Below are 57,671 nucleotides of genomic sequence, written 5' to 3' on the forward strand. Positions count from 1 at the left end.
TTAGTGCAACTCACGCTGCTGGCTTTGTTTGCCGCTAGCAAGATAATGCTCTTGCACCTGGCTTCTAAACAGAAAGAAGCCGTGCCGCTGGCAGAAAGCTTTACCCGGCAAGAAGTCGCTTGTCTGCAGGCTTTACAAAAACGTTATGAAGGAAAAACAGCCAAGCAGCGGAATCCTTACCCCCAAGACTCTTTACAATGGTGCTACTGGATAATAGCCCGATTAGGCGGGTGGAAACCCCACGAAAAGCAGGCGGGGGTGATTACCCTTTTGCGCGGTTGGAATTACTTCCAGCATATCTTGCACGGGTGGACCCTGGCCCAAAAATTTGTGTCCTAATCGTAGCCCTAAATTAGGGAAGGAGTTCGGCCGAACCAGAACGTTACTGATTAGCTTTGTTGTGCTGGCTTATTAATTGATTTTTAATAATGATTTAGAAAAGCAGGAACTACGGAGCAAACTACAGCAGTTTGGGCAATGAGGGCCTTTCAGGTTTCCGGTGCGCAGCATTGCGAGGTACGAGCAAAGGAAAGATGAGCAGCCCGAATGACCAAACGGGGCCTCGCGGCCTTGAGCAAACTTAGGCTTTAAAATACAGTTAGCACCTCCGCATTGAAAGATGGAATCTTTCAAAAGATAAATAGTGAAAATTGATTATTTAAGGAATATAGTTAAGGAGCATTAGCATAATTGCTAAAACTACTTGCCATAAAAAAGGCAGCGTTACGGCTGCCTTTCTATTTAAAATATTACTAAACTTTAATCTACCAGTTTTTTGTAACGGATGCGTTTAGGCTCTACATCGCCGAGGCGTTTACGCTTGGCTTCTTCGTAGTCTGAGAAGTTACCTTCAAACCAAACCACCTGCGATTCGCCTTCAAAAGCCAGAATGTGGGTGGCAATTCTATCCAGGAACCAGCGGTCGTGGGAAATAACCACGGCACAACCGGCAAAATTATCTAAAGCATCTTCCAAAGCCCGGATAGCGTTTACATCCAAATCGTTGGTAGGCTCATCGAGTAATAATAAGTTGGCACCTTGTTTCAGGGTCATGGCTAAATGCACGCGGTTGCGCTCGCCACCCGATAATACGCCTACTTTTTTCTCCTGATCGGAGCCGCCAAAGTTGAACTTGCTTACGTAAGCCCGCGAGTTAATCTGGCGGTTAGCCAGCAGCATGGTTTCGGTACCGCCCGAAATGGTTTCGAACACCGATTTGTTCGGGTCTAAAGATTCGTGTTGCTGATCGACGTAAGCAATTTCTACAGTGGGGCCTACGCTAATATTACCGGCATCGGGTTTTTCGCGGCCGGTTAACAACCGGAACAACGTAGATTTACCAGCGCCGTTGGGCCCAATAATACCAACAATACCAGCCGGCGGCAGCGAGAAAGTTAAATTTTCAAATAATAATTTATCGCCGAAGGCTTTCGTCAGGTTTTCGGCTTCGATTACCACATTACCTAAACGCGGGCCATCCGGAATAAATAATTCCAGTTTTTGTTCTTTCTCCTTAGCGTCTTCGCTGGCCATTTTCTCGTAGTTACCCAAACGGGCTTTCGATTTGGCTTGCCGGGCTTTCGGCGACATGCGGGCCCACTCCAGTTCGCGCTGTAAGGTTTTCTGGCGTTTGCTTTCTTGTTTTTCTTCTTTGGCTAAACGGGCGGCTTTCTGCTCCAGCCAGCTCGAATAATTGCCTTTCCACGGAATGCCTTCGCCGCGATCGAGTTCCAGAATCCAGCCGGCAACATTATCCAGGAAGTAACGGTCGTGGGTTACGGCTATTACAGTACCTTTGTACTGCTGCAAGTGTTGCTCCAGCCATAATACCGATTCGGCATCGAGGTGGTTGGTAGGCTCATCCAATAACAACACATCGGGCTCCTGCAACAACAAACGGCACAAAGCTACGCGGCGCTTTTCACCACCCGATAAATTACCCACAATAGCTTCGCCGGGCGGGGTACGCAGGGCATCCATGGCGCGCTCTAATTTATTATCCAGTTCCCAGGCGTTATATTGGTCTAGTTTTTCCTGTACTTCGCCCTGGCGGGTTAATAATTTATCGTAGTCGGCATCGGGGTCGGCAAAGGCTTCGTTTATTTCGTCGAACTCTTTCAGGAGCGCCACTACTTCGGCTACACCTTCTTCCACAATTTCCTTCACGGTTTTGGTAGGGTCCAGTTGGGGTTCTTGCTCTAGGTAGCCTACCGAGTAGCCCGAAGAAAAAGCAACTTCGCCCTGGTACGCTTTGTCTACGCCGGCAATAACTTTTAGCAAACTAGATTTACCCGAGCCATTCAGACCGAGCACGCCAATTTTAGCGCCGTAGAAAAAAGAAAGGTAAATATTTTTTAATACTTGTTTCTGGGGTGGGTAAATTTTACTTACACCGGCCATCGAAAAAATAATGGTTTCGCTCATAGCTGTTTTCTTCGTAAAATATTCAGTTATCGGGTCATAAGGGCTTAGGCGTTTAGCAGTTAAAATAATAAACTACAGGGTTTAACCTTTAATAAAAACAACTACCGCTTACGTATTAAGAAACAAAATTAAGATACTTCGGACTAGGAAAGAAGCATCTGTACTAGTTTAAAAAACTTTTTAATCTGCATTAAGTATATTTTAAGGCCTATATTTTATAAAAATTCCTGTACAAATATCATAAAAAACAGGCACAATCGGTTTTTGGAACTGTAGAAAGTAGTAAACTTGTAAAATTTTTTTTTACATCCGTTAAATGGAAAATAAAGACTATCTGGAAGAGGCCCGCCAATATGGTTATGTTCAAGATAACGAAATTTGGCTGAAACCCTTCATGAATTATCCGGCCCGTAAGGTTGGCGAAGTAAAAGAGGTGGAGGAAGAGTCGTTGCAATATTTTGCCTACCGTTTCGAAATGTTTCGGGAAAAGGTTAATGCGCTCTTAAAGAAAATTGAAGAGTCCGAGAACAAAGGTTCTTTCCTGATGAAGGTAATGCACCTGAAAGAGCAGGTAGAAAAATACGATGCGCTCGGCGATTTTGAAGCTATTTACAACCAACTTTCGCAGGCCGAAAACGAAATTAAGGCTTCTATCAGCCGCAACCGCGATAAAAACCTGAACGCGAAGGTGGCTCTGATAACCGAAGCCGAAGAACTGCAGGACAGCATTGATTGGAAAGGCACTACCGAAAAGCTGAAAGAATTGCGCCAGAACTGGATTAAAACCGGTCCGGTAGACAAAGCAATTGCCGACGAAATTGAAGAACGGTTCCGGAATGCGGTAGAAACTTTTTTTACGCGCAAGAAAGACTTTTACGAAGACAAGCAAAGTCTGGTAAACCGCACCATCGATAAATACCGCGATCTGATAGCCAAAGCCGAAGCTATTCAGAATTCCGACGATTGGGACGTTGCCACCGCCAAGCTGAAAGAATACCAGACTGCCTGGAAACAGGTAGGCGGTAATTTGCCGCGCAAAACAACCAACGATCTCTGGAACCGCTTCCGGAAAGCCAACAATCATTTTTTTGAGCGGCTGAAAAACCGGATTACCCAAACCAAAACCGAATCGAAAGAAAAATATTTTGAGGAGAATCTATCCAAAAAACGTGCTTTGGTAGAAGAAGCCGAAGGTTTGGTAAACGTGGAAGTACAAAGGGCAGTACCACGGGCTAAAGAACTACAGGCCGCCTGGAAAACCGTCGGCCCGGTAAAAGGCGAAGAATCGGACCGGTTGTGGGAGCGCTTTATTATTGCCTGCGATAAAGTTTTTGAGCTAAGCAGCCTGGAGCATTACCTGCGCAAGAAAAATATGGGTGCTAAAATTGCGCCGAACGAGCAGGTTACCGTGCGGGTAAACGCCCTGAAAGATTTTATTAAATCGGATAGGCAGGAACTGGAAGTGCTGGAAACCAACCTGGGCAAACTAGCCGATACGCCGGGCAACGAAACTTTCCGGAACATGCTGCAAAGTAAAATTAGAGGCTTTAACCGAAAAATTAAAACCAAGCAGGAGTTAATAGATTTAATTAAAAACAAACAGGTAGCGGGCAGTGAATAATTTGGCTTGGTTGCCTGTTTAACGCAGGCATTTACGCGCTGGTTTGCCTTTAACACTATTTACACCATGAAAAAATTTAAAATTTCGTTTTTCCTGTTGGCAATAATGGCTTGCTCCTGGCAGGTAAAAGCCCAAACCCAAAACGATTCGCTGGCGCTACAGCAGCAAGTTCGTATTCCGAAGGGCAATTTCCATTTTGGTATAACTACTGCCGTAAACAACACCTGGATTAAGGTAGATAATGACGAAGCGAATAACGAACATTATAAATATAAAACCACCATTAAATGGGCCCCGATAGGTTTGGTAGCCGGTTATAAATTTAACGACCGCCACGATGTGCAACTGGAGGCTTATTTATCGCAGCAAGGGCAAAACTATACGCTCACCGAAAACGGCGACGGCACGGGCCTGGAACTCGGCGAGAAAAGAATAAATTTAACTTATTTGCAGGTACCGCTGCTGTTTAAATTTACCACCGGCGATGCTGTGCGGTTTAATGTGCACGTGGGGCCGCAGGTAGGCTTTTTAATTAAAGGCGAAGAAGTAAATGAATTTCCGGAAGCTATTGCTTTAAACGACCGTACGCTGCAAGGCGAATACTCGCTCGCTAAAAAAGGAAAAGGTGATTCTTTGTTTAAAAATGCCGGCGGCTTTACGGCTATTGCGCCCATGGCGGTATTAGGGCTAGGGGTAGAAAAAGACATTAAAGATAACCTGTATTTATCGGGTAATGTGCGCTTTAACTACGGTTTTACCGATATTCGGGATACCGAAACCACCACCAGTGAATATGATTTTGACAAATATACGTTACGCTATAATATTTTTGGCGGAATACAGTTAGGCTTACATTATGTGCTCGATTAATTTGCTTAAAACTTAAAATTTAATTTAGCATCAAACATTTAAGTAAGTTTACTCGTTGTTTGTTTAAAATATGAAAAGCATCTATATTTAAAGAAATTAATATTTGCTTTTGAACTTTTTTTTCTAAATTTTGCAACCTGTAATTAAAGTCACTTAAGGAGAAAATGATATGTATTGGACACTGGAATTAGCCTCATACCTGGAAGATGCCCCTTGGCCAGCAACAAAAGACGAATTGATCGATTATTCAATTCGTTCAGGCGCTCCCATGGAAGTAGTAGAAAACCTCCAAGCTCTGGAAGATGACGGACAACCTTATGAAAATATTGAGGAAGTTTGGCCAGACTATCCAACTAAGGAAGACTTCATGTTTAATGAGGACGAATATTAAAATTTAATTATGAGTTATAAATTATGAATTAGAAATCCTGTGGTTTTTAATTCATGATTCATAATTTATAATTCATAATTAAGAATGTTAGAAGTAAAGAATCTGGTTGCGGGATACGAACAGCGTGTTCTTATCCGCAACCTTTTTTTTTATGTATCGGCACCGGCTTTTGTAGCTGTGGTGGGGCATAATGGTGCCGGCAAATCTACTCTCTTCAAAATATTAACCCGTAACTTGCCTTACCAGGGCGAGGTGCTGCTAAACGGCCAGTCCTTACACCATCTTGCTAACCCAGCCGGTAGCGGGGTGTTGTCTTACCTGCCGCAAAAAAATACCGTTACCTTTCCTATTAAGGTGCGCGATTTGGTTGTAATGGGTTTATTCCGGCACAAACGCTTTTTCGAGCAATATTCTGAGCAGGATTACCAAACGGTACAGCACTTATTAAGCGCATTAGAGATTGAACATCTGCTGCACCGGGAATTTACCGAATTATCGGGCGGCGAGCAGCAGTTGGTGTGGCTAGCCCAGTTAATGCTGCAGGATGCCGCTATTTGCCTGCTGGATGAACCTACCCAGCAACTGGATATTTACCATAAAAAGCGGGTTTTTAATTTGCTTACCAATTGGGTAACCGAAAAAAATAAACTGGTGCTCTGCATTACCCACGATTTAGTTAACCTGCACGGCCACACAGGTTATTTATTAAATTTATCTAAACCGGTTCCCACCCTCGAAATTCTTTCACCCGAAATTATTCAGGAGAATATTTCTTACCTCGAAGCAAAGCCACATTTAATATAACCTGGTTTTACCCGATTTATCAGCTTCAGGCTGGTAAATATTACTTTTGTAGCAAAATTATCCGGAAATTCCCACCAAAATTAGCCGATTGGTCTAACTGTACTTTTAGGTTGGTTTGGGCTAAAATACTTTCGAAACTGCGGGTAATATCGCTGAACAAAAGATTAGCAAAAATATTAACCGTCCGCCTGAAAAGCCTGGTTGGTGCCCCGGCGGCAGAAACTTATCGAAAACAACAATATTACCGCCGGGTTTTAATACGCGTTCAGCTTCCTGCAGGCAGCGTACCGGGTCCGGAATTACTGCCAGAATCAGGTGCAGCACTATTTTATCGAAAGCATTATCTGGCAAAGCAAGTTGTTGCCCGTCCATAACCAAGGCTTTTACCGGTAGTTGCAACCGCGCACTCCGTTGGGCGAGCCGCGTTACCATGGCTGGCGTAATATCGGTAGCCGTAATAGCGGCAGTTGGGGGCAAAAAATCTAAATCTAAACCGGTACCAGCGCCTACCAATAAAACGGTATCAGTTGGTTTTACCTGCAGCAATTCAATCGATCTCTTTCTTGATTTAGAAAAAACCTTACCAATTACATTGTAAAAAGGACTGTATAGGGTATAGCGGAGCCTGTTCCAGGTATTGGTGTTTATGTTCATAATTAAAAAATCAGGTAAAAATAGCCTAATATTTATGCATGTTTTTTTGTTAGAAGCAAGGGCAAATTTATAAGGTTTATGGCTTCCGCAATGTTTGGTTTGCCCCCATCTGCTTTAAGCAATTAAATATTAACAGAATATTAAGCTGGATTTTAGCAGGCAATTTAATTAGGGTTGAGCAGTTATTTGTAAATCAAAATAATATAGCCTGATTGAAATAAGCGATAAATTAAATTGGTTTAGGTAGTGGTTAAACCTAAATAGAATAAATTTGCGACGCTGCTTTCCTTATCCGGGAACTAGCCATTAATACCTGTGGTAAAAAACATGCAGTCATCCGCCAGCCTACATAAAGACAACCCTGTTCCCACACCCGACCAGGTTGGTATCCACAACCGGTATTATATTTCGCTTTCCGTAATTATGGTTATCGCGTTGGGCATACGGTTGGTGGCGGCTTTTTTCTCGAAAGGTTTTGCTTACCACGACGATCATTTTGATATTATTTCTATTGCCCAGGATTGGGTTTATGGCATTCCGGTTTGGTTGAACGAAGAATTGCCCCCGCGCCACAGCATGTTTTATGCCGGCTTGCACTACGGGCTCTTTTATGTGCTGGAACAATTAGGCGTAACCAATCCCGACACCAAGATGCTGCTGGTAAGGCTACTGCACGGGGTGTATTCGTTGCTGATAGTATATTATGGCTACAAACTAACCGAAGCCCTAACCAATAAGCGCGAAGCCCGCATCGTGGGCCTGATGCTGGCGCTGGTGTGGTTTATGCCGTTCATGAGCGTGCGCAACTTAGTAGAAATGGTTTGTATACCGCCCTACCTGGCCGGCTTTTATGTACTGGTAAAACAATCAGGTAAAATAAAGTTAGGTCATTATTTCTGGGCAGGGGCTTTGTTTGCGCTGGCATTTGTTTTTCGGTACCATACCATTTTGTTTGCCGGTGGCGTTGGCTTGGTGTTATTGTACCAAAAACAATGGCGCAACCTGCTAGGCTTCGGCTTAGGTTTTTTAATTTTAGCCACCCTTATTCAAGGCACCATCGATTTAATTTTCTTTGATTATCCTTTCCACTCGGTGGTTACTTATTTTTTGTACAACGCCGAGAACGCTCAGAATTTTAGTACCGGGCCTTCTTACCGGTTTTTATTAACGCTGCTGGGCTTCATGGTGCCACCCTTGAGCGTTTTCCTGCTGGTAGGTTACGTCCGCACGGGCCGGCTCGCGCCCATGCTGTTTTTAGGAGGTCTGTTATTTTTTGTGGTGCATTCGCTGTTCCCGAATAAACAAGAGCGCTTTATTCTGCCCTTATACCCGCTTTTTATGATTTTGGGCGTTATTGGCTGGCAAAGTTTTGTGCGGCAATCCAGTTTTTGGCAAACAAAGCGAAAATTATTAGCCGCCTGCTGGAGTTTTTTCTGGCTTCTGAATATTATAACTGCTTTTGCCCTGGCCCTTACATATTCTAAAAAAAGCCGTATTGCCCCGCTGGTATATTTATCGGAGAAGCCAGACCTGAATGGCATCTTGCTGGAATTCGGCGACCATAGCCTGAAAATGCCGCCTTTGTTTTACCTGGGCCGGATGAGTGCGCAGTCCGAAGATTTTACAGCCGACTCTAAAAACAAGTGGGGTAAATATAAAAACGGTACGCCGCTACCCCCAGACTTTGTAATGGTGTACAGCCTGAACGATGAAAAACCGCTTCACCAACTCCAAACCGAAATATTACCGGCTTACACCCCAAGTTATGTAATTGTAGTGGGCCAGGATGATTTAAAGAAGCGCCTGCAACGGGTGCAACAATTATATCCGCGCCTAAAATTAGAAAAAACGATTACCCCCTCGCGCTACGATCAGGTATTGCACCAATTAAACCCCCGCGTACACAAAGACGAACGGATTCAGATTTACCAAATATTGCCTTAGGTTACTCTAGTCCGGTAGAAAAAGAAGAGCCGGCTTTTAAAGCCGGCTCCGGTAAATATTAGTACAAAAGCTGCTTTGGGGCTACAGCGTGGCCATATCAATTACAAACCGATATTTAACATCGCTGCGGAGCATGCGCTCGTAAGCTTCGTTAATCTGAGCTATCGGAATTACTTCCACATCAGATAAAATATTGTGTTGGGCGCAGTAATCCAGCATTTCCTGGGTTTCGGGAATACCGCCAATCATAGAGCCAACCAGGCGTTTGCGCCGGCTAATTAAACTAAAACCCGAAACAGGGGCTGGCTCCGGCGGCGCGCCTACTAAAATCATGGTGCCATCGCGGCGCAGCAAACTCAAGTACATATCCAGGTTATGCGGCGCCGATACCGTATCTAGTATAAAATCGAAATAATTCCGGTACTCTTTTAGCTGGTCTTCGTCGCGGGTTACCAAAAACTTATGCGCACCCAGGGCCCGGGCATCGGCCTCTTTGTTTGGCGAGGTACTTAATACCGTTACTTCGGCCCCCATAGAAGCGCCCAGTTTTACGCCCATGTGTCCTAAGCCGCCTAAACCTACTACGCCTAATTTATGTCCTTTACCTACCTGCCACTGCCGCAACGGCGAGTAAGTAGTAATACCAGCACAAAGCAAGGGCGCTACGCGGCTCATATCCTGATCGGGCGCTATTTTAAGGGTATATTTTTCGTCTACTACAATCTGCGACGAGTAACCGCCATAAGTTGGGGTTTTCTTATCCAGTTCGTAGCTGTTGTAAGTTCCTACGTTGTGCACCTCGCAATATTGCTCCAGCCCTTCCTGGCAACTAGGGCAGGTACGGCACGAATCTACAAAGCAGCCTACGCCGGCAAAATCGCCTTCTTTAAATTTGGTTACCTGGTCGCCTACTTTACTTACCCGGCCTACAATTTCGTGTCCTGGCACCATGGGGTAAATAGAGCCGCCCCACTCGTTGCGTACCTGGTGTAAATCGGAATGGCAAACGCCACAATATAATATTTCTATCAGCACATCGTGTGCGCCTACGTCGCGGCGGGCAAAACTAAACGGGCCCAGAGGGTTCTCCGCGTTTTGCGCCGCGTATCCACGCGTTTGTATCATTGTTTAATTTGTTTTTAGATGTAAAAGTCTAAAACGGGCATTTACGTTTTAAGGTTAAAACAAATTTTAATCGTTGTATTTTTCTGAACTGGCCTGTTGGGCGGCTGAGGCGTTAAGCAGCGGGGTTTGGTTAGATGGCAGGAAAGGTTTTACCGCATCTTTCAACAGCTCTATTAATTCGGGGTCCATGTAGCGGTAATTGTCCGGAATAGCCAGTACCTTAATTTTGCGATTTTGCAACTCGGCTTTAAACTCTTGCCGCAACCGTTGTTGGTGTTTCCGTTCCATTACCAAAATTAAATCGGCTCAGGTAAGCAAAGCCGGTGTTACTTTACGGCGAGCGCCGGCAGCCGTACCCGCCGACCTAACTTCTAAACCCGGATAGTACCGAAACACTTTTTCGGCGGTAGGGCTGCGCCACTGGTTACGGCTGCAAACAAACAAAATACGCAAACAGAAAATATTTAAAACGGAAAATAATGGAATATAGGGCTAAGTTAAAAGGTTGTTGCGAAAGTATGCCGGTAGTGTTTATTATTACTTTTTAATATTTTTAATTTTAAATAAATAGTTCTTGCTTTATGCTTTCAATTCCGTCTCCTGGTGCTTTGCGCAATATTTTCGGCGATTTAGATATTTATATTTTCGATCAGTTACTGAAAGGCCGGATTACCGAAAACACGCCACTTTTGGATGCCGGCTGCGGAAGTGGGCGCAATCTGCACTATTTACTGCAGGCCGGTTGCCCGGTTTTTGGTATTGATCATGATCCGGAAAGTATTAGGCAGGTACAAGCCCTGGCGGCTACGCTGGCCCCCCACTTACCCGCAACTAATTTTTTAGTAGCCGATGTTGCTGATATTCCTTTTGATGATGCTGCCTTTAAGGTAGTAATTTGCAGTGCGGTGTTGCATTTCGCCCGCAGCGAAGCTCACTTCCGAAGAATAATACAAGAACTCTGGCGGGTATTACAACCGGGTGGTATGCTGTTGTGCCGTTTAAGCACCATTATTGGCCTGGAAAATAAATTGCCGCACCTGCACGAGCGCTTTTACCAGATGCCCCACGGCAAAACCTGGTTTTTAGCCGACGAAGCTTTACTACTAGAACAGGAAAATATATTAAGTGCCCACCGCCTGGAACCACTAAAAACGGTACTGGTTGAAGAACAGCGCGCCATGACTACCTGGGTTTTACAGAAGCCAGGTTAAGTAAAGAATTTAGTACCGCTACATCTTGCCCTTTATAAACTAAAATGCTGTTTAGTGTGGCGGGCAAAAAAAAGGTGTAGTCAAAAACTACACCCAAAGAATTAAATTGTCAGCTACAGCTTTGCTGAAGCCAATTAATATAATTAGCCGTTATTAGAATTTAAAACCCAACGATAGCCCGCCTCTTAAGCCACCCCAAGGGCCTTCCAGCTTCAGGGAAGCGCTATTGGCATTCACGTTTACGGTTTTCTCTACAAACGGAATATCCAAATTCTCCAATTCTTCACGTACAGCCGCTTGATCACTTTGGCTTAATGGTTTGCTCGATAAGCCAACAAAATCACCTTTTCCGGTGCCAAAATGCGCACCTAATATCCACCAATCGAGGCAAACGTATTTACCTAATGCCCATTGCGCGCCCATCATTAAACCACCGGTGTTACTGGAGAATTTACCCGAAAGATTAATAGAATTTTCTTCGCCAGTATCTTCTGAATCCTCATAAGTAAACGGAATATTGTTTGTTTCGAAGGTTGCTTTACGATAAAAGGGTGCAAAGTAGAACCCTCTGCCATAGCCTTTTTTCCCTAAATACAGGCGAATTTCCGGCGTAATAGCCGAACCACTGATTCTTATATTATCAATAGTTTCCTCTCCTTCAATCCCTTCGTCACCCACTGCATCAGAAATTAAACTTTTAAAAGGTAATCCGGTACTCGGCATTGTACGGTAAGCTATAGCTACTGAAAATCTTTTCGATAAGGCCCGCTCATATTGGAAAGAATAATTTCTTAGCGGGATACCAAAAAGATTTACTTTAACAAAATTAAGTTGCCGTTTATCGGTCTTTACAATAGGAGAAGGTGCTGTTTGTTTAGATATGGTATCTGTTTTAACGGCTTGGGCATTAACCTGGACAGATAAAGCCAGGAGAAATGTACCTGCTAGACATAGTAATTTTGATTTCATACTTAAATTGTAATAAATGGTTAGAGTTTAAAAAAAATGGAATAATAATTTAAAAGTGAAGTGTAAAAAAATATTTATGAGGTAAGAGATAAAATGAATATTATTATAATTTCAGAAACAAATTATTTATATAAAGCAGCTATAATTATACTTTATTGATTTATAACAGCGGGAAAATGATAAAAAGTAGGTAATAATTTTTGCACTTTTGCTAAGCAACTTAAAACATGTATCTTAATATAAGAAATCATGTAAATATGATAAATTCAATAACTGTTCGCAAAGCTAAAGTAATAATTTGTGAAAAAGAATACCCAATAATGGGTATTTTACAATTTTTTAATACTAAAGCAGTTCTAGTTTGTTCCTACTTTTTGTACCTGTATTTTAAGTTAATGTAAATAGATTCAGAGGCTTGTTTAGTTAGGATTCTCTTGTGGTAGGTTATTTTCAGGTTCTTTACTTCTTACAATTTTATTTAGATTTTACCAAAGACACACCAAATTAGCTTTAATTGGATAAAATTATGTGCCATTGGTAGTAATGGCAAATAATGGTAATTGCAAAAAAAACTCCGGCTTAGTATCAGCCGGAGTTTTAGTAACAAGAAATAGCAGCAGCCGTTTCGGGTTTAAATAATTTAAAATATTTATTTCAACATTTCTAGTAAAGCCTCCGCAGCCGGTTCCGAGGATGCTGGGTTTTGTCCGGTGATGAGTAAGCCGTCGGTTACCACGTACGGCGCCCAGTCGGCTCCTTTGGAGTAGTTGCCGCCTAACGCTTTTAGTTTATCTTCTACCAAAAAAGGCACAATATTGGTTAACTGCACAGCCTCTTCTTCGGAATTGGTAAAGCCGGCAACTTTTTTCCCTTTCACCAACGGCTCGCCGGTAGGCGCTTTGGCCTGGGTTAGTACCGCCGGCCCGTGGCAAACAGCCGCTACCGGCTTTTGCTGCTGATAAAACTCTTCAATCAGCTTTATCGAGTCTTGGTCGGTGGCTAAGTCCCACAACGGGCCGTGCCCGCCCGGGTAAAATACCGCGTCAAAGTCGGCTGCGCTCGCTTCGCTTAATTTTTTGGTTTGGCTTAGTTTCTCCTGCAACGGTTTATCCTGGTAAAACCGTTTGGTTGCTTCGGTTTGTGCATCGGGTTCTTCGCTTTTCGGGTCGATGGGTGGCTGGCCTCCTTTGGGCGAGGCAATGGTAATATCCACGCCCGCATCGGCTAATTTATAATACGGAGCCGCAAACTCCTCTACCCAAAAACCGGTTTTCTTACCGGTATTTCCCAATTGGTCGTGCGAGGTCATTACAAATAATACTTTCATAGCTATTAATTAACAGATAAAATAGTAAAAGCCCTTGCCCACTAGCAGGGCTAAGCTATCTTTCACGGTATTTAGGGTGAAGTGGTTACAAAGTGCTAAGCTAATTGCCTACCTACTTGTTAAAAATTAAGGAGCCGGCAGCTTCCGGGTCAGGTACAAATAAGCACCCAGTAAATGATGCGTAAACGCGTTTTCGCTGGTGTTGGGGTAAATTTGGTAATAAGCCTCATCGGCGGGCAGTATAATAAAATTGCCGGCGCGCATATAGTTAGCCGATGGGAAGTAAGGAGGGGGTACAAATTCGGGCAGTTGTTTTTTTACAAATTTACCGGCCAGGGTGCCCAAATATTTCTGGTTTTTGCGCAAGGCCTTGCGGGTGGGTTTATCTAGTTGGTTAAAAGCATAACCCATGGCCAAATTCAGCGGAAACTTTTGCTTTTTAATTAGGCCGCGGGCATTTTTAAAAGGGTTTAGCGGGTTAAAATCATGAATGGTTTGGATGCTAACCGGCGTTTCGGGTACCCAATCGGCGGTATTTATTACGTTGCAGGCCCAGCCATTGGCGGTAGCAGCTTCGTAATCGTAGGCAAAATACAGGTTACCAGGCTTTGGCGCGGCAATGCAATAAGTTTTAAACTGAATGTGTTGGGCTATCCGGCCTTCTTGCTGCAATTGCCGCAGGTAAGCCGTAAGTAAATACGCAATGGCGCCGCCCTGGCTATGCCCCACCACTATAAAGTTGCGGATACCCGTTCGGGAACACGAATCTAATTTAGCCAGAATATCGCGCGAAAGCGCGGCCGTACCCAATAGCCAGCCCACGTGCACCGCTGCTTGCGGATTATTAGCCAGTTTATACTTAAAAGTAAAATCTTTAGATAAGGTAAGCTGTCCGGTGGCCGGTACCATGGCCGAGTAAAAATTTTCGAGCCAACTCTCCGAACTCCGGGTAGTACCCCGCACACTTATGGCCGCCACCGAATCTTTACTAATAGCCAAATCCCACCGGTTTAGTAAACCCATGATAGGCGAGCGGTACACAATTTTAAATTTTTCGGGTTTGGGAATATTTTTGTAATAAACCGTATCGGCGTGGCGTGCCGAGAGGTAAATCATTTCGAGAAATTCCTGCTTGTTAAAACCCGGTTTTAGCTTTTGCCCAAACAGGTTGGTTAACGAAGTAAAAAAGAAAAGTAAGCATAAAAAAAATACGCGATTCATGTACTAAATGCTAAATGTTTGGGGTTGCCGGACGGATAATAAGTTGCTGTTTTTTAAGTTTTAAAAGAAATAAATTTAGCATACGGCTACTGCCGGTAAAAGTCAGAAATAAGAGGGCCAGCCCTTAACCACAATTATTTTAATTAAAACCAGAAGCGTACTTTTATATATTATTTTTAACCCTAACCCAAACCACTTTAATTTGTTTTGAACCCGCCCATCCGTAAAATTATTCACATCGACATGGACGCTTTTTTTGCGTCGGTGGAGCAGCGCGATAACCCGGAACTACGTGGCAAACCCGTGGCGGTGGGTGGCTCGCGGGCGCGGGGCGTGGTAGCGGCGGCCAGTTACGAGGCGCGTAAGTATGGGGTATTTTCGGCGATGGCTTCTAAAATTGCGCAGCAAAAATGCCCTAATTTAATATTTGTAAAGCCCCGTTTCGAGGTATACAGCGCGGTATCAAGGCAAATCCGGGAAATATTTTATTCTTACACCGACCTGGTAGAGCCGCTTTCTTTAGACGAAGCTTACCTGGACGTAACCGAAAATAAAATAGGAATGCCCTCAGCCAGTATTATTGCCAAAGAAATAAAAGCGCGCATTCTGGCCGAAACCAACCTGACGGCCTCGGCCGGTGTATCGTTTAATAAATTCCTGGCCAAAATTGCTTCGGACCTGAACAAACCCAATGGTTTTACGCTGATTACACCCGATAAAGCTGTAGATTTAGTTTCCAGTCTGGCTATTGAAAAATTTCATGGGATTGGCAAAGTAACTGCCGCCAAAATGCAGCGCTTAGGCATTAGTACCGGTGCCGATTTGCGCAAACGCTCCGAAGCTGAATTGGTGCGTAATTTTGGCAAGGTCGGGCATTATTATTATCGCATTGCCCGAGCCGAAGACGAACGCCTGGTTCAGCCCCACCGCCTCCGGAAATCGGTGGGTTCGGAACGCACTTTTGAAGAAGATTTAACCGCCGAAGCCGATATGCTGGAACGCTTGCAGTTCCTGGCCCAGGAAGTAGCCCACGACCTGAACCGCCTGCAAACCACCGCCAAAACGGTAACGCTCAAACTCAAATATTTCGATTTTGTGCAGCAAACCCGCAGCAAAACCCTGGTAACCCATTTAAACGCCGCCGATGCTATTTTTACCGTTGCCCGCGATTTGCTTCGTACACCGCAATTACCGCAATACCCCGTGCGGTTACTAGGCATCTCGGTGTCTAACCTGCTTTACGCCCACGATTTAGCCGTTAACTATCAGCTTACATTGGATTTTTGAGAGAACTGTAAAAACCTCCCATCGCTCTAGTAATTCCTGCACGCTGCTTATTGCAGGCAGTTTACTCTTTCCCAAACGAGCCCTTCTGCTACCATCCCGGTCTGTAAATAAAAAGCACGCACCAGTCCTGCCACTCAGGAAGAGCTAGAAGTGGTTTTGGCGTTAATCAGCATTAGTTATTATAGTTCTTAAATGCGCCAGAGTGGTTTTATATTGTTATTAATTATCGAACCGGAAGCCAACACCAAACTGGAATAATATATTTTCTTCGCGCGAGTGCTGTAAGAGCGTTGAGAAAGTAAATCGTTCGGTGAATGGTGCAATATAAAAACCGCCGCCGTAGCCGCGGTGCCAGCCCCCAACTGCTTCGCCCTGATACCAAACCTTGCCCTGATCATAAAAAGTAAGGAGGCCATAGCGGAAAGGCAGAAATGAATTATTTACCTGCCCGATATGGAAACGCAGTTCAGAGTTTAGGTAAGCACTAGCATCGCCGGAGAAGCGGTTTTGCACAAAGCCCCGCAAATTCTGGAGCAAGCCCAAAGTGGTATATTTATAGAAAGGCAGGTTTTCGCCGTAGTTTTTGGCCCCACCCAACCGCAAAGCCAAGGTAATGGGCAAGCCCAACCGGGCAGTGGCGTAATAATCTAAAAAGCCCTGGCTAATACCAAAGTAATCTTTGGAATCTTGTAGCCGAAGGTATGTTTGGTGACTGGCATATAGCCGCAAGCCTTTTTGGGTAAATAATGGTTTATCGCGTAAATCTAAATTAAATACAGCACTGGCTCCGGCTAATTGCTGGTCGGCTAAATCGCCTTGCGGACCGGTATTTTCTTCTATAAAAGAGCCCGGCGTTATGCGCGAAGAAAAGGTTTCGTAGCGTGGGCCAATCCGGAAATAACTGCGGCGAAAAAACTGCCGTTGCAAATACACATGGCTAACCAAGCCGCTGAAGCGGGCTACGTAATAATTATCGTCGTATAAGTTTTCGTTTTTAGCGGTGTTGTTGCCCAGCCCGAAAAAGTTGTAGAACGGGAAGTTGCGGCCAATATCCACGAAAGTACCAACATCCCAGTTGCCCAAAGCCTGGCGCCAGGTAAAATCGGTGGTAAGCTGCAAATTACCAAATTGCGTAGCCCTGAAGTTTACGCCGTATAAGCTGCCGTAATCGGGTTTCCGGAAACGCTGGCGCTTGTAATTAATGCCAAACGTTACGCCCAGGCCATCGCTTTTATTGTATAACAAACTGCCGCTGGGGTTGTAGGTGTTATACTCAAAAGCCTTTCGGTTATACTGATTTATGTTAGGTTTATCGGTGGTACGGTTACGGCTGGCCGGCCCTAAGGTTAATTTAGTGTCTGTGTTGTCGTAAATAAGGGTGTTTCCGCGCAAACTGCGGCGCACTTTAGAGGCATCCTGGATGCTATCGTTGCCGTAGCCCCCAATTACCCGCACCCGAATACTGGTGGGCACCTCGCCGCTAATATTTATTACATCTTTGCCGTCGAGGGCGTACAGGCGGATTTCTTTTGTTTCGTTTTTGTAAAAAGTGCGGTCGAAATAAGGCTTGCCTTCTTCCTGGTTGGTGGTTTTATCTTTTTCGAATACTTGCACCCGCACGCTGGCATTGGGCAAGCGTTCTACTTTAAAATATTCATTTTTGTTCGAGCCTACGATATCTACGTAGCGGGCCAATAATTTGTAATATGCTTCTAAGGCCTGTGGTAAACGCTCGCGGCGGGCTTTTAAGCGGTGGCCAATTTCCTGGCCATCAGTCGGAATAATTTCGGGAGGCAACTGCGCAATGGCTTCATGTATTACCTGGTCGGTCATTTTGGTTTGCAGGTAAGTCGCAAAATTCAGCCAGTCTTCCTTTTTTAAAGAGGTTAGTAATAACCGGTCGAGGTGGCGGGCTGTCCAGGTTAAGCTGGTAATGCCGCCTAATTTTTCGTCGAAATTCTGAATGCTGAGCGAAGCCCATTCCCGGTCGGCGAGCCAGAAAAATAAGCCTTCCCAGCGGCTAAAAGCCTGGTCGCGGTCGCGCGGAATAGGCCGGTAAAGTTTTTGTTTGCCATTTTGGTATTCGGCCCAGCGCCAATTATCGGCGTGCCGGTCAGTGTCGCCGATAAAAATATCGAAAGCGCGGGCTTTGCCGTAAGCCTGCACGTCTAAGCGGTTGTCGTGGTCCTGGAATAATTGCCGGAAGAAGCGGTAGCTTTTTTTAATATCGTCGGATTCGCCAAAGAAGGTCTTGCTATCTTCCGAGTCGCCGGGTCGTTCTTCCAAAAAGCCAATTAAATTTTTGTATTCGTCGCGTAACGGGCCCAAAGCCGGGTCATCGGCCAGTACGTATAATTCGGGTCGGGCGTGTAAAATATCGGTGGCATCCAGGAGTTTGCTGGCAACCAGCGCTCCGTAAGGCTGGGTGGTGGGGTTTATTTCCTGCAATAAATTGGTTACAGCGGTGTAGCGTAGTTCTGGGGGCACTACCCCAATGGGCTCTTTGGTAACCGAACGGAACACGTATTGCTTTTTGTTAGGTGCCTGCAACCGCAACGTTTTGGTTTGCAGGCCGCCGCCCGTCCGTAACAACGATAAATTTCGTGGATTTTGACCTAAATAAAAATAAGGCAACTTTACGGGTTGAGTCCAGCTTTTGCGGTAGATCTCGCCCAGAAAGAATTTTTTAAACCCAGAAGCTTTGTATTCCGGGCCGGGAACAACGGTAGCAAAATTATTTGGTTTAGGTGCCGGAATATTATGGTTTTCGGGATTAGTGCCCAACACGGAAAGGCAAGGGCCGAAAGACTGGTTAACGGGTGTTTGCTTATTTTGGGTTGGTGCGCAGGCCGAGGTAAATAATACTTTGGTGGCTAGTTCCTGCAAACCGTTTTTGGTAAAGGTGTAAAAAGTACTTGTTACTTTGCCGCTGCTATAATAAGTAAGTTTGCTGAAACCCGTTTTGGCTTCGTTTACCAGGCTCAAGGCATTTTTGCCTACAAAATCCTGCTGCACAAAACTACCCGAAACCAGATGGTAATTTTCTTCGGAATAATTCAGGTGCAAATTATAATCGTGGGCAGCGGCGTATATTACGGGCGGATTTTCTTTTAACAAGCGCTCTAGCTTTTGTTTAAAGGCTTGGTAATCCGGATTAGCCATGTCGCGCGGGGTACCTACGTTTTGGCGGTAAGCGGCGTAAAAGCTACCTAATATTGGCAGCGGTACACGGTTGGCTGGGTTACGGTCGGCGAAGGGGAATAAGTGTTTCCGGAGCGGCATGCGCCCGCCGTACATGCCGTTCGAAATAATGGGGTGGTGGCCTACGAGTAAAATATTGCGGTTACCGGCTTCCGCAATAGCATCTTCCAGTTCTTCTAAAAAATCTTCGCGGGTGTTTATTTTACAATCGGTATCGGGTTCTATGGGCTTTTGGTGCGGGTGCATCCACCATTGGGTATTCAGGGCAATAATGCGTAAGCCGGGGCCAATATCTATTATTTCGGGCCCGGGGCAGCCCTGGCGGGGCAGCAACACTTGTTTGCGGTTCAGGTTGCGGCTCAAATATTCTTCCAGGCGTTTTACATTGCTTAACCCATCGGGGCCCGAGTTATCCCAGTCTTTATCGCCGGGTACAAAGTACATGTTGCCCAATGGGTTGGTATTGGTAAGTTGCAGCAGCAAATCGAGTTTATCGGTAGTTAGTTTTTCTTTCTTACCTAAGCCTTGGTTAGCCGCAATGTCGCCGAGGTGTACCACCGTAAAAGAATTCTTTTGCTTGCTTAATTCCTGCTGAAAAGCAATCAGGTTAGCTTCCGGCACCGCTGCCGTAGCCGTGTTGCCAATTAAATATACCTGGTGTAGTACAGAATCCGGCGTCTGCGCCCGGGTAGCGAAAGCCAACAGCCAAAAGTAAAGGAATAATAATTTTTTTTTCATTTCGTAGCGGTGCCGGCCAGCGCAAATATTTGAGCCATAAGTGTAGCGGTAAACATTTACCAACACATACTTAAGGCCGCGCCGTAATGTTGGGGCAACTACGAAAAAAGCCAGACTTCGCGGCGTTATCGCAAAGCCTGGTACCTAAATTAACGATGGCCGGTTAGCCAGCAGCTTAATAATGCAAGTCGAAATTATTCAGCACAAAAGGCTGTACGTAAACCGAATCTTTTAGCTCCTGAGTTTGGCCGTTGTGGGTTACTTTGTATTTAAGCCGGAGGTAAGTATTGGCAGCAACCGTACCCAACATTAAGGTTTGATCTTGAGTACCCTTGGACGTATAAACCCGGGGTGCTCTAACGAGGCCATCTTTTTCGCTCTCGCAGTTTGGGCAGGTTAGGGCAATTACATCGGAACTGGCCGCGGGGGCGGCGTTTTGCAGTTTAACCTCCAGGGTGCCCAGCGCGTACATCGGGAACGCTATGTTTTCTTCTTTTTTAAAATACTCTAATGTTTGAAAATCGGCGTAAGCATCTGGGAAGCCGTTTTTACCTTTCGAGAATTTCCTATAAGTATACCAGGGCTTACTTACCTCTACCCGGTACGTATCTTCCACCCGTTCATAGGTAATTTCAAACTTTCCGGTTGCATCTGTCATAACACTTTTTACCTCATGCGAAGGAAAAAGAATATTATCATCATCGGCAATTAATATTACCCAAACACCATCCAGCGGTTTACCGGTAGCCTGGTCGGTTACCACGCCCGAAACTTTCCGGGTTTTATCCAGAATAGAATCTTCGGTACAGGCAGTAAAAAGCAATAAAAGGGCTATCAACGATAGACCGATTACATTTATCTTAGAAAAGAACAGGTTCATGTAAGAGTAAAGTGAAGCAGGAATAGACTGAGAAGCGAGGTAAGCGGAATATTTATTTGTAAAGAAAATTTGCTGGCTTTCCGGAAATGCTGGCTAATTATCCGGAAAGCCAGTTTTTAATATTTTAAGAGTACCAGCGGAAGCCTTACGGGGCTAGCAGAACTGGCAAGAAGCCTTACAGGGCTTGATTTAAGTTATAAGCCTCACGGGGGTTAAATTTTGTGAAACCTTACGGGGTTAAACAGTTAATTTAAGTAAAGCCTTACGGGGCTAAACAAATAATATATTGGCTAAATAACTTAATTAATGGCCGTTAGCCTAGGGAGCAAACGGCCATTAATTAAACTTACTTTTTAGCAATTACCGAGGTTTTAGTAACCTGCGGTTTACCTAACTCGGCGGTAAGCACGTAGCCCACCTGGCCATCTACGGTTACAATACTCCAGGCGCTGTTGTAGCGGCGCACCACCACAATTTCGTCGGAGCTTTTTAAGGCTTTGAGTACTTCGGTAGAAGTGCCGGGCTGGCGGTACATTTTACTGTTTTCGTAACGGGCACTGGCCATTACGGCCTGGCGGTCGGTAGCAAAACCGAAAGCGGTTTGGGCGGCCAGGGCTAAGGTTAAAATAATCTTTTTCATAGTTTTGGTGTTTTAGGGGTCGGGGTATTAATTATTTAATTTTTAACTGGCTGGCATTTTAATCTTTTATTTATCTCTAAACAAAGTGGCTTCTAAATGCTTTACCAGTTGAGCTAACTTAAGTAACAGACAATTTTTTCTTGTTTATGTACTGTGTTTAAACTTATGCAACTGCCATGCCAAATATTTTACTTTACTATATATATTCTAAAAATATGCTGTTAATCTGGCTGGTTTGCTGCGCGTTAGCATTACAAAGGTGTAAAAAGCTTTAATTATCTTAAAATAATATTCTCTGAAGTGCTCATTATACCGGTTGAATGACCAGATTAATACCTTGAATAGCGCAGGCCGGCCGGTAAATGTTCTTATTTAAATTTACAGCATGGTTAAATAATGCCTGCCAGTATTTAAATATTTAGAAAAAAGATAGTTAGAAGTATTTCCAAAAGCGTCCGTATCCGGACAGCGGTGTACGATTATGTAGCAACTGCTCCGTTATGCAGGAATTTTCCGGATAGAGGAATAGATTAAGTTTAAAGCCCGAAAGAAGATTCAGCTATTTATTTTAATAGCTCCGATGCTTCTTTAATCAGACGTGAAGTAAGAAACACCTGGGTGCAGGCTAACGGGTAAATTTATCTTTTTGCCAAAAAATTTATTTGAACACAGAAGAAGCCAGAAAAACCGGAATTATTATTGTGTATCTTTATACTTGTTTATATATATAGTATATTCGTTAGTTCAGGTGCGTTTATATCTTAGAAAATGGTGTTATAAACGCACCACTTACGTTTATAAACGAGTTGTGCGCAATTTTTAAATATGCTTAAGGAAATAAAAACTTCATTTAGTACTCTTCGTCAAACTTCTGACAGAATCATCAAGGTGGTTAGTGAGATGAGTGGTGTAGAAAAGCATGAAATTTCTATCAGCAGTTCTATCAATATTGACTTAGGCATTGATGGTGATGATTGGACAGACCTGCAAGAGACTTTAGAAAATAAGGAAGGCATCTCTTTAGAAGGTTTAAGGTTCTATGATTATTTCTGGGATGAAGGTCAAATTGCTGGTTCTAGTAATTTTATAATACCTACAATCATGTTCATTTGGTACCTCATTTCCTTTAAATGGCTAAATAATAAGTTTGTAAATTATTATGAGCGGCCTGGACAATCGACAGATGTGCTGACAATTGGTGATATAATCACCTCAAAATATGAAGGCAGGTTTGTTAAACGGTCCGAGAGAAAGTTCGTCCTACAATAAACTCCGCACAACCCTGTGTATACCAAACCTTCGCTACACTTCGGCTTGGCATACACGCGGCCCGTTGGTGGTAATTAAAACAAATTAAAATACTTTGGTATATCGCCTCTTACCTAAAAAAATGAGATTATCGTTTTTGCTTATCTTCTGGTTGTCTATTCTTTCTTTTCGTGTTACTGCACAACAATTAATAGATAAAACAAATCCAGAAACAAAATTTTATGTAGGATTAGGTTTAATAAATATATCCCATCATATCTATTATAAAAATCCAACCACATCTGGCGAAGTACAGTCAGGATATTTTACGCCAGTAAGTTTAAATGTAGGGTATAAGTTAAATAAAAGAGCAAGTCTGCAAATAGGAACTGCTTATGGGGGTAGTAAAGGGCACGTGGAAAGTTTTAATAAAGATGCATCTTTTGAAGATATAGCATATAAATTTAACGCTCGAACCCGTGTAGTTGCCATTCCAGTAACGATGAACTTTATTTTATTTAATGCAGCCAAAAGTTTACCCATCTATGCTACTGCCACTCTAATGCCTGCTTTTGGAACAACAAAAGAAAGGGGTACTAAAACTTACAAAAATCAAACGACTACTATTCATTCCTCTAAGGATGCTGGTATAAATACATTTATAACTGCTGGTTTAGGAACTAACTTTAAATTAATTGAGCAATTCAGCGCTTTTACGGAAGTTCGATTTTTAAAAAGCAATCTGAATGGAAACAATTCTAAATATTACGACTGGAATTATGAAAGTCCGGAACTATTCAAATTTATTGCTTCAATTGGTTTAGGTATTAACTATAATTTTAAATAATTTTTTAGATAGTTAAAGAGAAATCAACTACCACCAACAACAATTAAAGCCCATTAAAACGGGCCCTAGCAGCGGCCCGTTGGCGGTAATAAGACAAATAATCAAATGAACTCAGGAAAAAGAATAGCTTTAGGAATAACATTAATATTTCTTGGCTGGCTTTCTTTAGGATTAGGGTACGGAGCATCCTTAGGCGGACATCCATTCAATACTATTGTCTTTTTATTGGGCTTTGTTTTTATAATATCAGGAATCATTATTTTATCTTCTAGACGGACAAAGAAATTAAAAGAGAAAAGCCTAACAGAAGAAATAATACATCCATAAATGTGTCCAGACTGCTTTGAAAACGAATTTAGGTCTTTCCCAACAGAGAAGGCATGGCTAGAATTTGACCTGTCGCTGACGAAAAAACTCGGCAGTAAAAAAATGAGAAATGTAGAATTTCGACCTGATGGGAAAAGAGACAAAGATGATGGAGAATATATTTATGAATGTATGAATTGTAAAGAAAGGTGGAAGTTAAAAGACCCAGATTATTCTATTAGAGGATATTTCTTAAAAATATATTAAAAAATTACTCCCGCCAACACTGTATAAACATCAAGCTACGGCCGACGGCCTTGCTCGTTGTTTATACTAGTCCGTTAGCAGCAAATAAATGAAAGCTAAATCAGACAAAACAATAGCTTATATAATTATTGGGTATGGAATGATTTTCATAATTCCTGCTCTAGTATCACCTTCGTTAGGAATTAATTCTCCTGCTGGAATATTTTGGTGCGTCGTAGGTTTGATTCTTTTTGTGCTTCCGGGATTATGGAAAATTGAAAGCTACGAACTGGTTGAAAACAGTTTATTTAAATATAATTTTGGAGGATTATACAAAAGAACTGTTGACTTAACTGCTTTAGTGCATTATAAAACTAAGCTAGTTAATACAGACTTTGCATCTAATCCCTTAAATGTTGTCCGATTCTTTTCTAAAGATATAAAGTACCTAAAATATAGAAAATTAACCTTGGAATTTGAGCATAGTTCAAAAATGACAATAGACGAAAGAGTATTAGAAAAGGCGGACTTTAATAAACTTTTGAATAAGATTGCTGGAATTAAAGGTAGAAGAAATAATCAACTGCTAACACAAATTAAAGCCCATTAAAACGGGCCTTAGCAGCGGCCCGTTAGCGATAATTAAATTTTATGATTAAAAGAAGTTTATTCTTTTCGTTTCTATTCTTAATTAATTTAGTTGTCTTTGGCCAAGATTCTCTTTCCCAAGTTCAACACAGAAGGTATATAGGTTATTATATAACTAATTTGTCTTATCATATCTATTATAATAACCCAGAAACAGCAGGAGAAATGCCATCGGGTTACTTTACACCCGTTACTGTTAATTTTGGATATAAATTGAACAATAGAATAACCCTTCAGGCAGGGCTTAGTTACGGGCGGGATAAGATTTCAAAAGAATTTCAGACATTACTTTCTCCGGATAATTATTTAAACTATGATGGGGTTTCGATTACAAACGCAATCGCTTTACCTCTGACCTTACGGTTTATTTTCATTGGAATAAATAAAAAGCTGCCTATCTATGCGACTGCTACCTGTATGCCAGCTTATGGAAGAACCAGATTAAAAACAACCGTATCGCGGGGTGGAGTTATTAATAGCAGAAATGTAACCGATTCTGGTTTAAACACTTTCTTTAACGCTGGTTTTGGGATTAATTATAAAATTAAAAAGCGGTTTTCTGGATTTACCGAAATTCAACTGGTCAAAAGTAATTTAGCTGGTTACAATTCTAGATATTATGATTGGTATGGCGATGCTCCTAAATTCTTTCAGTTAAGTGGCTCATTAGGTTTAGGCATAACTTATGATTTATAACCCTGTATCTTTAAATAAAAACCAATACTATCGCTAACCACACCTTTACGGTAGCTGCACCACCGCAAAGGCTTGTACGTTAGCCAAAAAAAGACATTAGGTACTGAAACGGCTTCCTTTGTTAAATATTTTTCCATAAACCTATGATGCTAAAACAACTGGTAGATTTTAGAGACTTTTGCTACGTCTGGGCCGTGAAGCAACAAGGAGAAAGTTATGCTGAGTTTAGGGGTAAGATGAAATTAAAGGCAATGTATGGAACTTACTACCTCGCATTGTTAATGTTAATCAGTGTTCTCAATTATAAGGCTGGTAATCCCATCCCCATACCAAGAATTCTGGAGGAAAATGTTTTTGCCCAATTAATAGCAGGATTATTTTTATTAGTCCCTTTTAACTTTTTTATGAATTTCCTTTTAAAGAAAATATCTTCCTTACCGATAGACAAAGATATGTCGCCTGAAAGATATAGGATGTTAAGACCGAAAGTTATTGTATTTTTTATATTAGGAATGACATTAGCAATAGTCTTTCCCTTTTTATTAGATGGGCTTCTCCCTCCATTCTATAATTAATTTTAGGGTGGTACGATTTTGCCAAATGAGAAAAATAAAGAACAAAGAATGACTTTGGCTAACAAAAACGAAAGCCCATTAAAGTGTGCCCTAGCAGCGGCCCGTTGGAAGTTAAATAATTAAATCTAAAGTTGACATCGGGCTTCGCATATACTAACCGTTAGCCGTTGTGGTAATAAACTTTATTGGTTTCAGGTAGAACAACTAAGCTGCTGTTATAATAGTTGACCGGCAAAATATTCAGAGAATGGAATTTAACCCAAACAACCCTGTTGTTAAACGCTGTCTGCAAGGTATGGCCATGGAAGAAAATGGCCAACCGGAAGAAGCAAGCAAGCTGTTTCAGCAAGCCTGGCACGAAGCCACAAACGACTTTGAAAAGTTTTTGGCTACTTACTATGTAGCCCGCCAGCAAAAAAATATTGCTGATAACTTAAAGTGGCTCGAAACAGCTTTAGCGTTTGCCTTAAAAATAAACGATGATGCCGTTAAGAGTGCTTTTCCGGCGCTGTATTTAAATATTGCCCAATGCTACGAAGCTTTAGGCGAACCGGACAAGGCAAAACAGCATGATGCTTTAGCTACTGCGTTTAAAGAGAAACCAGCCGATAAAGGTCCTTTTTATCATGGCACAAAAGCAGATTTGCAGGTTGGCGATTTGCTAACGCCAGGGGGCAACTCTAATTACAAAGCCGAACTCAAAATGAATCATATTTATTTTACAGCCCTGGTTAATGGGGCAGGGCTTGCGGCGGCATTAGCCCAAGGCGATGGGCGTGAACGGGTTTACATGGTTGAACCAACCGGGAGTTTCGAAAATGACCCGAATGTGACAGATAAAAAATTTCCGGGTAACCCGACCCGTTCTTATCGCTCCGAAGCACCCTTAAAAATTATTGGCGAAGTAACCGATTGGGTGAAACAAACACCGGAGCAACTCCAGCAATGGCGCGAAAAGCTGGCCAATAACAAAGGCGAGATTATTAATTAATTTTCTTGGGTGCGTGTAGTTTAAACCAAAGCGGCCTGTAATCTTTACGGAGATTACAGACCGTTTGGCTGTTGCTGGCTTACGGGCCGGCAGTTTAATTATTAAATATTAGCCTCTTATTTTGTTAAAGCTACCGGCACGCTTACCTTTCAGGGTTTTACCGTTAGCCAACGTTAAATCATACTCAATGGTGAAATTAGGCGAAGAACCAGAAACTTTTACGGTACCGCCGTTGGCCCGAATCGGGTCCTCGTCTGAGAGAACGCCATTGCCGTTGGTATCTATGTAAACAGAGGAAGCAAATACCGATTTGTTTTTATATTTAGTCTGTAGCTGGCTGTCGCTTAAGCTGCCGTCGTTAGAGGCGTCTACAAAACTAAAGCTACCGGTTTTAAACTCCGAATCGCCGAAAGAATAGCACTCGGTAAATATACCAAAGCTGCCCTGAATCTCTTCTACTTCGTCGCCGTTGTTTTCAATATCGCCGTCCGATACATAAAAGTCGTAGTCGTAGTGGGTATCGTTGTTGCCGTATAAGTTGGCGGCTCCTAAATCAACAATTAAGCCTTGGTCTAAGTTGTAATTAGTGCCGTTGTATTCTACTTCGTTTTTGGCGGGTTTGGGGTCATCTTTCTTTTCGAATAAACTACAAGAAGTAGAAGCAAAAGTAAGCGCCAGGGCCAGGGTAGATAATTTTAAGAAGTTAAATGATGTTTTCATAGTTTTGGTTTTGAGCTAGTTTGTTTTTATAATTTAAAGTTTTAAGAATTTAACAAGCAATACCTCCTGCGCCGGCTCTGAGAAAGAGCCGGTTTTAAGTTTGCTTTAGCAGGATTAGGTATTTAGGAGAACCAGCGGAAGCCTTACGGGGCTAGCAGAACTGGCAGGAAGCCTTACGGGGCTTGGTTGGGGTAAAGCCTTACGGGGCTTAACCAGGGTAGGGCGCAAAAGCAGTTTGGGCTGAAACAGTTGGCTTACGGGCGAACCGCCACCCAAAATACTTTTTTACTTTTTGGCAATTACCTGGTGGGTAGCCGGTTTAATGGGTTTGGCCAACTCGGCGGTAAGCACGTAGCCCACCTGGCCATCTACAGTTACAATACTCCAGGCACTGTTGTAGCGGCGCACCACCACAATTTCGTCGGAGCTTTTTAAGGCTTTAAGTACTTCGGTAGAAGTGCCGGGCTGGCGGTACATTTTACTGTTTTCGTAACGGGCACTGGCCGTTACTGCCTGGTGGCCATCGGCAAAACCAAAAGCGGTTTGGGCGGCCAGGGCTAAGGTTAAAATAATCTTTTTCATAGTTTTGGTGTTTTTAGGTTCGGGGTTTAAATTACTTTAGCAACTGCTGTTATTATCTGGTTGCGATACAAATATGCAGCAGGCCGGAAGCGAATAAAAATTAGTTTAAATGAAGGGCAGAAGACACCGGATGAATGCCTAAAATTAAGGGTTAAAAGCCTCTAATCTGCTCATCGTAAACTGCTGTGGTAAGCGTATTTGGTTGGTAGTAATTAATTGATATTTACGTGTTTATTGCTTTTTAAGCCTGTATTTAATACAGTAAGCTCCTGAATTACCGGCAAATTTTAAGCAATATATTTTGCGCCGGCAACCTGGCTGCATTCATTTTTAATTAAAACAAAGGATAGGGAAATCTGGCCGAAAGCCTTTACTTTGAGTTCAAGTTCAGGCCTCTGAACAAAATTTATTCAGACCAGTTAATAAGGGTAATCTCAGGTTTACTATTGCCTGACCAGCCCAACCAATTTATATGAGCGAAAGAACCAAAAAACTGTTTTTGCTGGATGCCATGGCCCTAATTTTCCGGGCGCACTTTGCTTTTAGCAAAAATCCCCGCATCAACTCCAAAGGCATGAATACCGGGGCCGCCCTCGGCTTTACCAATACGCTGTTCGAAGTATTATCCAAAGAAAAACCTACGCACATTGGTGTAGCCATGGACGGACCATCTAAAACGTTCCGGCACGATAGCTTTACCGAGTACAAGGCCAACCGCCAGGCCATGCCCGAAGATATTGGCATTGCTATTCCGTACGTCAAAAAAATTGTAGATGCCTTTAATATTCCGCTGTTAATATTGCCCGGTTACGAAGCCGATGATATTATTGGTACACTTTCGTGCAAAGCCGAAAAAGCCAATTTCGATGTGTACATGATGAGCCCCGATAAAGACTTTTGCCAGTTGGTAACCGACCACGTGTACTTGTATAAACCCGCTTTTTTGGGCAACGGCGTCGATATTCTGGACGTGAAAAAAGTATGCGAAAAGTGGGAAATCAGCAACGTAAAGCAGGTAATTGATATTTTGGGTTTGCAGGGCGATGCCGTAGATAATATTCCGGGCATTCCGGGCATCGGCGAAAAAACCGCTAAAACGCTGATTCAGAAATACGGCTCCGTTGAGAATTTAATTGCCCACGCCGATGAGCTTAAAGGCAAGCAGCGCGAAAATATTATTCAGTTTGCCGAGCAAGGTTTATTATCGAAAGAATTAGCGACTATTCATTTAGATGTGCCCATTACTTTCGACGAAAGTCAGTTTGAGTACAAAGGTCCCGATGTAAATAAATTAACGGCTTTGTTCGAAGAACTGGAATTCCGGCAACTGGCGCAGCGGATTTTAGGTACTAGCTTGGCGGCGGCTCCAACTAAAACACCCGCCAAAGCTACCCGCACGTTGGTAAAAGGTAAAAAATCGGACCAGCAAAGTTCTTTATTTGAACAGCTAGACGAAATATTGGTAGATGCCCCCGAACCGGCGCCCGTTGCAACCGGCCAGAAGAAAAATATTAACAATACGCTGCACAACTACCATTTAATTAACACGCCCGAACTACGCGCCAGCTTAATTAAATATTTAAAACTGCAAAAAGAAATTTCCTTCGATACCGAAACCGACCGCCTCGACCCGATTACCGGCCGTTTAATTGGTATGTCGTTCTGCTATTTGCCCGGCGAAGCTTATTACGTAACCGTACCGCTGGATTTGGCCGAGGCGCAACCCATTGTGGATGAGTTCCGGGAAATTCTGGAAAACCCGAATATTACCTTAATTGGCCAAAATATTAAATACGATATTTTAATCCTGAAATCGTACGGCATTGAGGTTAGGGGGCAAATATTTGATACCATGCTGGCGCATTATTTACTGGAGCCCGATATGCGCCACAACATGGATTTGCTCTCGGAAACGTACCTGGGCTACACGCCGGTTTCTATAACGGAACTGATTGGTAAAAAAGGTAAAAAACAAATTACCATGGCCGATTTAACGCCGGAGGAGGTGTATGAATACGCCTGCGAAGATGCCGATGTAACGCTACGCCTGAAAAATTACTTTCAGCCGCTGCTGGAAAAAAATGGCTTGCTAAAGCTGTTTAACGAAGTAGAAAACCCGTTGGTGCCGGTGCTGGCGGGTATTGAAAAAGAAGGGATTGCCATTGATGCCAACGCCATGGCCGAATCTTCGAAGGAATTATCGGGATATATCGCGGAGTTTGAGCAGCGCATTTTCCAGATTGCCGGCACTGAGTTTAATATTGGTTCACCCAAGCAGCTCGGCGAAATATTATTCGAGAAGTTAGGCATTCAGGAAAAAACCAAAAAAACAAAAACCGGCCAACACGCCACCGGCGAAGAAATATTATCGAAGCTGGCGCACAAGCACGAAATAGCCCAATTAATACTCGACCACCGGGAACTGAGCAAACTTAAATCAACGTACATCGATGCCTTGCCGCAATTAATTTGCGAGTCGGATGGGCGGGTGCATACCTCGTTTAACCAGGCGGTAGCCGCTACCGGGCGCTTAAGTTCTACCAACCCCAACCTGCAAAATATTCCTATCCGGACCGAAAAAGGCCGCGAAATACGCAAAGCTTTTGTGCCCCGCGATAAAGACCATTTGCTTATTTCAGCGGATTATTCGCAGATAGAATTGCGCATTATGGCTCATTTCAGCGGCGATGCCACCATGAAAGAAGCTTTTCAGAATGGTTTGGATATTCACTCCTCCACGGCGGCCAAAGTGTTCCGGGTAACCTTGGACCAGGTAGACAGCGATATGCGCCGGAAAGCCAAAACCATTAATTTCGGTATTATTTACGGTATTTCGGCTTTTGGCCTTTCCGAGCGGTTAAATATTCCGCGCCGCGAAGCTGCCGATATTATTGAGGCTTATTTCCAGGAGTTTCCGGCTATAAAAGAATACATGGACGAAGCCATTAACAAAGCCCGCGAGCAGGAATACGTGCAAACTTTATTGGGTCGTCGCCGCTACCTCCGCGATATTAATTCGCAGAATGCCAATATTCGGGGCTACGCCGAGCGTAACGCGATTAACGCGCCCATACAAGGTACCGCCGCCGATATTATTAAAATTGCCATGATTAACATACATAATTGGCTGAACACGGAAAAACTGAAAACCCGCATGATATTGCAGGTACACGACGAATTACTCTTTGATACGCCCAAAGACGAAATAGATTACATAAAACCGCACATAGAAGAATTAATGAAAAATGCCTTGCCGCTGAGTGTACCTATGGAAATAGGCTTGGGCGTTGGCGAAAACTGGCTGGCCGCACATTAAGCTTAAATATTTAATTTGCTAAACGTATTTCTTAGTAAACCTCACCGATCTAAAAGATTGGTGAGGTTTTTTTTTAACAGCCGGTTTATACTACAATCAAATAAATATTGCGCTTAAAGTCAATTTTGTCATCTTGAGCCTGTCGAAGGATCTATTACAGTTATGAAAAGTAGGGTTAGATGTTTCGACAAGCTCAACATGACGCAATAACGTAACCGTATTAACCAATTGATAATAGTATTAGCACCATTGGTGGTGTTATCACCGCCAATTTTAAAGCTTCTGCCAACCTGCTTGCTGGTGCCTCCACAGCAAGGGCAAAGGATTAATTTGTAAAATGCTAAGCAGCTTCTATGCTAATAATAAGAATGGCATCTCTAGTCAGATTATTTTGAAGTATAAGTAATTTTTAATATATAATTACTGCCCTGCTCGCTAAAAGTACGTTCCAGCACCATCTGTTTTGAGGTTAGCTCCAATATGGTATAAGTTTCGGTAAAATGCCCGCGCTGAAACGGGTACGTCCATTTTAAAATATTATCCGAAATAACCCAGGTGCCTTCCTGGTAAATTTGCGGGTCGTTTTGGAAACACCTGGTTGCGCCTTCATCAATTATATAATTACCATTAGAAGAGAACTTATAAATATCGTCTTTGGTACAAACGGTAATATTAGGCATAGCAAATAAGTCGTAGGACGGGCGACTATCTTCCGTAACCAAATAATTGGTAATCAGCCAATCTTTGCCAATTATTAATTCCGAATTACTCGGCGGGTCGTTGTCTTTCTGGCAGCCAACAAGCGTTAACAGCAATAAAATTATTACTAATGAGGAGTTAAAGTTTCGCATGGTTAAAAAATATTAGGAAAAACAAGCTTAAGCGGATAAGGGTTGTGCCAAAAAACCGGGCCAGGAAAAATAAACAGGCCTAAGTATTATTTAACGGAATTGCTGGTGTTTGGGGTAAGCTGACGCAAATAGCTTTTTAATTGGGTGAATACCAGATTAAAAAGGTGAATGGACTAATATACAAAAAGATAGCCGCTGGTAAAGCGGCTTGTATAATATTTTTGTTTTTAGTAGCAGCCGTTACTGGGCCGTAAAGGTTATGGTAATGCTGGAGCCCGCCGCATTAGAGGCTTTTAACTTAAACCTTTGCCGGTTTAATTCCTCAATGGTATAATCATCTCCGTCCCAGGTAAAAGTGTTTCCGTCCTTGAACCAGGTTCCCTGCTCTACAATTTGTGGGTCAGTAGCATTACATTTACTGGCCCCTTCGTCCCGGACATAAGTAGCATCGTCCCGGAACCGGAAAATATCATCGGCATCGCAGGTAGCCATCGTCGGAATTTGATCTACGGTACCCCCAATACTCGTTGAAAGTACAAGCTGGGTTATTTTCCAGGTTCGGCCAATTGGTAAGTTATCTGGTTCCGCATCTTCGTCTTTCTTACAGCCAACAAATAGCAGGGTTGTTACTAAAACAAGTAAAAGCGAGTTGACTTTATTCATGAACAGCGGGTTAAATAATTATTAAACAAGGTGTTTGTTTTAAAGAATAACGAGGAGTACTTCTAACAAGCGTTTATAAGATTCTCTACGGTATTTTTATTATTCAGATACACCTGGTAAACGTTATTCAAGCCGCTCTTTTTCAACCTTTCGCCCTGGTTATAATAGTTAATAGCGGTATATAAAAAAGAAAGCCGCTGTTCAGGCGGCTTTCGTTGGTATGGTTAAGCACAATATTTATTGCGCGGTAAATGTTAAATTAATTGTAGATGGAACCTGCGTGGTGGTGCCGGGTAAAGTTAACCCTTCGTTAAAAGTTACTTTTAAAGTTTGGTTATTTAGGGTTACTACCTTTAAGTTTCTAGGGGCGGTAGAGGTTAAACCATAAGCAAGTAAAATATTGCCATTAATATTTAATATATCGCCGGTGGTTGCATTTTCCTGAAGGCTCCAGGTGCCCGAAACAGTTTGGGGCGCATTAGGCGTACATTTTGTTGGTCCTTCGTCAACCACTACAGCGCCGCCGGTATTAAAATCTAAAAAATTATCTTTTTGGCAATCAACCAGCAAACCATAAATATCAAATTCAGTGGATAAACCCGTAGGTACTGCTTTGGCTTCTGTTACCTTCCAGTTTTTAGCCATTAAAATATCTTGTTTTGTTGGTTTAGCATCGTCGTCTTTGTCGCAGCTAGCCATTACAAAGGTTAAAACAAACAAGAAGATAAGTGCACTGTAATTTTTCATAGTAAAAGATTTATTTGAATAAATTATTGATGAATAAAGCAAAAGTAGTAAAACATTCTACAGAAAAAATAATCTTTCGGGTAAGGTAACCGGAAGCCGGACCGTACTATAACCGCTGAACTTACCCTATTATTGCCTGCAAAAATAAAAAGCTGCCTAATCGGCAGCTTTTTATTTTATTCAGGTTGTTTTAAGGCGTTGGCAAATTATTCAGGCGGTAATCGCTGAGCTTAACTGGGGGCAAGGTAGACCCAAAAGCCGCATTAATAGCCTTAATAAATTCGTTGGCAATTAGGGCCTGGCCGCGCGGGTTGGGGTGTACGCCATCTAACGAAAACAGGCCGGCCGGTGGTGCCAGGGTATTCTCCAGGGCACTTAAATTACTTAAAGCAATATTCATATCGGCCAGGGCAACCCGGTTGTTGCGGCCGGCTACTTCCTGCTTTATAATATTATTTAATGCGTTTACGCGGTTGGTTACCAACGTTGCTTCGGCCTGATCGAGTACGTACTGGTTTGGAATAGGCGTGGTAATGCCCCAACCGGCTCGTTGGTTTGGATTGCAAGCACTAATAGGACCGGCCAGTAAATTATCCTGGGGTGTTAATAAAGTCAGGAAATCTTTGGTGGGGTCTAGGTGGCGCAAGCCGGTGGCGGTGGTAATTACCGGGTAATTTACTTTACCAGCCTGAAAGTTTACGCCGGCCGCAGCTGGTCCTAACTGGCTGTAAGCCGCATTGAGGCCCGCCGCCTGGGCTGCCGATAAATTAAACGGAATAGGAGCATTGGCCCCGCCTGCGGTAAGTCCGGCGTTTACCAACTGAAAGAAAGGCAATTTGGTAACATTTGGTACGGTAGCAATTGCGCCTTTGGTATTAGCCCCTGTAGAAAGCAAAGCATCTAAGGCACTCTTTAGCGCGGCCCCAAACACCAGCGGGTCGGTCATGTCGTTCGGGCCATAAGTTGCGGGGTCGGTACCCGGATTGGCGTTAGCGTTGCCGCCGTTTATGGCATAAAGCAGTACATCGTTATTACCTAACCAGTAAGTAAAGAAAGTGCCTTTAGCCGCTACCGCATCGGCAATAACACTGGTAGCCGGAGATGAAGCAAAACGCCAGAAAAACGGATTGCCAACGGTGGGGCTGGCACCGTAACCCGGTATCAGCACATGGTAACTCCGGGCGCCCGGTACACCAAAATTGTTCAGTTCGGCTTTATTACCGGTAAAAGGGGCCAGGTTTTCGCCGGGTATGGTTGGGCCGGGAGTTAGGCCCAGCGTTTTGGTTGCTTCTGCATTGGCACAGGTAGGTAATAAAAACTTAAACCGGCCCACCGGCACACTAGCACCGTTTACCGTGGCAAAACCACCAAAGCCCACTCCGCCTTCTGTGCCAAATATTGGAAAATTAAAAGGTTTATCGCCGTTTACTGATTTCATTCTTTCGGCCAGAATAGCCGCATAAGCATTTCGCTGCCCTTCCAGGTACAAGGCATTATCCATAAACCCGGCTGTAATAGAATTACCTACAGCTACATATTTGCTAAAATCAGCGGTGCCGGCTACCGGCGGGGTTCTTGGGTTGGTGGGGTCTTCGGCCGGTTCGGGCGGGTTATAGGAACATGCTGAAATCAGGCTGCTGAACAACAAGCCGGCAGCTAATATTTTTATATTTTTCATGGGAATATGCTTGATTAAAATGCGCATCTGTAAAAAAGTTTTTTCGCGGGCCTGCTTATTTCAATAATTCGTCGAAGGTGATAGAAAGGTAATAAACGCCGCCTACATAAGGGCCACCGTACACGGTGCGGTAGTAATTGTTGGTAATATTAGAGCCACCCAGTTTAAAGATAGATTTAATGCTGGGTACCTTATAACTTACCTGCGCATCTAAAGTGCCATAAGCCGGGATCTCGGCATTATTTATACCCGGTATAAAGCTCGATTGCCAGATGTAAGCATCGGACCAGCGGTAAGCCACACTAAAGCCGGCATTTTTATAGAAATTACGATTGGCCAGGGTTACGTTAAATTTCCATTCGGGGGTATTAAAGCCGGGTACCTGGTCCGGATCGTAATCTTTGCCCAAGTTTAATTTATTCCAGTTGGTGTTGCCGCTAAGGGTGTAGCCTTTGGGTAAGGAATAAGTAAGGCCTAAGCTGGCGCCCTGGGCCGCTACTTTTTGGGTAGCATTAGAATATAACTGGTAAGGCTGGAAATTATTCGTGGCCACATCAAAAGCTACGGCTTCGTTGCCGGTACCGGTTTCGTTGCGCACCACCTGGCTGTTACGGGGCTGAATAACCGTGTAGTTCAGAATAAAATTATTGTAGCTGCTGTAATAATAATTTAGATCGAATAATAACGATTTATTCAGGGTAAGGCCTTTGTAGCCAATTTCGAAAGCTTTAATCTGCTCTGGTTTTACGTAATTAACGTTGGCCGGCCGCAGCAGCCGCGCGTTTTGAATAACTGCCCGGGATGAATTAGCACCATTCGCCACATCGGCCCCTACCTGCGCGGCAAAAGCCTGCACCGATGATAAACTTATTGCATTTGCGTTTGGACCGTAGAGGTTAAGCCCCTGGCTGGCACTCGGCACACCGCCGACCAATATAGCCTGGCCTACGTTTAAGAAAATAAACTGATCCTGGGTAGTAGGGTTCCGGAAACCGGTTTGGAAAGAAGCCCGGAGGTTGTGGTTTTCGGCTAAGGTAAATACTGCCGAAGCGCGGGGCGTGAGGCGGCCTTCAAAATTCTCATTTTTATCGAAACGCAGCGAGCCGGTAACTTTTAAGCGATCGCTCATCAGGTTTTTAATGGCTTGCAGGTAAGCGCCGTATTCGTAAATGGTAATATCGTTGCCGGTAGTATCACTAAAAATAGTGCCGCTGGAGTTTAAATCGAATAACCGGTAACTGCCCCCCACTTGCACATCGGCTATTTTACCTGTCCACTTACTAAAATCGTACTGGCCTTCGGTGTGGTACAAACCGGTTGCATCTTTAAACTGGGCACCGGTCCGGAAATCGGGCTCGCTGGCTAAGCGGTCTTTTTCCCGGTCAAATTCGGGCGTGCCGGGCAGCAGCCGGTTTCTATCGGCAAAGGTGCGGGCGGCATCGTGGTTGCTGGGGGTAATGCCCGGTACCGCACCCAGGTAAGCGCCGGCATATTCCGAAAACCATTGTTGATCTGGTTTCCAGGTACGGTTTAAGTTAAGCGCCAGAAAGCGGGAGTCGTAAGAATTACCGGCATCTTCGAGGGTAGCATACGACCGCAGAAAATAATTAGCGCCGCGCAGTTCTACCTTATGTTGCTGCAAAATAAAATCTTTAATGCCGTAACGGTTAGCCCCTTGGTAAACAGCGGTACCCTGGCCTATTTTAAATTGGTAAATAGCTTCCAACCCTTCGGTTACCCGATAATGCAAAGCCGCATCGCCTTTTAAGCTGAAAGTATTATAATCTACCAGGTCTTTCTCTTCGTAAGGTGTACGCGCTACCCGCACCGAGGAGCCACCCGGACCAATGGGTATACCGGCTACGGCTTCGTCGCCGTATAAATTTAAAGCGTTATAAGCCGGATTACTAGGGTCGTTGCCCAGGGTAGGACGGGTAAACGGATCAACGTTTTCGGTGCTACTGGCGTGCCAATCCAACGCTTTGGAGTACGAAAAGTTTACTTTAAAGGCAAACCGGTTATTAAAAGCTTTGGCGTAGCGAACCATGCCTTCGTACATGGGGCTGGCGTCGGCATCGGCGCTGTTAATATGGTTTACTCCAATGCGGGCCATGGCGCTCAGTCCCTGAAACTCAAACGGGCTTTTGCTGGTCATGGAAAGTACGCCGTTAAAAGCATTAGGACCGTATAAAGCCGAAGCTGCACCCGGCACAATCTCTACGCTGTGCGCATCCAAATCCGAAAGGCCTACCATGTTCCCTATCGGAATATTCAGGCCGGGTGCCTGGTTGTCCATGCCATCGATAAACTGTACAAAGCGCGGATTGGTGGTACTGTTAAAACCACGGGTATTTATTACCTTAAAACCCATACTGCTGGTAATCATATCCACCGATTTTAGGTTTTGCAAGCCTTCGTAAAAGCTAGCGGCCGGCGTTTCCCGGATGGCCAAAATATCCATCTTTTCGATACTGATGGGTGCCTTCAAAATATTCTCTTCTACCCGCGAAGCCGTAACTACTACTTCCTGCCCCAGCACCGATACCTCACTTAGCACCACGTTCAGGTCTGAGCGGTTACCCGTTATATTAAATTCCTGGGTCTGAAATCCTACATAAGAAAATACCAGTGCAAAGGGTGTTTCGGTAGCAGTGGTAAGCGTATAGGTACCACGGTTGTCGGAGGTAGTACCAATTACTTTGCCTTTTACATAAATATTCACCCCGGCCAGGGGCGTATTTGTTTTGGCATCGGTAACCCGCCCACTAATTGTTACGCCGCTTTGGGCGTAGCTTTCAGCACAACAACTAAATATTAGGGCGAGTAATAAAATTAAAAGTGGTGGTTTTGGTAAATAAGTAGGCATAAAATTTATAAGCGTTTAAGTTAATGCAGTGGCCAAAATAATTGTAACAAAGTAAGGATAAATTGTAATGTAAGCAATGAAGTATTACCTATATTTTATATGGAAAAATGCCTTTTTTTGGTTCGTATCGGTATATTCTAGCTATTTTGAGCACTAGTAAAGTTAAAGGGGTAAAAAGAAGTTTGTTAAAATGGCTACGCTTGTTAAAAGGCCTGGGCCTAAGCATTTTTTACCCGCAGTGCAGTAGCTTACAACCAAAAAAAATACCACCGTAAACAGGTTTAATAGGGCGGCTCCTAACATGTCTGTTTCTTTATTATTTTAATGATTCAAATAATTAAAAGTCAACTGTTTAATCTAATTATTTTTGGCGTTGCCTGGTTTCAGATGAAGCTGATTTTAGTAGAAATGCTTATTAACAAGCTTTTTAGATAAGCAGAACCGCGACTTTAAAAATAATATTTAATTTTTGCGGGTTTCTGTTTACCTAAATGCCCGAACAACGTTTAGTGAAACCTGTAACTTTTAGGTAGAATATGTACGATGTAACCATAATTGGAGGCGGGCCGGCCGGTTTAAGTGCGGCGTTGTTGTTGGGGCGCTGTATGCGCAAGGTTATTTTATTCGATAGCGGCGAGTACCGCAATGCCTGGTCAGATGCCATGCACGCTTTTATTACCCGCGACGGCATTAATCCCCGCGATTTTATAAAAGAAGCCCGGAAAGATCTGGAGAAATACGATTTTGCGTTTAAAGCCAAAGAAATAGTAAAAGCGCGCTGCTCGGGTGGCTTTTTTGAAGTGACAGATAGCGACGACCAGGTTTATCTTTCCCGGAAATTATTACTGGCCACCGGTATTCAGGACCGCTGGCCCCAGATACCCGGCTGCGAACCTTTTAATGGCAAAAGTATACACCACTGTCCGTATTGCGATGGTTGGGAACATAAAAATACCGCTTTGGGTGCTTACGGCAAAAACCGCGATGCCATTGGGTTGTCGTTGTCGTTAAAAACCTGGAGCAGCGATGTTACACTTTACACCGATGGTACCCGCCGGTTACGCGCCGCCGATGCGCAATTACTGGAGCGAAACAAAGTAAAAATATGTACTGCCCCTATTGAACGGTTAGAAGGAGAAGGTTCTACGCTGCAAAGAATAATATTACAAGGCGGCGGCAGTATGCCCTGCGATGCTATCTTTTTTTCAACCGGCCAGGATCAGCGGTCTACCCTGGGTCGCCAGTTAGATTGCGATTTCACCAGCAAAGGTGTTATTAAAACGTATCATCAGCAGCAAACCAACGTGTCTGGTTTGTACGTAGCCGGCGATGCGGCCCGCGATATGCAATTGGTAATTGTGGCTGCCGCCGAAGGTACCAAAGCCGGCGTAATGATTAACAAAGAACTTCAGGAAGAATTCCGGCTGTAGCAGATACATCAGCCACTAACAAACGGTTAAAATATTTGTAAACAAAAACGGTTAAAATATTTGTAAACAAATATTGCCATACGAGCCGATAAAGAATATTTCGGGATGAAAAAACACATGGTTTTTTTGTTATTGCTGCTCTTCTGGCCGGCTGGTAATATTTTTTCGTGGGGTTTTTACGCGCACCAACGCATTAACCGGTTAGCGGTGTTTACCCTGCCGCCCGAAATAATTGGGTTTTATAAAAAGCACATTATTTATATTACCGAGAATGCCGTTAACCCCGATAAACGGCGCTACGTGGTAAAAGCCGAAGGTCCGCGCCATTTTATTGATTTAGATGTTTACGGCGATAGCGCCCAATACAAATTGCCCCGCAACTGGCCGGAAGCCGTAGCCAAATTTGGCGAAGACTCACTGGCAAAACACGGGGTACTGCCCTGGCATTTAAATTTTGTAAAATATCAGTTAACCGAAGCTTTTAAGCACCACGATGTACCGGCAATATTGCGGCTATCCGCCGATTTAGGCCATTATTTAGCGGATGCCTGCGTACCCTTGCATACGACCCGCAACTACAACGGGCAATTTACGAATCAGCACGGCATTCATGGGTTTTGGGAATCGCGGTTACCGGAGTTGCTGGCCGGCAATTACGATTTTTTTGTAGGACCGGCAGCTTATGTAGAAAAACCGCAGCAGAAAGCCTGGGATATTATAATCCGGTCGCATGCGGCCTTAGATTCGGTGCTCCGGTTCGAGAAAGAAGTAGCCGCCCAATTACCCGAAGACAAAAAATATACCTTTGAGGAACGCAACAATATTACCGTTAAAACCTATTCCAAAGCTTACACTACTAATTACCACCAAAAGCTGAAAGGGCAGGTAGAACGGCAAATGCGCTACGCTGTTTGGTTGGTGGGTTCTTTCTGGTACACCTGCTGGGTAGATGCCGGACAGCCAGATTTAAATAATTTACAACCCCTCACCGAAGCGCAAAAACAACAACTGGCAGCAGAACGCCAACAATTAAAACAGGTTGTAGCCCCAGACCGGCCACACGAAGCCGAATAAAATATTTTAAATACCCATCCGTTAATATCTCTAATGTTTTTCGAGCTGAATGAGCCTGGAAGGCTACAGTTAAAATATTAATAAAGCAGGCGCTAAAATACGTGCGGCTGAACTGGGCTTATTTCGTAATTTCGAAAATTAAACAGTACTTAATTAATGATGAATAAAACCACTTCTTTACTGGTTGCTGGGGGCATAAGCTTACTGGTTGCCTGCCAATCGGCCAAAAATAATACGCCGGAGACCCAGGATGCTGTTGCCACGGCCACCGAAGATACAACCAACATGAATAAGGCCGCTATCGCATATCCCGTAACCGAAAAAGTAACCCACACTGATAATTACCACGGCACCGAAATACCCGACCCGTACCGCTGGCTCGAAAATGATACTACCGCCGAAGTTGCTGCTTGGGTACAGTCCCAAAACAAGGTTACTTTCGATTATTTAAATAAAATTCCGTTTCGGGATAAAATAAAAGAGCGCTTAACCAAAATCTGGAATTACCCGAAATATGGTACCCCTTTTAAGCGCGGCGAAAAGTATTATTTCTACAAAAACGACGGGCTGCAAAATCAGGCAATATTATATGTGCAGCAAGGCCTAACGGGTACCCCACAAGTTTTCATCGACCCAAATAAATTTTCTTCGGATGGTACCACTTCTTTAACCACCGTCAGCTTTTCGAAAGATAATAAATACGTGGCTTACGGTACTTCGGGCGGCGGCTCCGACTGGAACGAATTTTACGTGCTCGATGCGGTTACGAAAGAAAAATTAAACGATAAACTGGAATGGATTAAATTTTCGGGGGCAGCCTGGTTTAAAGATGGCTTCTTTTACAGCCGCTACGATGCGCCTAAAAATGGCAGCAAACTGGCCGCCAAAAACGAATACCACAAAGTCTATTACCACAAATTGGGTACGCCGCAGAGCCAGGATAAATTAATTTACGAAGACAAAACCAAGCCACTGCGGTACTTCAGCGCCCAAACCACCGACGATGAAAAATATTTAATAATTACCGTTTCGGAAGGTGCTACCAGCACCAATGCCTTGTACGTAAAAGACCTGCGCGACGAGAAAAACGCATTTATGCCGGTGGTTAGCAATTTTACCGCCGAATATAATGTAGTTGATAATATTGGTGATAAGCTGCTGGTACAAACCACTTATAAAGCGCCAAAAAACCAGTTAGTACTCATCGATCCCAAAAAGCCGCAACCAGCTAACTGGAAAACCGTGGTACCCCAATCGGAGAACGTAATTACGGGTGTCTCTTTAATTGATAACCGGTTAATTGTAGATTACATGAAAAATGCCGCCAGCGAAGTAGTGGTGTTTGATGTAAACGGCAAGCGCCTGCACGGGTTAAAACTGCCCACTTTGGGTACCGTAACTGGTTTTAGCGGGAAGAAAGAAGATAAAGAAGTGTTTTATACTTTCAATTCCTTTACTTATCCCAGCGCCATTTATAAATATACGGTAGCCACCAATACCTCCGAGCTGTTCCGGAAAACCGATCTGGATGTGAACATGGACGGCTACGAAACCAAACAAGTATTTTACCCGAGCAAAGACGGCTCCAAAGTGCCCATGTTTATCGTGCATAAAAAAGGCTTGGTGTTGGACGGCAAAAATCCTACTTACCTGTATGGCTACGGGGGGTTTAACGTGTCGTATACCCCAAGTTTCAGTATTTCGCGGATGTTGTGGCTCGAAAATGGCGGTGTGTTTGTGCTGGCTAACCTACGCGGCGGGGGCGAGTTTGGCGAAGAATGGCACCAAGCCGGCATGACCCCCAACAAACAAAACGTGTTTGATGATTTTATTGCGGCCGCCGAATATTTGATTCAGGCGAAATATACCTCCCCGGAAAAACTGGCTATTGCGGGCGGCTCTAACGGTGGTTTACTGGTAGGGGCTGTAGCCAACCAGCGTCCCGAATTATTTAAAGTGGCTCTGCCGGCCGTGGGCGTAATGGATATGCTGCGTTTTCATAAGTTTACCATTGGCTGGGGTTGGGTACCAGAATATGGCTCCAGCGATAACCCCGAGCAATTTAAAAACCTGCTTCAGTTTTCGCCGCTGCACAATATTAAAGAAGGCGTTAGCTATCCGGCTACATTGGTTACCACCGCCGACCACGACGACCGCGTAGTACCGGCCCACTCGTTTAAATATATTGCCCGCTTGCAGGAGAAAGGCGCCGGGCCAAACCCGTACTTAATTCGCGTAGCAGTAAATGCCGGCCATGGCGCTGGTAAATCTACGGCCCAGCAAATAGCAGAAGCCACCGATATCTGGGCTTTTGTGTACCAGAATATGGGCGTGAATCCGTATAACTCGCCTAAATAACTGATAAATAAATTCAGCTGGGAAGTACGCTGCATAATATTAATCCGAAATAATCTGAATGGCTTAAAAGAATTTTTCGAACTCACATAAATTAAAAATGGTAACCCGAATGAATAAATGCTGTTCGTTCTGGTTACCATTTTTAATTTTACATTATTATTAATGACCAATATTTATACCCATAGCATGAATATTATAATCCGGAGAGGAGTAAAAGCAGATTTGCCCCAGGTTTACGGGCTTATTCAGGAACTAGCCGAGTACGAACGCGCGCCCCAGGAAGTAACCAATACCCTCGCCGACATGGAAGCAGATGGTTTTGGCGAAAACCCGGTTTTTGAGTTTTTTGTGGCCGAAGCAGAAGAAAAAGTAGTGGGTATTTGCCTGTACTACATGGCTTACTCTACTTGGAAAGGCAAAATGCTGTTTCTGGAAGACTTAATCGTAACCGAAGCTTACCGCCGCTACGGTTTGGGTAAAAAGCTGTTCGATGCGTTTGCCCGGCGGGCCCAGGAACTCGGCGCTAAGCGCCTGAAGTGGCAAGTGCTGGAATGGAACGAACCCGCTATTACTTTCTACAAAAAACTAAACTGTAACCTGGATGCCGAATGGATTAACTGCAATATGAATGAGCAGGAAATTGCGGCGTATGTAGAAAACCTTTAGCTACTAGATAATAACCATAAAACTTTAACAAAGAGTAATTCCGTAGCATATATTTAGACTATAAAGTAAACTAGAAAGCCTTCCTGGTCAGGAAGGCTTTCTAGTTTAACAGGATAAAACAGCCAAAACTAATCTACTACTTCCAGCAACGACTCAAAAGTTACAAACTGATTGGGATAACGGCTGGCGTGCTTGGCTTGTAGGGTTGGAGCGTAATCTTGCTGGTATTCTTCAAAATCGGCCATGTTGCGGCAGAAATATTGTACGGCGTAGGTTACCCCGCCGGTATCAGCTTCCTCAGTAAGCATGCGGGCAATCTGATATTTTACAAAATAAGTAGTAGCCATTACTTCTGGTATGTGGGTTTCTTTCATCCACGTTAACCATTCTTCGGCCACGGCATTGTCGATACTAACAGTAATGTTATATAAAAGCATGTATGGTTTTACTCTTTAATCCTCAAGATAATATTTACTTAATTTAAAACAAAACGCTGCCAAGGTAGGCAGCGCTTTTGTTTTAACAATTATATTAATAAAAATAGTTTATTTCCGGAAAGCCAGGGGCACGATTACTTTAACTCTAACATTGCGGCCCATGTTGTAAACGCCCCGGCGGCCGGTAGCCTCGTTTACGGCGGTATATTTCAGGCGGCTCAAATGGTTCTGGTAAGCCATATCAAAAATATTATTCACCGACAGGTACACCGAAAGCAAGGTTAACTTGCGGCCGTTAGGTACATCTAAACCAGCACCGAAGTTTAGCAAGGTATAAGCCGGCGTAGTTGTTTCGGTGTTGTAAGCTGAATATATTCTGTTTTGCCGGAAATTATGTTCCAGTTCCAGGCGGGTAAACCAATTGCGTACCAGGTTGCTGTTGGCCCTAAAATTTAAACGTACTTCCGATTGCAGCCGGGGTGCCGGAATAAAAGGCAGGTTCCGGGTAGAATCGGGTTGGTTTAACTGGATGCCGCGCACCAGCGAAAACGTATTTTCGAAGTGCAGCCAATCGAGCGGGTGCGGGTGAATATCCATGCCAATCTCGAAACCGTAAAGGCGGGCATCGCCCTGTACGTATTTAAAGGTAGCCGCCGGATCGGCGGGGTCGCTGATGGAGTCGCTGCCAGCTACGCTGCGCAGTTTCTCGGCGAAAATATACTTGTCAATATTATTATTAAACCCATTTATATCCAACGTTATATGGTCGGTGTCCAGGCTCAGGCCGGCATCTACCTGGAAACTGGTTTCGGGTTTTAGGTCGGGGTTGCCAACTTCGTAGCGGACGGTGCCTTCGTGGCGGCCGTTAGAGGCCAGTTCCGAAATATTGGGTGCCCGGAAACCACGCGCAATATTTAACTTACCCGAAAGTTTCTGCGAAAAATCGACGGTAGCACCCACCGACCCGGAAATATTAGAAAAATTTCGCTTAAAAGCTATAAATTTAGTTTGCTCAATCTCGGCCGGACTAGTAGTAGGTTCGCTATGATCGTTTAAATACAGCGCATCAGAATCTACAGATCGCCGATCGTAGCGCAAGCCACCGCTCAGGTGCAGGTTACCAAAATCTTTGCGGGTGAAGCCAAAAACGCCAACATCAGCCAGACGATATTCCGGAATCAGAAATTCTTCACCGCGGTTCTGGTTAGTTTGCTGCATGCCGCCCAAGCCAAAAGTGGTATTCCAGCCAGCCGCTTCGGGTAAAAAATATTTTAAGTCGTAGCCCAGCGTTTGCAAATCAAAAATAAGCGAAGCTTCGTCTTCGTGGCCCGCTTCACCCTCATGTTCGTGCTCGTGTTCGTGCTCATGTTCATCTTCGTGATTACCGTGGTCGTGGCCAAATTCCTGGCGCAGGTTACGTTGCCAATCCAGGTTTAAGGTTACCCGCGAAGCACCCAAAATAAAGTTATTCTGCGAAGCAAAACGCAAATGGTTTACCTGCTGCCGAGGGTCGTTCAACTCGTAGCCTTTCAAATCATCCGAAGTTACGGCTACTTCCTGTTCTTCACCGTCTATTTCGGCCAGCTTCAGGAAATTGCCTTGTAAATCGCGTTCGCCTTCTGTTAATCCTAAATTTTGGTTAAAGCTACTAAAGTTCAGGTGCGAGTAGCCCCAGCTTTTGTTCAGGCCCACGTAGCCGTTCAGGTTTAATTCGTTAAAGCCCGAATTATATACCCGGCCATCGTAACGGTTGCGGTAATTGCCGGCAGCTTTCTGGCTCAGGCGGGTTTGCCAGTTAAAGCCATTCAGGTTACCAGCGTTCATCAGGGAGTTAGCAATTAAACCATTATTGCTTTGGTAATTGCCGGAGTAGGAACCGGTTATTTTGCCTTCTTCCACGGGGTCCGGCGAAATAAAATTAATAACGCCGGCCATGGCATCGGAGCCGTACATAATGCTGCCGGGGCCTTTTACGATTTCGGCGCGGTCCACCGAATATTCATCGATCTCAATGCCGTGTTCGTCGCCCCATTGCTGGCCTTCCTGGCGCATGCCGTTGTTTAGCGTAACCACCCGGTTGGCGCTTAAACCCCGGATAACCGGTTTGGCAATGGCTGCGCCCGTAGTAACCTGCGATACACCCGGTGTATGGGCAATAGCATCGATAATATTATTACCCGCCCGACGGCGGAGTTCATTGGGGCCAACTACGGCCGTAGGTACCGGATTACGGCGCTTTTCGGTAGAGGCCGATACCCCGGTTACCACCACCGTACCCAGTTCGGTAACCGATGGGGTTAAGGTTTGGTCTAAAGTTGTAGCACCCGAAATAACCACGGTTTTAATAATCGGGCTGTAACCAATTAATTTTACCTGTACCAGAAACCGGCCCCGCGGCAAATTATTTATACTAAAGTGGCCCAGTTCATCGGTAGCGGCACCTTGCCGCAAATCGGGTAGGTAAACCGAAACGCCTATTAAAGGTTCCTGGGTGGTATTGTCGGTAATAAGGCCGCTCAGGCTGTTCTGACCAAAAGCGGCAACAGAAATAAATATTAAAAATATAGAAAAACTTAATTTCATGAGTATAATATATTGCCAGCCATCGCCAGTAGCTGCTAAAAGCTATGGGATTGCTCTTTAAACGATAAAGATTTTGTAAAAGATGGAGCCTAAAAAGTTGTATGATAAATAGATACGCCAATTATTGCCTTACATAAAACAGGCAGTAATGGTAAAATCTAAATAAAACGTATTAGGCCAGAAGAGCAGGCAGAGAAGGGGGGCCGCGCAGGCAAATTGTATTCGGAAAAGTAAATTTCCAGATACTGTTAAATTTATTCAGGTAAGTTTTGGCTGGCTTAATCACAACCAGCCAGCTAACAGTAGGAGGTAAATGGTAAAAGCTGCTGTCGAATAAGTGCTCTACCGGGCAGTGAATGTGCTTTTCGCCTAACTGGTGTTTGGCGGCCGGATGATTTATTTTTACTTCTTCGGTGTGCGTGTGCCGGTGTAAGGCCAATACCAAACTATCGGGTACCAGTACCCGAAAGAATACTGCCAGCAGGAAAAAAGAAATAAATTTGCTGTAGACCGACACGTTAGAAAATTATACAACACAAATGTAATCCATTGCTTCAACGTAAGCAAATAGGTTGCAGGTACTAAACAGGTTAAGATATTTACAAAATAGCCTTTATGGTCGCAAATGCTGCCAACCTGTCATTATTTAGCCGGTATAACTTAACTGGAATAACTTTTGAGTTGCCGGAATAAAGAGAATTCAAAACCAAAAAATATAGATAGCATTACTATGGAAGAAAGAGGCAATATCTCCATTCATACCGAGAATATTTTTCCGATTATTAAGAAGTTTTTGTACTCCGACCACGAAATATTTTTGCGTGAGCTCGTTTCCAACGCCGTGGATGCTACCCAAAAACTAAAGCGTTTATCGGCTATTGGTGAGTACAAAGGCGAACTCGGCGATCTGAAAGTAAAGGTAAGCGTGGACAAAGAAGCCCGCCAGATTATTGTGCGCGACCGTGGCATTGGGATGACCGCCGAAGAAATTAAAAAATATATTAACCAGATTGCTTTTTCGGGTGCGGTTGAATTTGTGGAAAAATACAAAGACAAGCCGGAGCCGAACCAAATAATTGGTCAGTTTGGTTTAGGTTTTTACTCGGCGTTTATGGTGGCCGATACCGTAGAGATTGTTACGAAATCGTTCCGGGAAGAGGCAGAAGCGGCGCACTGGGTTTGCGATGGTAGCACCGAATTTACCATTACCTCTGCCGATAAAGAAGACCGCGGTACAAACGTAATTTTAAATATTGCCGCCGATTCGGATGAGTTTCTGGAAGAAGCCCGCATTCGGACCATTCTGAATAAATATTGTAAGTTTTTACCGATTGAGGTAGAGTTTCAGGACGAAGTTATTAATAATCCAAATCCTATCTGGACGAAACAACCATCCGAATTAACCGACGAAGATTACCAGAATTTCTACAAAGAACTGTATCCGTTCTCCGAAGCACCTTTATTCTGGATTCACCTGAACGTAGATTATCCGTTTAACCTGACCGGTATTTTGTACTTCCCGAAAGTGAAAAACGATTTTGAGCTGCAGAAGAACAAAATACAGCTCTACAGCCGCCAGGTATTTATTACCGACGAGGTGAAAGATGTGGTGCCGGAATTCCTGATGTTGTTACACGGGGTTATCGATTCGCCGGATATTCCGCTGAACGTATCGCGCAGCTTTTTACAGGCCGATGCCAACGTTAAGAAAATCAACACCTACATTACCCGTAAAGTAGCCGACAAACTGGCCGAAATATTCCGCAACGACCGCGAGGGCTTCCAGCAAAAATGGAGCGACATTGGCCTGTTTGTAAAATACGGTATGCTCAGCGACGATAAATTTTACGACAAAGCCAAAAATTTTGCTTTGCTACAGAACGTAGAAGATAAATTCTTTACGCTGGATGAGTACAAAGAATACGTGCAGGCGAATCAGCAAGATAAAAACGATAACCTGGTATTGCTATACACCACCGACGAGGAAAAACAACACGCTTTTGTAGAAGCCGCCAAAGACCGCAGCTACGATGTGTTAAAGCTGGATAACATGATCGACAGCCACTTTATTGGCATGTTGGAGCAGAAACTCGAAAAAACCACTTTAAAGCGTGTAGACTCCGAAACCATTGATAAGCTGATTGAGAAAGAAACGACACAGGACACCATTCTGACCGAAGAAGAAAAAACTTCGCTAAAAGAAGTTTACGAAAAAGCCATCAACAACCAGCACATGCACGTTAGCATCGAGCCGTTGTCGCCGAACGATTCGCCGGTAATTATTACCATGCCCGAGTTTATGCGCCGCATGAAAGACATGAGTCGTACCGGAGGCGGTGGCGGTATGATGTTTATGGGCAACATGCCCGATACGTATAATGTAAGCATCAACGCCAACCACCCGATTAACAGCCGCATTTTAAAAGCGAAAGACGAGAACAAAGAAATTATTGCCAAACAGGCTTTCGATTTAGCTTTGTTGTCGCAGAACATGCTTACCGGATCTGCCTTAACCGCTTTTGTAAAACGCAGCGTGGAGTTAATTGAAAAAGAATAGAACCATTTTTTAGTTGTTGTTTAAAAGAGGCAGAAGCAATTCTGCCTCTTTTGTTTTTAAAGTAATATTTAAACCTTAATTTCTCCGGAACTCATTCGGGGTGCTGGTTGTATTGTGGAAATACTTTTTATTTACATCTTTACGTTTCTTCATAGGAGCGTTAAACAACCCGTAGTAGCTTAATGGTTTTTACCAGAAAATTTCTTCTGATCTGTGTCGGCCTGTTGTGGCTTTTTTCGTGCAGCAAGCGCAACTACAACGTAGATGCCGAAACTGCTATAGATCTGCCGGACGAAAAAACCGGCTTGTTTAAGAAAAGATCGGAACCCGTAGCCTTAGCCGATACCGCCAAACCCCAGCTTAACGTAGCCATTGATACCACGGCGCTGGCTAATGCTAAGCACAAAAACAAAAAGCGTAAAAAGAAGAAAAAAGAATTTCTGGGTTACCAGGTTAAGAAAGGCTTTACCAAAACCGGTAGCGGTAAAAATGCCACCATCGAAATATTTTATTACCTGCCCAAATACGTAGAACCCAGCCAGTACGCGCCGGCCAAATATTATTATAGTATCCGCCGTAAACGTATTTTACGGGGTACCCCAACTAAACTTTCGGATGCCCGCATTCCGCACGGGCCTTACAAAAAGCTGGTGGGCAAGCAGGTTGTAACCGAAGGTTACCATTATTTGGGTACCCGCCATTTGCGTTGGGAAACCTACAACCGCAACAATATTTTACTTACCAAAACCCACTACGAAAAAGGATTTCAGCGCGATGCCATTATTAATTATTACGATGCCGCTAAAACCAAAATAAAAGAAGTTATCCCTTATTCCGAAGGCAAAATTCACGGCGAGTACGTGTCGTTTCTGGAAAACGGCCTGAAAGCCTGGGAAGGACAGTACGAAGCGGGCAAAAAAGTAGGCGTTTGGATAGAATATTGGCCATTCCGGAACCGTAAACATTTTGAATATCAGTACCCCGAGGCAGCCGATGCGGAACCCTTTGAACCTTATTTGCTACGGGAGTACGACCGCCACAGCACGCTTATTTACGAACACGGTAAATTAGACAAACGTCCGGCGGCCAAACAATAAATTTATTGCTGCCTGCTGCTGGCAACGGTAAATTGCTGAATAGTAGCGCCAAGGCTTTTATTTATTAAAATCATATTTCTTCTTTTCCGGAAGATGTAAAAAAACTATTCACAGAAGATGTTAATGAAAGGCATCTTCGATGTGGTAACAGGAATATTCATTTCCTGAAGTAGTAACCGCAATTATATCAAACCTAATATCGTGCGGCCAGTTTATTTGGTGAATATATTCTTCGGCCGCTTCCTGAAATAATTCCACTTTTCGCCGGCTTACAAATTCTTCCGGATAGCCATATTTAAGCGTAGAACGGGTTTTTACTTCTACAAACACCAGCAAATTATTTAATCGGGCAATTAAATCTACTTCGGCCCTTTTGTAGCGAAAATTTCGGGCCAGAATACTATAACCTTTCTGGGTTAAAAAACGAGCGGCCATTTCCTCGCCGGCAAAGCCTGTTTTGTTATGTTCTGCCATTAATCAAACGTTTTTCTGCGCCTCAGCAATGCTGTAATACGGTTGAAAATCATATATTTTAACTGCAGGTAACTTTTATTTTAATATATGTTGTTAATTTTACCCGATTTTTAAAATGAGCGCCATGTTACAAAATATTAATCCGGTTACAACTAATGCCTGGAAAACGCTGGAACAACATTATGAAGTAATGAAAAGCAAACACATGATAGATATGTTTGCCGTTGATCCGAACCGTTTCTCCAAATATTCGCTGCAGTTCCGGAATATGCTCGTCGATTATTCCAAAAATATCATCAACGACCAAACCCTGGAGGCGTTGCTGGCTTTGGCCGAAGAATCGCAGTTGAAAGATGCCATTGAAAGAATGTTCAGTGGCGAAAAAATAAATTTGCGCGAAAACCGGGCCGTGCTGCACGTAGCCTTGCGTAATTGTTCTAACGACCCAGTTTACGAAGATGGTGAAGACGTAATGCCGGCCGTAAACCAGGTACTGGAGCAGATGAAAGCTTTTTCCGATAAAATTGGCGCGGGCGAACTGCTGGGCTACACCGGCAAACCAATAGAAAATATCGTAAATATTGGTATTGGTGGATCTGACTTAGGGCCTTACATGGTTACCGAGGCTTTAAAACCGTACCAGCGCGAAAATTTAAAATTATATTTTGTATCGAACGTAGACGGTACCCACATTGCCGAAACCCTGAAAAAGGTAGATCCCGAAACTACTCTTTTCATGATTGCCTCTAAAACTTTTACCACCCAGGAAACCATGACCAACGCCGAAAGCGCTAAAAAGTGGTTTCTGGAGCACGCTAAAAATGAAGCCGAAGTAGCCAAGCATTTTGTAGCCATTTCTACAAACCTGGAGGCGGTTAAAAAATTCGGGATTGCCGAAGAAAACATGTTTGTTTTCTGGGATTGGGTGGGCGGCCGTTATTCGCTTTGGTCTTCTATCGGGCTTTCCATTGCCTGTGCTATTGGTTTCGATAAATATAAAGAATTACTGGAAGGCGCGCACGCCATGGATCAGCATTTCCGGACGACGCACTTCGATAAAAATATTCCGGTATTACTGGCGCTAATTGGCATCTGGTACGTAAATTTCTTTGGTGCGCACACCGAAGCTATTTTGCCTTACGACCAATATATGCATCGTTTCCCGGCTTATTTCCAGCAAGGCAACATGGAAAGCAACGGCAAGTACATCGACCGCGATGGCAACCAGGTTACTTACAGCACTGGCCCAGTAATCTGGGGCGAACCTGGCACCAACGGTCAGCACGCTTTCTACCAGCTTATTCACCAGGGTACCCAATTAATTCCCTGCGATTTTCTGGCGCCGGCTATTAGCCAAAACCCAATCGGCGATCACCATGCCAAATTGCTGTCTAACTTTTTTGCTCAAACCGAAGCTTTAATGAATGGCAAAACTTTGCAGGATGTAATTGCCGAACTAAAAGCCGATGGATTAACAGACGAGGAAATTCAGGAACTGGCGCCTTTTAAAGTATTTACCGGCAACCGGCCTACTAATTCCATCCTGTTCAAAAAGCTCGATCCTTTTACGCTGGGCAGTTTAATTGCCATGTACGAACACAAAATATTTGTGCAGGGTGTTATCTGGAATATTTTCAGTTTCGACCAATGGGGCGTAGAATTGGGTAAGCAATTGGCTAAAAAAGTACTACCCGAGTTAGTTAACGACGACGAAATACAAGCGCACGATTCCTCTACCAACGGCCTGATTAATGCGTATAAGGAGATGCGAAAATAATTTTAATTAATATACCAGGTTATTTGCCGCTAAGAAACTATTTATAATAACAGATAATTCCTTAGCGGCCAATAACCTGCTGCTTTTACTGCTACCCTATTTATAAGTGAATAACAGATTAAATAAAGAAATTAACTTTATTCAGTTAAACCAGATTGATTACCAGGAAGCCTGGAATTATCAGGAAAAACTTTTTGCCGAAATTGTTGACCTTAAAATAGCCAACCGGAAATTAACGCCCGCCGAAGAAATAACAACGCCTAATTATTTGCTGTTCTGTCAGCATCCGCACGTATTTACGCTGGGCAAAAGCGGTTCTGAAGACCATTTATTGCTTAACCCAGTTGCATTAGCCGAAAAAGAAGCAACTTTTTATAAGATAAACCGCGGCGGCGATATTACTTATCACGGTCCTGGCCAGGTAGTAGGTTATCCTATTCTGGACCTCGATAATTTTTTTACCGATATTCATAAGTATTTGCGCTACCTGGAGGAAGCCGTAATATTAACCTTAGCCGAGTACGGTATAGCAGCCGGTCGAATTGAAGGCTTAACCGGCGTTTGGATCGACTACGAAAAGCAGGAAAACCCCCGGAAAATTTGCGCCATGGGCGTGAAGTGCAGCCGCTGGGTTACCATGCACGGCTTTGCCTTAAACGTAAACACCAATTTAGATTATTTTAATTATATAGTGCCCTGTGGTATTCCGGACAAAGCCGTAACTTCTATAGAAAAAGAACTGGGGCATTTGGTTGCATTGCCCGAGGTTGAGCAAAAACTGCTGAAGCAGCTGGCGCAGCTTTTTGAAGCAAATATTAAGGTAGGAAGCAGATGAAAAAGGATATTGATTTTGAACCCGTAGAAGGCGTATCTATTGCCATTGCCACCTCTGAGAATGAATTTGGCCAGCCTGTTTGGAACGTATACTTGTTAAACAACAACGCCGAATACCTGGATAATGTATTGGTAACCTCCAAAGGCTATGGGTCTTACCAAAACGAAGAAATTAAAACCTCGGTTTTACGGCACATGTTTGAGCAGGTAGAACCCAAAAGCTTTGTTAAAATTGAACCCATTGATCCGGCCATTTTTCATATTTATAACGAGTACTGGGTAAGCTATTACATTGGCCGTAAAATCTACGATAAGAAGTATATTTTTGTGCCTGATTCTATTATAGAAAGTAACCTGATTGATATTGCTATGCTAAATATGCGGGGCGTTTTGCATAATTAAAGGAAGGTATAGCTTTATTTTGTAAACTTTTAGAGAACTAAGAGTAAAATAATTATAGAATTAAGAATTTGTCTTAAATTGGACTTTTAAAAGGCCCAGACTTTTGAACAAAGTAAAATATTAAATAACGTCAGGGTTTTAAGTTTATTTTAATTTTTGGCACATTTTTTTCTTGACGTGAAGCATTTTTAAACCACCAAGGGTAAAAATACTTTGTTACTGCATTTATGATTCAACTGGTCCTTTCTTTTTGCTGGTCTTTTCTGGTGGCCTTGTTTGCTGTACCTTCTATAATATACGTAGCGCATCTTAAAAATATTCTCGATCAGCCTAACAAACGGACGGTACACGAATCGTTAACGCCTCGTTTGGGCGGCTTGGCCGTGTTTGCGGGGTTTATGTCGGCGCTTACCATTTTTGGTAACTTAAATAACGGCGTGCAGCAATTATTAGCTGGGTGTATTATTTTGTTTTTTATTGGTTTAAAAGACGATTTGGTAACTATTTCGGCTTTTAAGAAATTTATTGTGCAGTTACTGGCTTCGGGGGTAGTTATGGTTATAGCCGATATCCGGATAACGAGTTTTCAGGGAATATTTGGCATTAACGAACTACCGGTAGGGGTAAGCTATGCTTTTTCGTTTTTGGTTATTGTGGGTATTACCAACGCTATAAATTTAATCGATGGCTTAGACGGGCTGGCTGGTACCATGGTGCTGATTATAGCATCAACCTTCGGTTGGTTTTTTTATCAGTACGGCGGTCCGCTTTTCGAGAACTTTGCTTTTGTTGCCGTGTGTTTATTGGGCGGTATTATGGGCTTTTTGCGCTATAACTTTCATAAAGCTACTATTTTTATGGGCGATACCGGCTCGCTGGTGTGTGGGTTTATTATTTCAATTCTCACCATTCAGTTTATTGAAATGCGCGCGGTACCTTCTTCGCCGTCAGTGGCCCTGGGTATTTTATTTGTGCCTTTGTTCGATACCTTGCGGGTTTCTTTAATCCGGATTTCCAAAGGCATTTCTCCTTTTTCGCCAGATAAAAATCACATTCATCATTGCATATTGGGCATGGGTTTCCGGCAAATAAGTACCGTGGTTATCCTGGCTATTATTAATATATTTGTAATATTATTCGTAATCAGGTTTGCCGATTTAGGCAATCAGTACATTATTACGGTGCTGTTGGGATTCTCGGTTATTTTAAGCATAATTTTAGGTGTTTACAGGGTTAAAAGAACGCAAACCGTTACTTAAAATTAAGTTAGCCATTAGGCTGAGCGGGCTGTTATTTCTTTTTCTGTCCTCTTTAAATTTGTTTGGGCAAGCCAAGCTGCCGCCAGTTAAGTTTAGCTACACCAACCAGCTTAATTCCGATTGGCTCATTTATCAGCCCCAAACCAGTCAGTTTTCTTTATATATTCCGGAATACCACGGGCAGGTAGGAGCACTTTACCAATGGGTTAACATCCGGCCCGATAAACCTTTTCGCATAAACTTTACCGCTAAAAAAGATTTATGCATATTCCTGAACAACAAACTAATATTTGCCGCCGATTCGGCGGCCACTTATGCCCTGGACCTGGCAGACCTGGTAGTTACAAATAAGTTAGGGCAGGCGCAAACCAGCCGATACCTGCTTTGTCTTTGGCATCCTACCGAGCAACCTAACCTGAGTACCTTCCGGAACGAGGGCGATATTAAAATTTCGGCCACTTCTCCACAGCAAAAAAATACCATCGTAAACCAGTACCGGAGCAGCCTGAATTACAATGCTTTTATAATATTTTTGCTGTTGATTGGCTTAATTTACGGCTGGCTGCGCACCACTTATACTTCCGACTTCAGAAGCTTATTTAGTTTAAGTAATTTTTTGCGACGCTCGGCATTGGATGAAGGTTTTCTGGCCAAGCCTATTAGCAGTTGGTCCAGTGTAATATTTATTATAGCCTTTGCGCTTTCGTTTGCGCTTATTATTGTGGCTATTCATACCAATATTCAGAATATTGTAATATTTAACCGGTTGTTTTCTGTATCAGAAGCCGATATTACTTCTAAAATATTGTTTTATACCATTCTCATCTTTTCTTTTATCTTATTTAAATATTTATTCCTGAGTGTAATGGGTTATACCTTTGATTTAACCGCCCTGGTGTCTTTGCAATACCGGGAGTTTATCAGGACTTTGCTGTTCTTTGGCATGTTTTTGCCGCTTATTATGGTGTTGTACCTGGCCCTGAATACCACTATGCCCCAAACAGTATTGCTAATTTCTACCTTAGCCGTATCGGGCATTCTGATTATAACCGTTTTAAGAATTTTCTATACTTTAAATAAAAAAGTCTCTCTTAGAAATTTGCATTTATTTTCGTACATTTGCGCCACGGAAATAATACCATTAATCATTTTACTAAAACTAATAGTATTTAATTATTAAAACATTGTTTTGCCACCAGGTAAACCACGGTTTTAGTTTGATACCCAAGTAGAATATGGCTGCGAATCCAGATCGGCATAATAAGAAAATAACCAGTATTCTGGTTACCCAACCTAAACCAACCAACGATAATTCTCCTTATTTAGCCATTGCCGAAAAGTATGGTATTAAGGTTGATTTCCGGGAGTTTATTCAGGTTGATCCTGTGCCTTATAAAGAATTCCGGAAAGATAAAATTAATATTCTCGACCATACCGCCATTATTTTTACTAGCCGGAATGCCGTGGATCATTTTTTCCGTATTTGCCAAGAAAGCAAAATAGAAATGCCGGCCGAAATGAAGTACTTCTGTATTTCGGAGCAAACCGCCCACTACCTGCAAAAATACATTGTGCTGCGTAAGCGCAAGCTTTTTACCGGCGAAAGAACCGCCACCGACTTATTTGATGTAATTAAAAAGCACAAAAACGAGAAATTCCTTTTCCCGTGCTCCAACATTCGTAAAAACGATATACCGGAATTTATGCGGGAAAATAACCTGCATTTTACTGAAGCCGTTATTTACAAAACCGTGCCCGCCGATTTATCGGACCTGGCCGAAGTGAAATACGATTGTCTGGCATTTTTCAGCCCTTCTGGTATCCATTCTTTGTTTATGAACTTCCCTGACTTTGTGCAGGGCAACACCCGTCTTGCTGCATTTGGCCCAACTACTGCCCAGGCTGTAATTGATGCCGGTTTAGAACTGGATATTGTGGCACCTATGCCCAATGCCCCTTCCATGACCGGAGCAATTGAAATGTATATCAAAAAACATTTCCCAAATATATAGTATCATACTTAGTTTTTTTTCGTACCGTTGCTAAGTAAAGGATATTACGCTGGTGTGTGTAGATAAGAGATTTGGTGTAAGTTTCTAAGATAATTTTAGAAATTTATACCAATGGAAGCGTTTGTATCGTTACCCATGAAAATCTTATTTATATACATTTAGGTGTAAATGAAGAAAACTTTTTACGCATTTTTTCTCAGTTTATTATTTACCGGTACTACTTCGTTGGCGCAGCAACTACCGCAGTTTAGCCATTATGGCTTTAACGGCATGTACTTAAGCCCGGGATATGCCGGTATAACCGGGCAAGCAGAATTAAATGGTTTGTTCAGGTACCAATGGGCGGGCTACCAGGGAAGTTTTGATGCTGGCGGCGCTCCCCGAACGGGGTTATTTAGTCTTTCGTTGCCGGTAAATGCCCTGA

The 57,671-nt window shown here is 43.4% G+C and carries 50 protein-coding genes and 1 pseudogene (1 of these 51 running past the window's edge); 29 read left to right on the top strand and 22 right to left on the bottom strand.

Translation table 11 applies throughout. The features are described 5' to 3' along the window. Positions 1 to 339, top strand: a pseudogene (locus F0145_RS26200) (IS4-like element ISSysp3 family transposase); the annotation flags it as partial. A 420-nt stretch (positions 340 to 759) separates the two neighbouring features. Here F0145_RS26200 and ettA read toward each other — a convergent pair. Next, positions 760 to 2,424, bottom strand: a complete 1,665-nt coding sequence (ettA, locus tag F0145_RS11820; RefSeq protein WP_150088626.1) for an energy-dependent translational throttle protein EttA — start codon at positions 2,422 to 2,424, stop codon at positions 760 to 762. Positions 2,425 to 2,740: 316 nt separating this feature from the next. Here ettA and F0145_RS11825 point away from each other — a divergent pair, with 316 nt between their 5' ends. The 4 genes from F0145_RS11825 to F0145_RS11840 all read left to right on the top strand — a co-directional run bounded on the left by F0145_RS11825 (position 2,741) and on the right by F0145_RS11840 (position 6,110). Further along, positions 2,741 to 4,045 carry a DUF349 domain-containing protein gene (locus F0145_RS11825; protein ID WP_150088627.1) on the top strand — a complete coding sequence of 435 codons (1,305 nt, stop codon included), beginning with the start codon at positions 2,741 to 2,743 and terminating at the stop codon, positions 4,043 to 4,045. Positions 4,046 to 4,111: 66 nt separating this feature from the next. Then, on the top strand, positions 4,112 to 4,915 hold the full coding sequence (locus F0145_RS11830) for a porin family protein (RefSeq protein WP_150088628.1): 804 nt from the start codon (positions 4,112 to 4,114) through the stop codon (positions 4,913 to 4,915). Positions 4,916 to 5,084: 169 nt separating this feature from the next. Next, complete coding sequence (locus tag F0145_RS11835) at positions 5,085 to 5,306, top strand: DUF2795 domain-containing protein (protein WP_019948259.1); 222 nt, start codon at positions 5,085 to 5,087, stop codon at positions 5,304 to 5,306. Between the two features lie 84 nt (positions 5,307 to 5,390). Continuing rightward, on the top strand, positions 5,391 to 6,110 hold the full coding sequence (locus F0145_RS11840) for an ABC transporter ATP-binding protein (protein WP_150088629.1): 720 nt from the start codon (positions 5,391 to 5,393) through the stop codon (positions 6,108 to 6,110). A gap of 120 nt (positions 6,111 to 6,230) precedes the next feature. Here the strand turns inward: F0145_RS11840 and F0145_RS11845 are convergent, their stop codons facing one another. Then, a complete protein-coding gene (locus F0145_RS11845; RefSeq protein ID WP_223815999.1) occupies positions 6,231 to 6,764 on the bottom strand; it encodes a class I SAM-dependent methyltransferase in 534 nt (177 codons plus the stop codon). Between the two features lie 327 nt (positions 6,765 to 7,091). On the opposite strand from F0145_RS11845, the gene F0145_RS11850 reads away from it, so the two are divergent. After that, positions 7,092 to 8,708, top strand: a complete 1,617-nt coding sequence (locus F0145_RS11850) for a glycosyltransferase family 39 protein (protein WP_150088630.1) — start codon at positions 7,092 to 7,094, stop codon at positions 8,706 to 8,708. 81 nt (positions 8,709 to 8,789) lie between these two features. Here the strand turns inward: F0145_RS11850 and F0145_RS11855 are convergent, their stop codons facing one another. From F0145_RS11855 to F0145_RS26580, 3 genes are all read right to left on the bottom strand, one after another. After that, entirely contained in the window at positions 8,790 to 9,833 is a 1,044-nt protein-coding gene (locus tag F0145_RS11855) for an NAD(P)-dependent alcohol dehydrogenase (RefSeq protein WP_150088631.1), read from the bottom strand. Between the two features lie 66 nt (positions 9,834 to 9,899). Further along, on the bottom strand, positions 9,900 to 10,121 hold the full coding sequence (locus F0145_RS26575) for a hypothetical protein (RefSeq protein WP_223816001.1): 222 nt from the start codon (positions 10,119 to 10,121) through the stop codon (positions 9,900 to 9,902). A gap of 18 nt (positions 10,122 to 10,139) precedes the next feature. Beyond that, a complete protein-coding gene (locus tag F0145_RS26580; RefSeq protein ID WP_223816002.1) occupies positions 10,140 to 10,286 on the bottom strand; it encodes an arsenate reductase/protein-tyrosine-phosphatase family protein in 147 nt (48 codons plus the stop codon). A gap of 128 nt (positions 10,287 to 10,414) precedes the next feature. Here F0145_RS26580 and F0145_RS11865 point away from each other — a divergent pair, with 128 nt between their 5' ends. After that, on the top strand, positions 10,415 to 11,044 hold the full coding sequence (locus tag F0145_RS11865; RefSeq protein ID WP_150088632.1) for a class I SAM-dependent methyltransferase: 630 nt from the start codon (positions 10,415 to 10,417) through the stop codon (positions 11,042 to 11,044). Between the two features lie 153 nt (positions 11,045 to 11,197). Here F0145_RS11865 and F0145_RS11870 read toward each other — a convergent pair whose 3' ends face one another. From F0145_RS11870 to F0145_RS11880, 3 genes are all read right to left on the bottom strand, one after another. Further along, on the bottom strand, positions 11,198 to 12,013 hold the full coding sequence (locus F0145_RS11870) for a hypothetical protein (RefSeq protein ID WP_223816004.1): 816 nt from the start codon (positions 12,011 to 12,013) through the stop codon (positions 11,198 to 11,200). Positions 12,014 to 12,662: 649 nt separating this feature from the next. Continuing rightward, positions 12,663 to 13,340 carry a type 1 glutamine amidotransferase domain-containing protein gene (locus F0145_RS11875; protein ID WP_150088634.1) on the bottom strand — a complete coding sequence of 226 codons (678 nt, stop codon included), beginning with the start codon at positions 13,338 to 13,340 and terminating at the stop codon, positions 12,663 to 12,665. A 126-nt stretch (positions 13,341 to 13,466) separates the two neighbouring features. Then, entirely contained in the window at positions 13,467 to 14,561 is a 1,095-nt protein-coding gene (locus F0145_RS11880) for a lipase family protein (RefSeq protein WP_150088635.1), read from the bottom strand. Between the two features lie 243 nt (positions 14,562 to 14,804). Here F0145_RS11880 and dinB point away from each other — a divergent pair, with 243 nt between their 5' ends. Next, the gene (gene dinB, locus F0145_RS11885; RefSeq protein WP_394349589.1) at positions 14,805 to 15,848 is read left to right on the top strand and encodes a DNA polymerase IV; all 1,044 of its coding nucleotides are present in this window, start codon (positions 14,805 to 14,807) and stop codon (positions 15,846 to 15,848) included. Positions 15,849 to 16,067: 219 nt separating this feature from the next. Here the strand turns inward: dinB and F0145_RS11890 are convergent, their stop codons facing one another. The 3 genes from F0145_RS11890 to F0145_RS11900 all read right to left on the bottom strand — a co-directional run bounded on the left by F0145_RS11890 (position 16,068) and on the right by F0145_RS11900 (position 21,307). Then, positions 16,068 to 19,787 carry a hypothetical protein gene (locus tag F0145_RS11890; protein WP_190277536.1) on the bottom strand — a complete coding sequence of 1,240 codons (3,720 nt, stop codon included), beginning with the start codon at positions 19,785 to 19,787 and terminating at the stop codon, positions 16,068 to 16,070. Positions 19,788 to 19,962: 175 nt separating this feature from the next. Beyond that, a complete protein-coding gene (locus tag F0145_RS11895; protein WP_150088637.1) occupies positions 19,963 to 20,667 on the bottom strand; it encodes a carboxypeptidase-like regulatory domain-containing protein in 705 nt (234 codons plus the stop codon). Between the two features lie 346 nt (positions 20,668 to 21,013). Further along, entirely contained in the window at positions 21,014 to 21,307 is a 294-nt protein-coding gene (locus F0145_RS11900; protein ID WP_150088638.1) for an SH3 domain-containing protein, read from the bottom strand. A gap of 825 nt (positions 21,308 to 22,132) precedes the next feature. On the opposite strand from F0145_RS11900, the gene F0145_RS11905 reads away from it, so the two are divergent. The 7 genes from F0145_RS11905 (at position 22,133) to arr (ending at position 26,864) form a co-directional block, all read left to right on the top strand. After that, the gene (locus F0145_RS11905; protein WP_150088639.1) at positions 22,133 to 22,576 is read left to right on the top strand and encodes a hypothetical protein; all 444 of its coding nucleotides are present in this window, start codon (positions 22,133 to 22,135) and stop codon (positions 22,574 to 22,576) included. A 121-nt stretch (positions 22,577 to 22,697) separates the two neighbouring features. Further along, positions 22,698 to 23,402, top strand: a complete 705-nt coding sequence (locus tag F0145_RS11910; protein ID WP_150088640.1) for an outer membrane beta-barrel protein — start codon at positions 22,698 to 22,700, stop codon at positions 23,400 to 23,402. A 105-nt stretch (positions 23,403 to 23,507) separates the two neighbouring features. Further along, positions 23,508 to 23,729: a hypothetical protein gene (locus F0145_RS11915; RefSeq protein ID WP_150088641.1), complete on the top strand. Its 222-nt coding sequence runs from the start codon at positions 23,508 to 23,510 to the stop codon at positions 23,727 to 23,729. Between the two features lie 334 nt (positions 23,730 to 24,063). After that, on the top strand, positions 24,064 to 24,564 hold the full coding sequence (locus F0145_RS11920) for a hypothetical protein (protein ID WP_150088642.1): 501 nt from the start codon (positions 24,064 to 24,066) through the stop codon (positions 24,562 to 24,564). A gap of 41 nt (positions 24,565 to 24,605) precedes the next feature. Further along, a complete protein-coding gene (locus tag F0145_RS11925) occupies positions 24,606 to 25,298 on the top strand; it encodes a hypothetical protein (RefSeq protein WP_150088643.1) in 693 nt (230 codons plus the stop codon). A 143-nt stretch (positions 25,299 to 25,441) separates the two neighbouring features. Continuing rightward, on the top strand, positions 25,442 to 25,873 hold the full coding sequence (locus tag F0145_RS11930; RefSeq protein WP_150088644.1) for a hypothetical protein: 432 nt from the start codon (positions 25,442 to 25,444) through the stop codon (positions 25,871 to 25,873). 520 nt (positions 25,874 to 26,393) lie between these two features. Next, on the top strand, positions 26,394 to 26,864 hold the full coding sequence (arr, locus tag F0145_RS26990; RefSeq protein WP_394349590.1) for an NAD(+)--rifampin ADP-ribosyltransferase: 471 nt from the start codon (positions 26,394 to 26,396) through the stop codon (positions 26,862 to 26,864). A 108-nt stretch (positions 26,865 to 26,972) separates the two neighbouring features. On the opposite strand, the gene F0145_RS11940 is transcribed toward arr, so the two are convergent. Further along, on the bottom strand, positions 26,973 to 27,584 hold the full coding sequence (locus F0145_RS11940; protein ID WP_150088646.1) for a hypothetical protein: 612 nt from the start codon (positions 27,582 to 27,584) through the stop codon (positions 26,973 to 26,975). Positions 27,585 to 27,869: 285 nt separating this feature from the next. After that, positions 27,870 to 28,166, bottom strand: a complete 297-nt coding sequence (locus F0145_RS11945; protein WP_150088647.1) for an SH3 domain-containing protein — start codon at positions 28,164 to 28,166, stop codon at positions 27,870 to 27,872. A gap of 472 nt (positions 28,167 to 28,638) precedes the next feature. Between F0145_RS11945 and polA the strand changes: the two genes are divergently transcribed. Beyond that, entirely contained in the window at positions 28,639 to 31,482 is a 2,844-nt protein-coding gene (gene polA / locus F0145_RS11950; RefSeq protein WP_150088648.1) for a DNA polymerase I, read from the top strand. Positions 31,483 to 31,868: 386 nt separating this feature from the next. On the opposite strand, the gene F0145_RS11955 is transcribed toward polA, so the two are convergent. From F0145_RS11955 to F0145_RS11975, 5 genes are all read right to left on the bottom strand, one after another. Next, positions 31,869 to 32,333: a lipocalin family protein gene (locus F0145_RS11955; RefSeq protein ID WP_150088649.1), complete on the bottom strand. Its 465-nt coding sequence runs from the start codon at positions 32,331 to 32,333 to the stop codon at positions 31,869 to 31,871. A 240-nt stretch (positions 32,334 to 32,573) separates the two neighbouring features. Then, the gene (locus F0145_RS11960; protein WP_150088650.1) at positions 32,574 to 32,996 is read right to left on the bottom strand and encodes a hypothetical protein; all 423 of its coding nucleotides are present in this window, start codon (positions 32,994 to 32,996) and stop codon (positions 32,574 to 32,576) included. A 237-nt stretch (positions 32,997 to 33,233) separates the two neighbouring features. Beyond that, positions 33,234 to 33,743 (bottom strand): hypothetical protein, encoded by a 510-nt coding sequence (locus F0145_RS11965; protein WP_150088651.1) that lies wholly within the window; start codon positions 33,741 to 33,743, stop codon positions 33,234 to 33,236. 190 nt (positions 33,744 to 33,933) lie between these two features. Continuing rightward, complete coding sequence (locus tag F0145_RS11970; protein ID WP_150088652.1) at positions 33,934 to 35,421, bottom strand: SGNH/GDSL hydrolase family protein; 1,488 nt, start codon at positions 35,419 to 35,421, stop codon at positions 33,934 to 33,936. A gap of 55 nt (positions 35,422 to 35,476) precedes the next feature. Then, a complete protein-coding gene (locus tag F0145_RS11975; RefSeq protein WP_150088653.1) occupies positions 35,477 to 38,287 on the bottom strand; it encodes a TonB-dependent receptor in 2,811 nt (936 codons plus the stop codon). 536 nt (positions 38,288 to 38,823) lie between these two features. Between F0145_RS11975 and F0145_RS11980 the strand changes: the two genes are divergently transcribed. The 4 genes from F0145_RS11980 to F0145_RS11995 all read left to right on the top strand — a co-directional run bounded on the left by F0145_RS11980 (position 38,824) and on the right by F0145_RS11995 (position 43,815). Further along, positions 38,824 to 39,717, top strand: a complete 894-nt coding sequence (locus F0145_RS11980; RefSeq protein ID WP_150088654.1) for an NAD(P)/FAD-dependent oxidoreductase — start codon at positions 38,824 to 38,826, stop codon at positions 39,715 to 39,717. A gap of 105 nt (positions 39,718 to 39,822) precedes the next feature. Continuing rightward, entirely contained in the window at positions 39,823 to 40,791 is a 969-nt protein-coding gene (locus tag F0145_RS11985) for a zinc dependent phospholipase C family protein (RefSeq protein ID WP_150088655.1), read from the top strand. Between the two features lie 159 nt (positions 40,792 to 40,950). Next, a complete protein-coding gene (locus tag F0145_RS11990) occupies positions 40,951 to 43,149 on the top strand; it encodes a prolyl oligopeptidase family serine peptidase (protein WP_150088809.1) in 2,199 nt (732 codons plus the stop codon). A gap of 162 nt (positions 43,150 to 43,311) precedes the next feature. Next, entirely contained in the window at positions 43,312 to 43,815 is a 504-nt protein-coding gene (locus F0145_RS11995; RefSeq protein WP_223816007.1) for a GNAT family N-acetyltransferase, read from the top strand. A gap of 128 nt (positions 43,816 to 43,943) precedes the next feature. Here the strand turns inward: F0145_RS11995 and F0145_RS12000 are convergent, their stop codons facing one another. The 3 genes from F0145_RS12000 to F0145_RS12010 all read right to left on the bottom strand — a co-directional run bounded on the left by F0145_RS12000 (position 43,944) and on the right by F0145_RS12010 (position 47,352). Then, entirely contained in the window at positions 43,944 to 44,252 is a 309-nt protein-coding gene (locus tag F0145_RS12000) for a DUF4286 family protein (protein ID WP_150088656.1), read from the bottom strand. A 108-nt stretch (positions 44,253 to 44,360) separates the two neighbouring features. Then, positions 44,361 to 46,835 (bottom strand): TonB-dependent receptor, encoded by a 2,475-nt coding sequence (locus tag F0145_RS12005; protein WP_150088657.1) that lies wholly within the window; start codon positions 46,833 to 46,835, stop codon positions 44,361 to 44,363. Between the two features lie 172 nt (positions 46,836 to 47,007). Continuing rightward, positions 47,008 to 47,352 carry a hypothetical protein gene (locus F0145_RS12010; RefSeq protein WP_150088658.1) on the bottom strand — a complete coding sequence of 115 codons (345 nt, stop codon included), beginning with the start codon at positions 47,350 to 47,352 and terminating at the stop codon, positions 47,008 to 47,010. Between the two features lie 213 nt (positions 47,353 to 47,565). Here F0145_RS12010 and htpG point away from each other — a divergent pair, with 213 nt between their 5' ends. Continuing rightward, positions 47,566 to 49,392 (top strand): molecular chaperone HtpG, encoded by a 1,827-nt coding sequence (htpG, locus tag F0145_RS12015; protein WP_150088659.1) that lies wholly within the window; start codon positions 47,566 to 47,568, stop codon positions 49,390 to 49,392. 182 nt (positions 49,393 to 49,574) lie between these two features. Next, complete coding sequence (locus F0145_RS12020) at positions 49,575 to 50,489, top strand: toxin-antitoxin system YwqK family antitoxin (RefSeq protein WP_150088660.1); 915 nt, start codon at positions 49,575 to 49,577, stop codon at positions 50,487 to 50,489. Between the two features lie 120 nt (positions 50,490 to 50,609). Here F0145_RS12020 and F0145_RS12025 read toward each other — a convergent pair whose 3' ends face one another. Then, positions 50,610 to 50,963 (bottom strand): YraN family protein, encoded by a 354-nt coding sequence (locus tag F0145_RS12025; RefSeq protein WP_150088661.1) that lies wholly within the window; start codon positions 50,961 to 50,963, stop codon positions 50,610 to 50,612. 124 nt (positions 50,964 to 51,087) lie between these two features. Here F0145_RS12025 and pgi point away from each other — a divergent pair, with 124 nt between their 5' ends. From pgi to F0145_RS12060, 7 genes are all read left to right on the top strand, one after another. Further along, a complete protein-coding gene (gene pgi / locus F0145_RS12030) occupies positions 51,088 to 52,740 on the top strand; it encodes a glucose-6-phosphate isomerase (RefSeq protein ID WP_150088811.1) in 1,653 nt (550 codons plus the stop codon). Positions 52,741 to 52,846: 106 nt separating this feature from the next. Further along, complete coding sequence (gene lipB, locus F0145_RS12035; RefSeq protein ID WP_150088662.1) at positions 52,847 to 53,575, top strand: lipoyl(octanoyl) transferase LipB; 729 nt, start codon at positions 52,847 to 52,849, stop codon at positions 53,573 to 53,575. Further along, positions 53,572 to 53,976, top strand: coding sequence for a hypothetical protein (locus F0145_RS12040; protein WP_150088663.1), 405 nt, complete (start codon positions 53,572 to 53,574; stop codon positions 53,974 to 53,976). Before lipB ends, F0145_RS12040 begins: the two co-directional genes overlap by 4 nt. Positions 53,977 to 54,203: 227 nt before the next feature. Then, a complete protein-coding gene (locus tag F0145_RS12045) occupies positions 54,204 to 55,235 on the top strand; it encodes an MraY family glycosyltransferase (RefSeq protein ID WP_223816009.1) in 1,032 nt (343 codons plus the stop codon). After that, positions 55,198 to 56,415 (top strand): DUF4271 domain-containing protein, encoded by a 1,218-nt coding sequence (locus tag F0145_RS12050; protein ID WP_223816010.1) that lies wholly within the window; start codon positions 55,198 to 55,200, stop codon positions 56,413 to 56,415. The genes F0145_RS12045 and F0145_RS12050 overlap by 38 nt, the downstream gene beginning before the upstream one ends. 55 nt (positions 56,416 to 56,470) lie before the next feature. Then, the gene (locus tag F0145_RS12055) at positions 56,471 to 57,247 is read left to right on the top strand and encodes a uroporphyrinogen-III synthase (RefSeq protein ID WP_150088664.1); all 777 of its coding nucleotides are present in this window, start codon (positions 56,471 to 56,473) and stop codon (positions 57,245 to 57,247) included. Positions 57,248 to 57,415: 168 nt separating this feature from the next. Then, positions 57,416 to 57,671 carry the 5' end (the start) of a PorP/SprF family type IX secretion system membrane protein gene (locus F0145_RS12060; protein ID WP_150088665.1) on the top strand. Its footprint extends 710 nt past the window's final position, so only the first 256 of its 966 coding nucleotides appear in the window; the start codon lies at positions 57,416 to 57,418; the stop codon falls past the right edge of the window.

This window comes from Adhaeribacter rhizoryzae (assembly GCF_008629685.1).
Lineage (GTDB): Bacteria > Bacteroidota > Bacteroidia > Cytophagales > Hymenobacteraceae > Adhaeribacter > Adhaeribacter rhizoryzae.

Excerpts from the sequence above, each read along its gene's own strand:
- ettA (WP_150088626.1), bottom strand. The coding sequence starts at position 2,424 with ATGAGCGAAACCATTATTTTTTCGATGGCCGGTGTAAGTAAAATTTAC.
- F0145_RS11825 (WP_150088627.1), top strand. The coding sequence starts at position 2,741 with ATGGAAAATAAAGACTATCTGGAAGAGGCCCGCCAATATGGTTATGTT.
- F0145_RS11830 (WP_150088628.1), top strand. The coding sequence starts at position 4,112 with ATGAAAAAATTTAAAATTTCGTTTTTCCTGTTGGCAATAATGGCTTGC.
- F0145_RS11835 (WP_019948259.1), top strand. The coding sequence starts at position 5,085 with ATGTATTGGACACTGGAATTAGCCTCATACCTGGAAGATGCCCCTTGG.
- F0145_RS11840 (WP_150088629.1), top strand. The coding sequence starts at position 5,391 with ATGTTAGAAGTAAAGAATCTGGTTGCGGGATACGAACAGCGTGTTCTT.
- F0145_RS11845 (WP_223815999.1), bottom strand. The coding sequence starts at position 6,764 with ATGAACATAAACACCAATACCTGGAACAGGCTCCGCTATACCCTATAC.
- F0145_RS11850 (WP_150088630.1), top strand. The coding sequence starts at position 7,092 with ATGCAGTCATCCGCCAGCCTACATAAAGACAACCCTGTTCCCACACCC.
- F0145_RS11855 (WP_150088631.1), bottom strand. The coding sequence starts at position 9,833 with ATGATACAAACGCGTGGATACGCGGCGCAAAACGCGGAGAACCCTCTG.
- F0145_RS26575 (WP_223816001.1), bottom strand. The coding sequence starts at position 10,121 with ATGGAACGGAAACACCAACAACGGTTGCGGCAAGAGTTTAAAGCCGAG.
- F0145_RS11865 (WP_150088632.1), top strand. The coding sequence starts at position 10,415 with ATGCTTTCAATTCCGTCTCCTGGTGCTTTGCGCAATATTTTCGGCGAT.
- F0145_RS11870 (WP_223816004.1), bottom strand. The coding sequence starts at position 12,013 with ATGAAATCAAAATTACTATGTCTAGCAGGTACATTTCTCCTGGCTTTA.
- F0145_RS11875 (WP_150088634.1), bottom strand. The coding sequence starts at position 13,340 with ATGAAAGTATTATTTGTAATGACCTCGCACGACCAATTGGGAAATACC.
- F0145_RS11880 (WP_150088635.1), bottom strand. The coding sequence starts at position 14,561 with ATGAATCGCGTATTTTTTTTATGCTTACTTTTCTTTTTTACTTCGTTA.
- dinB (WP_394349589.1), top strand. The coding sequence starts at position 14,805 with ATGGACGCTTTTTTTGCGTCGGTGGAGCAGCGCGATAACCCGGAACTA.
- F0145_RS11890 (WP_190277536.1), bottom strand. The coding sequence starts at position 19,787 with ATGAAAAAAAAATTATTATTCCTTTACTTTTGGCTGTTGGCTTTCGCT.
- F0145_RS11895 (WP_150088637.1), bottom strand. The coding sequence starts at position 20,667 with ATGAACCTGTTCTTTTCTAAGATAAATGTAATCGGTCTATCGTTGATA.
- F0145_RS11900 (WP_150088638.1), bottom strand. The coding sequence starts at position 21,307 with ATGAAAAAGATTATTTTAACCTTAGCCCTGGCCGCCCAAACCGCTTTC.
- F0145_RS11905 (WP_150088639.1), top strand. The coding sequence starts at position 22,133 with ATGCTTAAGGAAATAAAAACTTCATTTAGTACTCTTCGTCAAACTTCT.
- F0145_RS11910 (WP_150088640.1), top strand. The coding sequence starts at position 22,698 with ATGAGATTATCGTTTTTGCTTATCTTCTGGTTGTCTATTCTTTCTTTT.
- F0145_RS11915 (WP_150088641.1), top strand. The coding sequence starts at position 23,508 with ATGAACTCAGGAAAAAGAATAGCTTTAGGAATAACATTAATATTTCTT.
- F0145_RS11920 (WP_150088642.1), top strand. The coding sequence starts at position 24,064 with ATGAAAGCTAAATCAGACAAAACAATAGCTTATATAATTATTGGGTAT.
- F0145_RS11925 (WP_150088643.1), top strand. The coding sequence starts at position 24,606 with ATGATTAAAAGAAGTTTATTCTTTTCGTTTCTATTCTTAATTAATTTA.
- F0145_RS11930 (WP_150088644.1), top strand. The coding sequence starts at position 25,442 with ATGATGCTAAAACAACTGGTAGATTTTAGAGACTTTTGCTACGTCTGG.
- F0145_RS11940 (WP_150088646.1), bottom strand. The coding sequence starts at position 27,584 with ATGAAAACATCATTTAACTTCTTAAAATTATCTACCCTGGCCCTGGCG.
- F0145_RS11945 (WP_150088647.1), bottom strand. The coding sequence starts at position 28,166 with ATGAAAAAGATTATTTTAACCTTAGCCCTGGCCGCCCAAACCGCTTTT.
- polA (WP_150088648.1), top strand. The coding sequence starts at position 28,639 with ATGAGCGAAAGAACCAAAAAACTGTTTTTGCTGGATGCCATGGCCCTA.
- F0145_RS11955 (WP_150088649.1), bottom strand. The coding sequence starts at position 32,333 with ATGCGAAACTTTAACTCCTCATTAGTAATAATTTTATTGCTGTTAACG.
- F0145_RS11960 (WP_150088650.1), bottom strand. The coding sequence starts at position 32,996 with ATGAATAAAGTCAACTCGCTTTTACTTGTTTTAGTAACAACCCTGCTA.
- F0145_RS11965 (WP_150088651.1), bottom strand. The coding sequence starts at position 33,743 with ATGAAAAATTACAGTGCACTTATCTTCTTGTTTGTTTTAACCTTTGTA.
- F0145_RS11970 (WP_150088652.1), bottom strand. The coding sequence starts at position 35,421 with ATGAAAAATATAAAAATATTAGCTGCCGGCTTGTTGTTCAGCAGCCTG.
- F0145_RS11975 (WP_150088653.1), bottom strand. The coding sequence starts at position 38,287 with ATGCCTACTTATTTACCAAAACCACCACTTTTAATTTTATTACTCGCC.
- F0145_RS11980 (WP_150088654.1), top strand. The coding sequence starts at position 38,824 with ATGTACGATGTAACCATAATTGGAGGCGGGCCGGCCGGTTTAAGTGCG.
- F0145_RS11985 (WP_150088655.1), top strand. The coding sequence starts at position 39,823 with ATGAAAAAACACATGGTTTTTTTGTTATTGCTGCTCTTCTGGCCGGCT.
- F0145_RS11990 (WP_150088809.1), top strand. The coding sequence starts at position 40,951 with ATGAATAAAACCACTTCTTTACTGGTTGCTGGGGGCATAAGCTTACTG.
- F0145_RS11995 (WP_223816007.1), top strand. The coding sequence starts at position 43,312 with ATGACCAATATTTATACCCATAGCATGAATATTATAATCCGGAGAGGA.
- F0145_RS12000 (WP_150088656.1), bottom strand. The coding sequence starts at position 44,252 with ATGCTTTTATATAACATTACTGTTAGTATCGACAATGCCGTGGCCGAA.
- F0145_RS12005 (WP_150088657.1), bottom strand. The coding sequence starts at position 46,835 with ATGAAATTAAGTTTTTCTATATTTTTAATATTTATTTCTGTTGCCGCT.
- htpG (WP_150088659.1), top strand. The coding sequence starts at position 47,566 with ATGGAAGAAAGAGGCAATATCTCCATTCATACCGAGAATATTTTTCCG.
- F0145_RS12020 (WP_150088660.1), top strand. The coding sequence starts at position 49,575 with ATGGTTTTTACCAGAAAATTTCTTCTGATCTGTGTCGGCCTGTTGTGG.
- F0145_RS12025 (WP_150088661.1), bottom strand. The coding sequence starts at position 50,963 with ATGGCAGAACATAACAAAACAGGCTTTGCCGGCGAGGAAATGGCCGCT.
- pgi (WP_150088811.1), top strand. The coding sequence starts at position 51,088 with ATGTTACAAAATATTAATCCGGTTACAACTAATGCCTGGAAAACGCTG.
- F0145_RS12040 (WP_150088663.1), top strand. The coding sequence starts at position 53,572 with ATGAAAAAGGATATTGATTTTGAACCCGTAGAAGGCGTATCTATTGCC.
- F0145_RS12045 (WP_223816009.1), top strand. The coding sequence starts at position 54,204 with ATGATTCAACTGGTCCTTTCTTTTTGCTGGTCTTTTCTGGTGGCCTTG.
- F0145_RS12055 (WP_150088664.1), top strand. The coding sequence starts at position 56,471 with ATGGCTGCGAATCCAGATCGGCATAATAAGAAAATAACCAGTATTCTG.